This window comes from Chitinophaga sp. SVR4-12A (assembly GCF_056754765.1).
The window spans coordinates 4,302,917-4,359,412 of record NZ_JBPGWP010000001.1; the positions used below are offsets into that span (position 1 = coordinate 4,302,917).

Sequence of the window (56,496 nt, forward strand, 5' to 3'; positions counted from 1 at the left end):
ATATTTAAATAACAAGGCGTTTTACGGTCAGGACTTCTTTACTTTCTGACCTTCCGATTCTGACTTCCCTATTTTCAGCACGGCCTTGTATTCTTTCGGGAACACCTTCACAAAATGGCGTAACTGATTTTCCCAGTCCTTTAATATAAATTTAGCCACCGTACTGTTGGTATATGCATGATGCTTGGTGATCAGATCATGCAGACGGGCTATATCTTCCTGATCCAGCGGATCGAGATCTATCATGTCTTTGTTGCAACGGTTGGCGAACACGCCTTTCACATCGTACACGTAAGCGATACCACCGCTCATGCCTGCGCCGAAGTTGCGGCCGGTTTCGCCCAGGATCACTGCCCTGCCGCCGGTCATGTATTCGCAACCGTGGTCGCCTACGCCTTCCACTACTACGGTAGCGCCTGAGTTACGCACACAGAAGCGCTCACCGGCCTTACCGCGGATATATGCTTCGCCGGAGGTAGCGCCATAGAAGGCCACGTTACCGGCAATGATGTTCTCTTCTGCCTTGAACCCTGCTTCAGCAGAGGGATAGAGGATCAGTTTTGCGCCTGAAAGGCCTTTACCGAAGTAGTCGTTCGCTTCGCCTTCCAGCTCCAGTGTTACACCGCGTGTGTTGAAGGCGCCGAAGCTTTGACCGGCGGAGCCCAGGAATTTAAAGTGGATCGTATCTTCCGGCAGCCCTTCGCCTTTGTAGCGCTTGGATATTTCGTTGCTGAGGATCGTACCGATGGTACGGTCTGTATTCCTCACACTAAACTGCTGGAACACCCGGGTTTTCTTTTCCAGTGCGGGCTGGGCGGCTTTCAGCAGCTGCCAGTCCAGTACTTCACTGATACCGTGGTCCTGTTCTTCCTGTTTGTACAGGCCTACTTCAGGGCCGGCGGGCTCTCTATATAATATCGGAGAAAGATCGAGGTGTTTGTATTTCCAGTGGTCAATTCCTTCGCGCACCTGCAGGTTCTCTACCTGGCCTACCATTTCATTTACGGTACGGAAGCCCAGTTCTGCCATGATCTCGCGCAGCTCTTCCACCAGGAACTTAAAGAGGTTCACTACATTCTCAGGGTCGCCGGCAAAGCGCTTGCGCAGTTCGGGATCCTGTGTGGCTACACCTACAGGGCAGGTATTGAGATGGCATTTACGCATCATGATACAGCCTTCTACCACGAGGGCAGCGGTAGCGACGCCCCATTCTTCGGCACCCAGGAGGGTGGCGATAGCGATATCGCGGCCGGTTTTCAGCTGTCCGTCTGTTTGCACCACTACCCTGCTGCGCAGTTTGTTGCGTACCAGTGTCTGGTGGGTTTCAGCCAGGCCCAGCTCCCAGGGCAACCCAGCATGTTTGATAGAGCTGATGGGAGATGCGCCGGTACCGCCATCATGGCCGGAAATCAGCACTACATCTGCGTGGGCTTTAGCCACACCGGCAGCGATGGTGCCAACGCCTGCCTTGGATACCAGCTTAACGCTGATACGGGCGGCACGGTTAGCGTTCTTCAGGTCAAAGATCAGCTGAGCCAGATCCTCGATAGAATAAATATCGTGGTGCGGCGGCGGAGAGATCAGGCCTACACCCGGGGTGGAGTGGCGCACTTTTGCGATCCAGTCGTCCACTTTATGGCCGGGCAGCTGGCCGCCTTCGCCAGGTTTGGCACCCTGGGCCATTTTGATCTGTAATTCATCTGCATTGGTGAGGTAGTAGCTGGTAACCCCGAAGCGGGCGCTGGCCACCTGTTTGATAGCAGAGCGCATGCTGTCGCCATTAGGCAGCTGCTCGTAACGGATCTCATCTTCACCCCCTTCACCGGTATTGCTCTTGGCGCCGATACGGTTCATGGCAATCGCCAGGGTGGAGTGTGCTTCGTGGGATATGGAGCCGAAGCTCATAGCGCCGGATGCGAAGCGTTTCAGGATCACTTCTGCGGATTCTACCTCATCGATAGATACGGAAGGGCGTGTACGTTTGAACGTGAACATGCTGCGCAGGGTGGCGGCTTTTTCACTTTGGTCGTTCACGGCCTTGGAGTATTTTTTAAAGATGCTGTAATCTCCCATGCGGGTGGAATATTGCAGCAGGTGAATGGTTGTTGGATTAAAGAGGTGGAACTCACCTTTACGTTTCCACTGGTAGATACCACCAACGGTTAGGCGTTGTACAGGTGTTTCCTTGCGGCCGTAACCCATCCAGTGTTTGGCCAGGGTTTCGCGGGCAATCTCGTCGAGGCCCAGACCCTGCAAACGGGAAACGGCGCCAACGAAGTATTTGTCTACCACACTCTGATTAATGCCCAGGATTTCAAAGATTTGAGCGCCCTGGTAAGATTGCAGGGTGGAGATACCCATTTTGGAGAACACTTTCAGCAGGCCTTCGCAAACGGCTTTTACGTAGTTCTTTTTGAGTTTATCTACATCGAGCTCGGTATCCAGTTTGCCGCTCAGCTTCATATCCCGGATGGTGCTCAGCGCCAGGTAGGGATTAATAGCGGTTGCGCCGAAGCCCAGGAGGCAGGCGTAGTGATGTACTTCCCACACGTCGCCGGCTTCTATGATGATGCCAACCTGTCCACGCACCCCTTTACGGATAAGGTGGTGATGTACTGCGGAAGCAGCGAGCAGGGAGGGAATAGGAGCGTGCTCAGAATCAATGGCGCGATCGGAGAGGATGATCACTTCGAAGCCGTCTTCCACTGCATCTACTGCATAGCGGCAAAGGCGGGCCAATCCTTTTTCGAGGGAGCCGGGCTTGCCGTCTGCCTTGAAGTAGGTCTGTAATGTTTTGGCCTGAAAGATACCGGTATCGATACTGCGAATCTTCTCCAGCTCGTGATTGCTCAGGATCGGGTGGCGCAGGGCCAGCCCGTGGCAGTGCAGCGGATCTTCATCCAGCAGGTTGCCGTTGTTGCCCACGAAGGTAGCGAGTGACATTACCAGTCTTTCGCGGATAGGATCGATGGGCGGGTTGGTTACCTGTGCGAACAGCTGTTTGAAATAGCTGCTCAGGTGCTGGGGCTGATCGCTCAGGATGGCCAGCGGTACATCGGTACCCATGGAGCCTACGGGCTCTTTGCCATCTATGGCCATGGGGGCGATGATGTGCTCCAGATCTTCGGTGCTGTAACCGAAAGCGCGCTGGTATTTAAAGATCTGGTCGTGCTCCAGGTGAGTAAATGTCACGCGGGGCTCGGGCAGTTCTTCCAGGCGGATCTTGTATTTGTTCAGCCATTCAGCGTAAGGCTGCTGGGAACAGATGGTCTGTTTCAGCTCCTCATCGCCAATGATACGGCCCTGGTCCATGTCTACTATAAACATTTTACCGGGCTGCAGGCGGCCTTTTTCTTTTACGTTCTTGGGATCGATGGGCAATACGCCGGCTTCTGAAGCCATGATCACCCGGTCGTCTTTGGTTACCACGAAGCGGCTGGGGCGCAGACCGTTACGGTCCAGTGTGGCGCCGATGATCTTACCATCTGTGAAGGAGATGGAAGCAGGACCGTCCCAGGGCTCCATCAGGGAAGCGTGGTATTCGTAGAAAGCTTTCTTCACCGGGTCCATGTCTTCGTTGCCGTCCCATGCTTCGGGGATGAGCATCATCATTACATGGGGCAGTGAGCGGCCGGTGAGGGTGAGCAGTTCTACTACGTTATCGAGGCTGGCGGAGTCTGACTGGCCTTCTTCTACGATAGGCAGCAGCATATCCATTTCCTCTTTGGAGAAATATTTAGTTGCAAAATCCCTTTCGCCGGCGCGGAGCCAGTTCAGGTTCCCTTTCAGGGTATTGATCTCACCGTTGTGCGCGATATAGCGGTATGGGTGAGCCAGTCTCCAGCTAGGGAAAGTGTTGGTAGCGAAACGGGAGTGGATCAGTGCAAAGGCAGACACCATTTTCTCATCGCTCAGGTCAGGATAGTAATGCCTTACCTGGTAAGTGGTGAGCTGTCCTTTATATACGATCGTGTTAGAAGAAAGAGAAGCTATATAGAACAGTGCTTTTTCCTTAGGTACGGTATTGCGCACTGTTTTAGACACATAGTTACGGAGAACGAACAGTTTACGTTCGAAGGATTGCTGGTCGGAGATCTGGTAAGGGCAGGCAATAAACACCTGTTCTATTTCCGGTTCTACGGAAAGAGCGCTTTCACCAATGCCATCAGGGCGTACCGGCACTTTGCGGTATCCCAGTATATCGAGGCCCAGCTTTTCGGCTGCGCGGTTGATTATTTCGCGACATTCTTCGCGCCAGCGGGGTTCTTTGGGGAAGAACACCATGCCTACGCCATATTTACCGAATTCCGGTAATGCGAACCCCATTTTGAGGCACTCGTCATAAAAAAACTCATGCGGCATCTGAATAAGAATGCCGGCCCCGTCTCCGGTAGTACGTTCACAACCGCAGGCCCCACGGTGTTCCATGTTTTCCAGCATCGTCAAGGCATCCTTTATGATCTGGTGGGATTTACGGCCTTTGATATGGGCAGTAAAACCAGTTCCGCAGGCATCATGTTCAAATTCCGGACGATAAAGGCCTTCCTGTTTTCTCACTTTTCGCATTCATTTAGGTTTTTGTGTCGGGTACACTACACCTGAGCGCTTAAGCAGCCGGGTGAGGTACCGTAATTGTTTCGGGAACGGTTTAAAGATACTAAAGGAATGCGGTATTTTTTTTATAAACATTTGTTTATAGGGAAAAATTTAGAAAAGATTAAAAAATTACAGGAATTGATTGGAAATTAACAAATTTTTGACGGCTCTGAGGGACGGGCGGGGATACACGAATGGCGGAATATAGGCAGAGGCAGGACAGGCAACTGACCCGGCCTGCCTCATATAGTAAATTTAATTTGAATATTAATAAAGGTTCTTTTACATGAAAGTGTTATGGCATCTTCTCAGGGGAATTCAAAAACTGCTTTACCGTTTACCACTTTCACCTCCAAAGATTCGCTGCGCAGGCTTTCATTTTGCAGACGGTTCAGCGCGGTTACCACGTAAACATAGTTATGCCCTTTCTGATAAGTATAGTCAGTATACTGAGGATCAGGCATTTGCTCAACGATGGCCAGGATCTTTGTGGGATCACTTACGTTAATCGGTTCGGTGCCTTCAAAGCGGTACAGTACATATTGTTTGGTGCGCTGCAGGGTATCGTCGTCTGACCAATATACCTGCAGGCCGTTGGCCCTTTCAAAGGCATCAATAAAATAGGGCGCTTTGGGGGCTTCCTGGCCCTGGAGCCAGGGCATGAGGGGGCGCAGGGCCGGATAGCGGTAGAGGTGGTTATGCAGGCTGTCTTCTATCCCCAGCGGGTTGCCGGAGAAAGACTTCGCGCTGTAGAAAATACTTCCCTGTATGGTATTGAGCGTGCGGGCATCGGTGATCTGTCTGGGCAGTTCATTGGGATTGCGCCAGATGGCGCTACTGTTAATGCGGTACACCCCGTGCCCGATATAAACATGACGCCCGTAGCCGTGCTGCGCCCACCAGTTAAGCAGCACCTCATAGGCCACCAGGCGGTGTCCATGTTCCCAGTATAGCTGGGGTGCCACATAATCTATCCACCCGTTCTTCAGCCATTTCAGCACGTCTGCATAGAGATCGTCGTAGTTGGTCTGGCCGCCATGGGTGTAGGAGCCTTCCGGGTCCCGGTCACGGTTGCGCCATACGCCGAAGGGGCTTACCCCGAATTTCACCCAGGGCTTGGCTGCTTTGATGGCCAGGTTCAGCATCTGGATAATGGTATCTACGTTATGGCGGCGCCAGTCATCTTTAGACAGCTGGCTACCATAGAGGCGGTAAGAATTGTTGTCAGGAAACTCTTTGCCGGGAATACGGTATGGGTAGAAATAGTCGTCGAAATGTACCGCGTCTATATCATAGCGCTTCACCACATCGGTAATGATCTGCGTAACGTAAAGCCGTACATCCGGTATCCCGGGATCGAAGTATTTGCGGTCGCCATAGGTGAGGAACCACTGTGGCCTGAGCCGGGTAATGTGATTAGGTGCAATGCTGCTGCGGCCGATATTGAAAACCGCCCGGTAAGGGTTGAACCAAGCGTGGAACTCCATGCCGCGTTTATGTGCTTCCGCTACCATGAATTCCAGCGGATCGTAATATGGGTTAGGCGCCTGGCCTTGTGTGCCGGTAAGGTATTCGGACCAGGGCTCGAAGGGCGAGGAGTAAAAGGCATCGGCCACGGGGCGTACCTGCACAACAACTGCGTTTATGCCGTTGCGCTGTTGCCGGTCGAGCAGATCTATAAATTCCTGCTTTTGCTGTTCTGTACTCAAACCCCTGCGGGACGGCCAGTCAATATTTTCTACAGTGGCGATCCATACTGCCCTGAGCTCGCGTTTGGGAGGCAGCTGTGCATAAACGGAAGTCATCATGCAACCCGTTAACAGCATAGCTGCGGCTAAATGCTTCAATATCATCTACAAAGCGGTTACTTTAAGCTGCTAAAACTGCGAAAATAAGTAAATGGATTTTATTATTTTGTTGGAAGAAATTCCACGTCTATGGTACGGAAACCTTCGATATACAAATTGCTGCTGCCTGGGCTACTGTTACTGGCCGGCTTAACAGGCCATGCGCAGGCGCCGCATGATATTACCGCCGCAGCGCAGGCGTTTATGCAAACGCTGGATGCAACAACAAAAGAGCAGGCCGTATTTGCCTATGACGATGCCGAACGCGTCAACTGGCATTTTGTGCCCAAAGCCCGAAAGGGGCTGCCTTTAAAGGCGATGAACAGCCAGCAGAAAGCGGCGGCCCTGCGCCTGCTGCAAACCTGCATGAGTGCGCAGGGTTATCAAAAGGCCACTTCCATCATTGCCCTGGAAAACGTGCTGAAAGTACTGGAGGGGCGGGCTGCTGATGACGATTACCGCGATCCGGGTAAATATTATATCAGCATTTTTGGCACACCTGACCCCAAAAAACTATGGGGCTGGCGAATAGAAGGCCACCACGTGGCCCTGAACTTTTCTTCTGTCAATAACAGCCTGGCAGCGGGTACGCCCGCCTTCCTGGGATCTAACCCGGGCATTGTACCTTCGGGCGCTGAAAAAGGGAAGCAGATATTGAAACAGGAGGCGATGCTCGGATTTGAGCTGCTCAGCTCACTGGACAAATCGCAGCAGGAGCAGGCTATTATACAAACCGAAGCTCCCGGTGATATAATTACCGGCAACCGTCGCAAAGCAATGTTGCTTGATCCGCCGGGGCTGGCGTTTTCAAAAATGAAGCCGCGGCAGCAGCAATTGCTGAAACAGCTGGTAGGCGTGTATATTGACAACTATACCAAGCTGTATGCGGATGTATTGCTAAAAGAGATCACGGCAGCCGGCTGGGACAATATGCATTTTGCCTGGGCGGGTGTACATGCCTGGGGCGGAGGACATTATTACCGGATACAGAACCCGGCCATTCTCATTGAATACGATAATACCCAGAATAACGGCAACCACGTGCATACCGTGCTACGCGACCTGAAGAATGATTTCGGGGACGCCCTGGAAGAGCATTACCAGGCGGCGCACCTTCACTGAACTTTTCTACCCAGGTATTGGGAATAATCCGGCAGAATGGCTTCGTAATCCTGATGCATCAGTGGCGAAGTAAGCAGGAAATCTGCGGTGGTACGGTTACAGGCCATCGGGATGTTCCATACTGCGCAGAGACGCAGCAAAGCCTTGATATCAGGGTCGTGGGGCAAAGCTTCCATAGGGTCCCAGAAGAAGATTACGGCATCCAGCTGGCCTTCGGCCACCATGGCGCCAATCTGCTGGTCGCCTCCCAGGGGGCCGCTGAGCATTTTGCGCACCGGCACATCCAGCTGCTCTTCCAGGAGCCGGCCGGTAGTGCCGGTGGCATACAGTTCATGACGGCTTAGTACCGTTTTATTGTATACGGCCCACTCTATGAGCTCGGGCTTCTTATGGTCGTGGGCAATGAGCGCCACGCGCTTGCGCGCCTTTAATGTCTTAACAGATTGCATACTGGTTTATCTTCTGTCTTCCGTCTGGAGGGTTGCCATATCCCGGTCAAAGATATACATGCCTCCCTTATCCTCCCCTATCAGTTTCAGTTTATCAAGTATCTGGGTGGCCATTTTTTCTTCTTCGATCTGTTCGCTCACATACCATTGCAGGAAGGTGTGCGTGGTATAATCCTTTTCCTGCAGGCAGTGATCTACCAGTTTGTTGATCTCGGTAGAAACCAGGATCTCATGGCTGAGCACCAGCTCAAAAATCTCGAGGATGTTTTTGAACTTTAAAGCCGGTTGTTTGAGCGTGGGCACTATTCCATGACCGCCGCGGTCGTTGATGAAACGGATGAGTTTGAGCATATGTATCCTTTCCTCGTCCGAATGGCGGTACAGGAACTGGGCTATGCCATTATAGCCCTGCACTTCGGCCCAGGAAGCCATGGCGAGATAATACTGGGAAGACTCCGCTTCCAGCTGCACCTGCTCGTTCAGGGCTTTTTCGGTGCTTGCAGCAAGTTTTTTATAGAGCATGGGAAATGGTTTAAAGGCGTTTGCTCAAATGCATTATTCTGTACGAATATAATCATTTGCCTATAAGGTTATTGCAAAAATCGATGGAATTCGGGGTCAATTATGCTCCCAGTTCTGGCTGAAAGTTGCTACCTTTGCGTAGATTAAGAGTTAAATAAGAAAAAAATGATCAAAACAGGTAATCCCATCATCAGCATATATACGGAAATGACGCCGAATCCGGAAACCATGAAGTTTGTGGCCAACAAACTGCTGTATCCGGGCAAAAGCATAGATTTCCCTGATGAGGCCAGCGCGAAACCTTCGCCCCTGGCAACGGAGCTGTTCAGTTTTCCCTTCATTAAGGGCGTTTTCATAATGGCTAATTTTGTTACCCTGACCAAAACCGCTGAAACTGACTGGATGGACATTATCCCCACGGTAAAAGCTTTTCTGAAAGAATACCTGGAAGATAACCGTCCGATCATTAACGAAGACGAGATCGTAGTTAAGGCGGCAGCCAGCAATGAAGTGAGCGCTGATGACAGCGATGTGGTAAAACGTATTAAAGAATTACTGGAGAACTACGTGAAGCCTGCCGTAGAAATGGACGGTGGCGCCATTCAGTTCAAAGACTATAACGAAGGTGTAGTGAAACTGATGTTGCAGGGTTCCTGCTCCGGTTGTCCTTCTTCCATGATCACCCTGAAAGCAGGTATTGAAGGTATGATGAAGCGCATGATACCTGAGGTAAGGGAAGTAGTGGCAGAAGCAGAATAAGCCATAGTTGAGAAGAATGATAGTGTTAAAAGGAGCACAGTCTTAGCGGCTGTGCTTTTTTATTTTTGCATATTTGCACCATGAATTTTCAGGCCATATACCAAAGCCTGCTGGAGGGCATTCATGCCATGAGCTGGCTGGAAATAGTTGCCGCGCTGTTTGGCGCCATCAGCGTTATCTGCAGTAAACAAAACAGCATCTGGCTTTACCCTACCGGACTGGTTAGCACAGGCATATATACATACCTGTTATCCCGCGAACAGTTCCGGCTGTATGCCGAAGCCACCCTTAATGCTTATTATTTTATAATGAGCGTATACGGGTGGTACCACTGGGCCCATAAAGACAAGCAGCAGCATACGCCTGCCGTGGCCTGGGCCAGCCGCAGGGAATGGACGACCGCGACACTCATAGCAGTGGTTGGCTGGGCGGTATTCTACGTATTGCTGCGAAACTTTTCCAATTCTGATGTGCCACTGGCGGACGCCTTTGTATCTGCCACCGCCTGTAGCGGCATGTGGCTGCTGGCCAAAAGAAAGATCGAGAACTGGATCGTGCTCAATATATCGAACCTGGCCGCTATTCCCTTGCTGTTCCATAAAAGGCTGCTGCCTACGGCGCTGCTTACCATTTTCCTGTTCATCGTGGCAGTAATGGGTTATTTCAGCTGGAAAAAAATATTGGAGGAACAACCCGCATGAAGAAAGTAGTTGTAATAGGACCGGAATCTACGGGGAAGAGCACACTGAGCGAAAAGCTGGCCGCACATTTCAACACCGTGTGGACACAGGAGTATGCACGGGTATACCTGGATGAGTTGGGGCGCCCCTATGAACAGCATGACCTGTGGGAGATTGCTAAGGGACAGCTGCGGCTGGAAGATGAGAAAGCCCGGCTGGCCAACAGGCTGCTGATCTGCGATACAGACCTGTATGTGCTGAAAGTATGGAGTGAACATAAATACGGGCAGGTGGATCCACGCATACTCGAGCAGATAGCTGCCCGGCCTTATGATCTTTACCTGCTTACTTATATAGACATTCCCTGGGAGGAAGATCCGCAAAGGGAGTACCCTGATCCGCAGATGCGGGAATATTTTTACCGTATTTACCGGGATATTGTGGTCAATGCAGGCGTGCCCTGGGTAGACATCAGGGGCAGCTATGAGGAAAGAGAAAAGGCTGCCATCGCAGCCCTAAATAAGCTTATTCTTTAATTAGCCCGGCAATGTCCGGATCGGCGGCAATGTTGCGCATCTGCTGCAGGATCCGGCGTTGACGCCAGGCAGTGATGCGGGCGGGCGGTACTACCGTGTATTTAACCGGGTTAGGCAGACAGGCGGCGATCATAGCAGCCTGTTCACGGCTGAGGTTAATGGCGGGCTTGAAATAATATTCCCGGGAGGCGGCTTCCACGCCAAAGATGCCGTCGCCGGTCTGGGCCACATTCAGGTACACTTCGAGGATGCGGCGTTTGCCCCAGATCTTTTCTATCATGAATGTGAAGTATACTTCCAGGCCTTTCCGGAACCAGCCCCTTCCCTGCCAGAGGAACACATTTTTTGCCACCTGCTGGCTAATTGTGCTGGCGCCCCTGATCTTCTTGCTTTTTTGATTGTGCTTCATTGCCTTTTCGATGGATTTGAAGTCGAATCCATCGTGGTCCGGGAAGAGCTGGTCCTCACTGGCGATCACAGCGAGCTTGGCGTACTGGGAAATGTCTTCTGCATTGGCCCACTTCTTCTTGAAGTGCTTGTCAGTACCCCAGAGGCTGAACCAGCTGGAGATCATGGTAAGGGTGATTGGCGGATTGACCCAGCGCAAGAGGATAATGTAAACAAATTGAGCAATGAACATTATCAGCAGTATGCGTTTTACTTTTCTCCATGTTCTGGGAACAATACCTTTTAATTCCATCCAGGTTGTTATAGGTTTAGAAAAAATCGGGACGAAAGTTAGGGAAATTTTAGTTTAGGAAATGGTACTACCTTTGTTATGAAAAGTAATTTTTCATCATTCAATCGGAATTCATGCTTCTGAAGGTTCATCCGCAAAATCCGAATCCCCGCCATTTAAAGACGATCGTTGAGTGTTTACGAGGCGGCGGGATGATTATTTACCCAACGGATACGGTATATGGTATGGGGTGCGACATCTTTCAGCCCAAGGCCATAGAGCGTATTTGCCGTATCAAACAGATAGATCCGAAAAAGGCGCAGTTCTCCTTTATCTGTCATGATCTGAGCCATTTGTCAGACTATGCAAAAAGTGTAGACACGCCGGTGTTCCGCATCCTGAAGCGTGCGCTGCCCGGGCCATATACTTTTATACTGCCGGCCAGCAAACAGGTGCCTAAAATGCTGAAAACCAAGAAGGATACTGTGGGTATACGTGTGCCGGACAACAATATCTGCCGCACTATTGTGCAGGAGCTGGGCAACCCGGTGATGAGCACTTCCCTGCCTATTGAACATTACGTGGAAGAATATACTGATCCGGAGATCATTTATGAGAAGTTCGGGAAGATGGTGGATATCGTAGTAGATGGAGGTACTGGAGGCACCACCTTTAGTACTGTGATAGATTTTACGGGGCCCGAACCGGAGCTGATCAGGGAGGGCGCCGGCAGTACTGAGCTGCTGGGTCTTAAGATCTCATAAACAACGACAGTGCAACATGCAACGTATCTTATTCATAATGATCCTTTTGCTGGCAGCCAAGCTGGCGGGGGCACAATCCCTCAAGCCGCTGCAAAGGTCGGATTCAACGCTTAAGGCGCCCTTGCCGGCTTATTTGCTGACACCCAGGAGTATGGCGCCCAACGGGTATTACCAGCAACATTTCGGGTATTTCTGTAAGAAGGAATGGGCCTGGGAGAAACGGACAGGGGTGCCAGTGAAGGTAAGGCTGGGGAATTACGAGTATACGCAGAAGATAGAAGGAAAGTAAATTTCAAATCCCGATGACCAAATTAGAGTTTGGTCATCGGGATCTGTCAATTTCTATTTTATACCCATTTTCTTCGCTATATCAGCCGGGATGGCTTTTTTATTCACCATGATATTGGTGGTTTTGTAAGCAAAGTAGGGAACGGAAGCGTAAAAGTAGCCGTTGCCCGGGTTATCTGTGCCCCAGGAGTTTTTTACACGGAAGTATTTGTTCCCGTTCTGGTCTTTGGCAAGGCCAACGATGTGCATGCCGTGGTCGTCCTGTGTTTCGAAGTCGTCGAAAGCGTGCTGGCGTACTTCGGGAGTGATCTCCTTTTCCTTGCCGGGTACTTCAAACACTTTTTTCCTTTCATCAGGCGTCATATCTGCCCAGTCTTTATCTGGTACGATGGCCAATCCGTCGCGGAAGCTGAAGTATTTCTCGCTTACATCAGCGGCCCAGGCAACCGTGTAGCCGTTGTTGATCGCATTTTCGGAGATGCTGATCAGATCATTAAGGGGTACGTTGTATACCTTTTCCCAGTTCCAGTTATCCGGCACTTCCAGCACAAACTGCTCATAGTAAGGATGGTGGGTGAAGGAAGTAAGGATCACGTAGTCGTCTGCGTTAAGGCCCAGTTCTTTAGCAAAGCTTTGCGGAGTGTAGGATTTGCCGTTAAAGGTGAACTGTTCCGGCGCATCGCCCATATAGGCGTTGATCACACCATCAAAAGCTTTCTGCCAGTTAGGATTGATCACTCCTTCGTTTGCGGCGGTGGTTTTTACCAGTCCCTCGAGCAGGCTTTCCATTTCAGCATGGTTATACATTTTATCCCGGTTGCCGTCGTATACATTCTGGGGCACCAGTCCGTATTTGCGCAGGCATAAAAGATCGTCGGGGAAGCCGCCGCCTTCGCCGAAGTTGGCCTTGCCGTGCATGCGCACATAGTTAGCGGCTTTGAGCGGGTACATTTTGCGCACTACGAACATTTCGCTGAGGTTAAGGCCTTTGTCCTTACCGTTGTGCAGCAGTTCTGACTCGAAGAAAGAGAGGCCCGAGAAAGACCAGCAGGTGCCTGTACGGCCCTGGTTCTGCACATCGTAGGCGTCGAGATTTTTAATGGTGGTGAACTGATACTGACTGCCCTCCTTATTGGTGTTCTGTGCCATTGCTGCGGTACAGGAGAAAACAGCTGCACACAAGATCCATTTTTTCATTGTTAATTTTTGTTTGTTAAGCGTAGTTGTTTTGGTAGCTGCGAGCCTTAGGGCTCAGCGGTGCCAAAAATAAGGGAATGCAGGAAACAACCCACAAAAAAGTGGGATCAACGGCGGCTGATAGCTGCCGGTGGATGCGGATCAGTTGTTGGCGAGGCTTTATGAGCGGCTTTGAAGGGCGTTCTTTTCGAGCAGGGCTTCGTATTGCTCGCGCGTGATGGCCCATTGCCAGAGCTGGTCGTCCTCTTTATCGGATATTTCGCCTACGAAATGCATACCCGATTTCTGGAGGATCTTGACGGAGGCGTTATATTCTTCTTCCGTGTGGGCCACTACCTTGTTTACATAGGTATGGCCAAAGGCGAAGCGTATGAGCGCTTCTGCCAGTTCTGTACCGTAACCCTGCTCGCGGTAAGCGGCAGCAATTTCGTAGCCTATTTCCACTATTCCTTCTTCATTGGGGCGACCTTTAAAGCCGCCTGCGCCTATCAGGCGCCTGTCCAGGCGGTGCACTACCAGGTAAAAGAACCAGCCCAGCATGGAGGGGTCGTTGCGGAGTTTATCGTAGGCTACGAGCACCATTTCGGGATACTCGGTCCAATATTCGGGGATATCAATGCCAAGGAGTTCTCCCAAAACATCATTGCCCTGCAACAGCGCTTCAAAATACTGCAGGGAACACGGTAATATTTGTAAACGTGATGTTTGGATCATGATTGAAAGCTAGTAAACGTAATTGGGAAATACAAGTATTCTAAGCGATTAAATGCTAATAAATTACCGGGTGATAATGGGAGTTTTTTATGAAATAAAATACAAAGTAAAATTGAGAAATCATAGCACTTTTTTTAACAGCCATTAGCCCTTAGCTATTAGTTCTTAGCAGTAACGGATCTGGAACCCGACAATCTGCTAAGAGCTAATAGGTAAAAGCCAGCAGCTTGCAATTAATGTGCTTCCAGCCAGTTCTGGCCGGCGCCTATTTCCACTTCTACCGGAACGGCTATGGGAAGGGCGTTACGCATAGATTCGAGGATAAGGGGTTTGACGATCTCCACTTCATCGCGGTGGGCGTCAAACACCAATTCGTCATGCACCTGCAGGATCATGCGGGAGCGCAGATTATGTTCCTTAAAGGTTTTATGTACCGCTATCATGGCAAGCTTGATCATATCGGCAGCAGTGCCTTGTATAGGCATGTTGATGGCGTTGCGTTCTGCATAGCCTCTTACTACTGCATTGGAGGAATTGATATCTTTCAGCCAGCGTTTGCGGCCCAGGAGCGTTTGCACGTAGCCGTTCTTCTTTGCAAACTGTACCTGGTTCTCCATGTATGACTTGATGGAAGGGTATTGTGCGAAGTAGTTATCGATGAGTGTTTTGGCTTCAGAACGGGCAATGCCCAGGTTCTCAGAGAGGCCAAAGGCGCTTACTCCATAGATGATACCGAAGTTTACGCTTTTAGCATTGCGGCGCATATCTGAAGTTACCTCACTCATTTCCAGACCGTACACCTTGGCGGCGGTAGCAGCGTGAATGTCGAGCCCTTGCCGGAAGGCCTCTATCATATGTACATCTCCGCTGATGGCAGCAATGATGCGCAGCTCTATCTGTGAATAATCGGCAGAGAGCAACACGAATTCTTCACTGCGCGGCACAAATGCTTTGCGCACTTCACGACCTCTGTCTGTACGAATGGGAATATTCTGCAGGTTAGGGTTATTGGAGCTCAGGCGCCCCGTAACCGCTACTGCCTGGTTATAAGAAGTATGCACACGATTGGTGCGCTGGTTGATCATTAACGGCAGCGCATCTACGTAGGTGGATTTCAGTTTGCTAAGTTCACGAAACACGAGAATGTCTTCAACGATCTTGTGCTTGTGGGAAAGCTTTGCCAGCACATCTTCTCCGGTGGCATACTGGCCGGTGCGTGTTTTCTTGGCCTTCGGATCCAGCTGCAGTTTTTCGAACAGCACTTCTCCCAGTTGCTTGGGGGACGCCAGGTTGAAGCGAACGCCCGCCTGTTGGTATACACTTTCTTCTGCGCGCCTGATCTCCGATTCCAGTTCACGGGAGTAGTCTGCCAGGGCCTGGGTATCGATGCGGATACCTTCGTATTCCATGTCTGTAAGCACTTTTACCAGCGGATTCTCTACATCATAGAATACTTTATCCACACTTCTCTGCGTGAGCAAAGGAATGAATTTTTCTTTCAGCTGCAGGGTAATGTCTGCATCTTCAGCAGCATATTCCTTGATCTTCTCCAGTTCCACATCGCGCATGTTGCCCTGGTTCTTGCCTTTTTTACCGATCAGCGTTTCTATGGATACAGGTGCATATTGCAGGTATTGGGCACTGAGCAGATCCATGCTACGACGGCCTTCCGGCTCGATGAGGTAATGCGCCAGCATAGTGTCGAATATAGGTCCTTTGATATCGAGGCCGTACCATTTGAGCACGATCATATCGTACTTGATGTTCTGGCCAACAAAGGTGATCTGTTCATTTTCGAAGAGCGGACGGAAGGTTTCCAGAATGGCTTTGGTTTCCGTTTGATCGGCAGGAACGGGTACGTACCACCCTTCTGCCTTGCAGCAGGCGAAGCTCATGCCTACCATTTCCACCGCGTTAGCGTCTGTACCGGTGGTTTCTGTATCAAAGCAAATCTCTTTCTCTTTCATGAGGCGGGCGATCAGCGCTGCTCTCTTTTCGGCCGTATCAACCAGGTGATAGGTGTGCGGTGTGTTGTCGATATTCTTGTCTGCCAGCAGTACGTTGATACCGGTATCCGGCGTTTCATCGCGATCGGTCAGCACGGAAGCGTCTTCCACGATATTACCAAAGAGATCCTGCTGCTGGGTTTTGGCTGGCAGGGGCGCTTCGGTATTTACTGCGGAGAAGTTATCGCCCAGGATCCTTTTACCAAGGGTTTTGAATTCCAGTTCGGTAAAGATCTCGGTAAGTTTTTCCTTGTTGGGCTCTTTGATGCAAAAGTCTTCTTCATGGAAAGTAACCGGTACATCGGTGATGATGGTGGCCAGCTGTTTGGAGAGGACGGCATCTGCAGCGCCGGCCTTTATCTTTTCTCCCATTTTACCGCCGATGGTATCTGCGTTGGCCAGTACATTTTCCAGGCTATGGTACTGCGAGAGCAGCTTCATGGCTGTTTTTTCGCCAATGCCGGCAATGCCGGGGATATTGTCCACCGCGTCGCCCATTAAGCCCAGGATGTCTATCACCTGGTTCACGTTAGTGATCTGCCATTTATCGCAGACCTCACGGGGGCCCATGATCTCTTCCTTATTGCCCTGGTAGGGCGGTTTATAAATGAATACGTTCTCTTTTACCAGTTGGCCGTAATCTTTGTCGGGCGTCACCATGTATACGGCGTAGCCTGCATCTGCGGCCTGCCAGGCGAGCGTGCCGATGACATCATCTGCTTCATAGCCGTCTGATTCTATTACCGGGATATTGAAGCCTTCTATGATGCGTTTTATATCGGGCAAGGCATCGATCAGATCCTCCGGTGCTTCCTGGCGGTTGGCCTTATATTCAGCAAAGGAAGTATGGCGGTCTGTGGGCGCCATGGTATCGAAGGCCACTGCCATATGGGTGGGCTTTTCTTTATTGATCAGGTCCAGCAGGGTGGAGGTAAAACCAAACTGCGCGTTGGTATTACGTCCTGTGCTGGTAAGCCGGGGGTTTCTTATCAGTGCATAGTAGGCACGGTAAATAAGTGCCATTGCATCCAGTAAAAACAGTTTCTTTTGCATGCGCTAAACCTACGTGAAAATGTGGAATGTGCAAAGTTAGGAGATTAAAGTTTGAAAGTTTTTGCCCGGGGCTGTAAGTTTGACGGTAATTTATCGAGAAATGAAGAAACTATATCATTTATCTACCTGCAGTACGTGTAAGAAGATCATAGCCGATACAGGGATCAAGGAAAAGGGGTTTGTGCTGCAGGACATCAAGACGGAAAAGATAACGCCGGCGCAGCTGGATGAGATGGCAAAGCTGGCGGGAAGCTATGAGGCGTTGTTCAGCCGCCGCAGCCAGCAATTCAGGCCTATGGGGCTGCATGAACAGACGCTGACGGAGGAGGATTACCGCAGGCTGATATTACAGGAGTATACTTTTTTGAAACGTCCGGTGGCTATTGACGGAAAGAAGATCTTTATCGGGGCGGAGGTGAAGCACCTGTAAATGAGCGGGCCGACCAAAAGAATAAGTAATGATACTATTTTAACAAATATGCTTGAGCCTGGCCAGAGTCTAGGTGAAGCCTGGGAGAAGCCTGTCTGAACCCAAAGAGAAGACTGTTAAAAAAACATGCGTATTTATTTACTTTTGGTCGGCCACAGCATATCAACACATCAAAAACTTGCGGACTACTTCTTTATACTGTTCCATATCCTGCTCATGCTGGAAAGAGCGGAAAGGAAAGGCAGCCGCGCTCTCCAGCGCATTACGCAGATTGAATCCTTCCTGCGGCAGGCTGTAGAAATATCCTTTTTTCATAAGATACTCCCCCAGGTATTCCTGCTCGGATTGTCCCGGTGTAGGTACCAGGATGGCCTTTTTATCCAGCTTGGCCAGGTCCATCAGGGTAGTATAGCCGCTACGGCTCAGCACCATAGAAGAAGCCAGCATGGCTTCGTTCAGCTCCTCCGCATTGAGGTGGTTCACTTGCAGCACGTTTGGCGTGATCTGCTCCCGTTGAGGCGTACCCGGTTTGCCACTTACAATAAGGGCGCGGACCGGGAGCTCTTTGATCTGGTCGAGGATCAGCTTTTCGAGTTGGGAGCGTTGCGGTTCCGGGCCCGAGATCAGTACCAGCAGATCATACAGCTGGGGAACGCCTTCCCGGGGCTTGAAGCGGCTCAGGCAGCCCAGGTAAGTGGTATGCGGGGGTAGCTGGCCAGGATGGGCCAGTATGCCGGAAAGGTTATTATCGCCTGCAAAGTCTGGTATCCAGCAGGCGCTGTACTTCCGTATGTAGCGATAGTTGAGCTGCTGCAGCAGCCGCTCTGTAAAGCCGCCGAAAGGCGTTTTTATCAGCAGCTGGTGCGAGATGAACACGCAGGGGATCCGGGAATGGTATAGCCCGAAGCGGTTATCTGAAATAACTGCCTGGATGCCATGGGTTTCCACGGTTTTTTGCAACCACTGCTGTTCGTAACGGATGGCACGTAATATCTTAGGGATCTGCTGAATGATCTTCCAGCCAAAGAATTTGCCCTTTTGTGCGTATTGTATCCGGTAACCTGGTAGTGGTAGCAAGGTAAGTTGCGGAAACTCCTGCTGCAACAAGGCGGCGTGTTTGCCCTCGGCCGCAATAACCACCTCGCATCCAGCGTTTAATATCTCGTAGATGAGCGGAATATCGCGCGTTGCATGTCCAAGGCCCCAGTCAAGCGGTACTACCAGTATTTTTTTAGATGCAAAGCTTGTGGACAAATATTTTAAAATTTTTTTGCGAATTTAGCGTAAATTGGAGTAGGTGTATTGTTAAGAAAAGGTAAACTCTTCGGAGAGGCAAACAAAGAGACGAATTAGTAAACATACGTATGAAGCAATTTAAATGGCTGTTGATCTTTTTTTTGTGCGGAAGTCTTGTAATGCAGGGTTGCAATGTTTTTAAGAAGAACGATTGTGGTTGCCCAACTATGAACAAAAAACGCATGCATTGACACGTATGCACTGACACCCGTAATTAAAGAGAACACCTTACCGTAATTGGTTAAGCACTATACCTGCCACCCTATCTTCCTATTGAAAACCCGGGTTAAAAAATTATAGGGAACGTCAAACTTTATTTTTCATGAAACCTGTAGAGAGGGATTTATTGATCTTGCTGCATGAGGAGCGTTATAACGAGCAACAGATCCAGTTTGCGGTAAAACAGATAAGCGAGATGCTTACAGTGGTAGAAACAATGGACTACCTCTGCGCAGTGATGGAAGTAGTTGATTGCAACAAGAGCCGGGTTACCAGCAAGCGGTCAGTACTGGAGAAAGTGTTTTCCAGGAAAACGCAGCGCCCATTCGAATTTGTGATCCATAAGAACTGATCTCAAACGTTTGAGGAGATTGAACGTTTGAGCATCTGAAAAGTTTTAGATTAAGTTTGTATCAGCCTCAGTAATGAGCAGGCGGTAAATTGAACGGTAAGCAAACACTGTCGGGACCAAGTTAAGACAGCTACTATCAAAACACGGTATACTCCACTATACAAGTAAAGGCTTACAATTATATTCCCAGCCTATCTGCCCGGACGGGCGATCTATGTACCTAAATTCAAAATACGGTCTCTTCCTTTTTCTCACTTTTAAAATCTTGTTGTAGGTTTGCCTGCAAACAAACAACTTATTGTAATGGCGGACTTTACGCACCTGCAAGATTTTTTACAGCCTGTTTCCCGCGCATATCTGAACGATGACCAGGAGTACGATGAAAGCCAGATAGGCAGCATTACTGACCTTTATGAAGAAGGCCACACCCCCGACCTGGAAACGGCAGATATTATATTGCTGGGCGTAGGAGAAGAACGCGGTTATGGGCCCGGTAAAAAGGGCACCGATGCGCCGGATATTATCCGCAGAGAATTTTACCGTTTATATTACTGGCACAAAGATGTAAAGATTGCCGATCTTGGCAACCTGCAGCAGGGCCAAAGCCTGGGAGATACTTATGCTGCCCTCAGAACGGTATTGGGAGAGCTGCTGCATACACATAAGACCGTTATCATACTGGGTGGTTCGCACGATCTTACCTATGCTCAATACCAGGCCTATGCCACACAGCAGTACGTGATAGAAGTAAGCGTGGCTGATGCCCTGATAGATCTGCAGGAAGAGAGCCCCATTCCTGCCGCCAGCTTCCTGATGAATATGCTCACGGAGCAGCCTAATTACATCCGTCATTACAATCATATCGGCTTCCAAAGCTATTTTGTACATCCCCGTATGCTGGAAACACTGGACAAACTGCGCTTTGATTGTTTCCGCCTGGGCAAAGTAAGGGAGAACCTGGAGGAAGCAGAGCCAGTACTGCGCAACACCGATTTGCTCAGCCTCGACATTAACATTATCAAGCATACAGATGCCCCTGCCAACAGCCTTTCACCAAACGGTTTCAGCGGCGAAGAGGCCTGCGCGCTTTCCCGTTACGCAGGTATGAGCACACAGCTCAGCTCTTACGGCATTTATGGCTATCGCCCTGCTAATGATACCAACCATCTCACTGCAAAACAAATAGCGCAAATGCTGTGGTATTTCATGGATGGGCGTTCTGTTAGAAATAAAGAAGCCTTGCTGGAAGAAAGGGATGCCTTCTGGGAATTTCATATAGCCTTTGCTGATATAGATACCGTATTTCTTAAAAGCAAGAAGACCGGTCGCTGGTGGATGCAGCTGCCGGGCAAGGACTTTGTGCCCTGTGCATACAGCGATTACCTGCTGGCCAGCAACAACGAGATACCGGAAAGATGGTTGAGGCACCAGGAAAGAATGTGATAACAGCCGTATAGCAGATACACTTATACCTTACCAACATTGTTATGACTACTTCGAGAAGAGAGCGCCTGGCGCGGTTAAATTTTATACACAACACGCAGGATGTTGTATTGATCGTTATCGGTGTGTTGCTGGCCGCTGTTGGATTGAAGGGGTTCCTCCTGCCCAATGGCTTCCTTGACGGCGGGGTAACCGGTATCTCCCTGCTTATTAACCGGCTCACCGGTATATCCATCTCTTTGCTGCTGATCCTTATCAATATTCCTTTTATATTGCTGGCCTACAAACAGCTGTCGCTCTCCTTCACCATAAAAGCGCTGGCGGCTATTGCCGGCCTGGCTGCTGCGCTGGTATTCATTAAGGTGCCGGTAATCACGAGCGATAAACTGCTGATCGCCATCTTCGGCGGCTTTTTTCTTGGCGCCGGTATAGGCATGAGCGTTAGAGGCGGTGCAGTACTGGATGGGACGGAAGTGCTGGCCCTTTACATTAACCGCAAGACAGTGCTCACTATGGGCGAGGTGATCATGTATTTCAACATACTGATCTTCGGGGTAGCCGCCATCCTGATCAATATTGAAACAGCCATGTACGCCATGCTTACCTACCTCTCCGCTTCCAAAACCGTAGATTTTATTATTTCGGGTTTTGAAGAGTATATTGCGCTTACCATCATATCGCGGGAGAGTGAATTAATCCGCAAAACCCTTACCCTGAAAATGCGCAAAGGGGTGACCGTGTTCAAAGGCAAGAGCGGGTTTGGCAAACGGGGTCATGTAGAATCGGAAATAGACATTGTGTATACGGTGGTTACCCGCCTGGAAGTGCACAGGATCCTGGACGAGATTGAGAAGATAGACGGGAAAGCGTTTATCGTGCAGCATAATATAAATGATACCAAGGGTGGGATGATCAAGCGGAGGGCAACGCATGGGTAAAATGTAGATTAAAATAAATAATTCCATGGTGAAAAAATTACTGGTTGCCGTTCTGCTGGCAGGCTTCACTTTCTGCACAAAAGCACAGGAAAAGATCTATCTGTACCCGGAACAAAAAGACCTGCATATAGGCGGGCGGGATAAGGTACAGGAAGCGCCTTTCATTGAACATTTCAGCGCGGGCCGTAAGAACGGAGCCGCTGTGCTGGTGATACCCGGTGGCGGCTATACTTTTCTGGCAGACGGGCATGAGGGGAAAGATATAGCACAGTTTTTTACCAGTAAAGGGTATGACGCCATTGTGCTGCACTACCGCGTAAATGATGATGCACAGCAGGGCGCGCGGTATCCCGCTCAGTATAACGATGCCACACTGGCTATGCGCATGGTAAAGTCAAAGGCGGCCGCCTGGGCACTGAACCCTGACAAGATCGGCGTCATCGGCTTTTCTGCCGGCGGGCACCTGGCTTCCTGTGTGGCTACAATGATACAACCGGATACCAGGCCCGCTTTTGCTGTATTGGTATATCCCGTGATCAGTATGGATACGCCCTATAGACATGCGGGCAGCGCTACGATGCTGTTAGGCCCACGGCCTGCTCCAGGCATGGTAGATTCGCTGAGCACACAAAACCGTGTGAGCGGGCAAACCCCTCCTACTATGCTGATACATTCCACAGACGATACGGTAGTGCCCATTGAAAACAGCCTGTTATTTTATAATGCATTGCGTGCGCACCATGTGCCGGCTACCCTGCACGTATATGATCACGGCGGACATGGCTACGGCCTTGGGGTGAAAGACCCGGTGCTCAACAGCTGGCCGGAATTATGTATTACCTGGTTACAGGGCCTGGGAATAAAATAGGTTAACCCGCTGTTGGATAGCTTTTTATCAAAGCAGTTACCCGTTCTTTTATGTAGGCCGCTTTCTGATCGGTGGAGATAGCCTGGTCATCCAGTCCGGCCAGGGTTTTAGTACGGAATTTCTCCACCCTTGTATCCAGCAATTTGAAATAGGATGCTTTCCTTTCCAGCCAGTCGCTTTGGTCTACCTTTAAGTTACGGCGGCGGGTAGTATCCAGGCTGGTGTATAGCTGGCGGTATACAATATCCAGCATGCTGTCCATCTTATGATAATATTCCAGGGCACAACCGTAAGCATAGCGGCTTTGAGCAAGGCAAAGCTGGTAGTTCCTTTCCAGGGAGTCAACAGCAGCCCGCCGGGTCTGGGCAAAGGTGCGGACGCCTACCAACAGTGACAGGAAGAGTAGCAATTTTCTCATAGGCTCGTCTATTAGGGTAATAGCAGCCGCAAAGATATGACAATTACTACTTATATAACTACCAGTTCGTAAAAGTCGGCCGGAGACAGGTACTGTTTGGCCAGGTGCTGTAGCTCTTCTGCTGAAATAGTTTTAATAACGTTGATATTGTTGTAGAAATAGTGCTCATCCAGATCATTGAGGATCAGGCTTTTCCAGCGTTGTATCAGCTGGAAGGCGCCGTCAAGGTCGCCGAGGATGGAGCCTATCATGTAGTTGCGTACCAGGTTCAGCTCTTCTGCCGGTACGGGCTCGTTCTGCAGGCGGATCAGCTCTTTATATACCTCGTCAATGGTTGCTTCGCATACATCCCGGCCGGCTTCGGTTTGGATATTGAGGGCGCTGATCTGACGGAAGTTATAGAGCTGGGAATGAATGCCGTAAGTGTAACCTTTTTCCTCCCGTATGTTGCTCATTAACCTTGAGCCGAAATAACCGCCCAGGATGGTATTGAGCACCATCATTTTAGGGAAGTCGGGATGGTAGCGGTTTGGGAAATGCCTCGCCACCCGTACGGCGCCCTGTACGCCATTTTCATCGTTAAAGATGCGGTGTTTTTTCTCGTCAGCCATCTGCACGGGCAGTTCAGGGCGGATCAGGTGTGTATCGCCATTCCACGGAGTGCTGCCGAAATACTGGTTCAGCAGCGTGATCATGTTGGCGGGCAGATGACCGGCCACAAAGATCTTACAGTTATTGTAGGTGTAATGTTTCTGGTAGAAGGCCCGCAGGCTTTCGCTTTGAAGGGCATCATAGGCCATCATGCTGCTGATGCGGCCGTAGGGATGGAATTCTCCGAAAAGGTACTTATCGATAAAACGGTTGGCCACAAAATCGCACTTCTGCAGGTTGACGGCCAGGCGTTGCTTCATGTTCTGCTGGTAGATGGCCAGTTCCTCCGGTGAGAAGGCCGGGTCAAGCAGCACCTCCTGCAACATAGGCAGCAGGGCTTCCGTATGTTTGGTAAGACAGTGAAGCGTGTAAGTGGCGTTTTCATGATAGCTGTTACGGTTCAGGTAAGCGCCATAATATTCTATGCTCTCATTTATTTCAAGCGCTGAGTGCCTGCTGCTGCCGTTCTTCATCAGGAAGTTGGTGGCAGAGGAAACGAGGCTCTCCTGCTCATACCAGCTGCCTGCTGGAAAGATCATTTCCAGCTGCAGGGTATCCTGTTCATCGCCTTTTATAACGTAAACGGGTATACCATTATCCAGCGTGTATTTTTCGTATGGCTTCAGTGTTATATCAAACTCCACTGCATCCTTGATAGCAGGGGCTATTTTTCTATTGATCATATCTGGTTATCTGCGTAGTAATAGATAGTGTTGGAATTGTTGTCATCAAAGATGATACCGGCTTCGCGATGAATATCAGCTGTGGTAACAGCCTCATAGTTATCGAACTCTGTGTTCATCAGTGCAGCATCGCCCAGTAATTCGTAAAAGGCAAGATTATTGGCGCGGTTCAGCAGGCTCATATCTTCAAAGGCCAGCATGCTTTCCACACGGTTCTTCACTTTCTGCAGTTCTCTTTCAGGGATCACGGTCTGCTGTAGTTTAAAAAGCTCTTCCTGGATAGCTTTTTCTGCATCCTTCATTTTAACGCCTTTTACCAGCTTACCTTCAATGGTGAGCAGGCCGGCGTCTATGCTGCCAAAATGGTAACATTCTATGTTGCTGAACAGCTTCTTTTCTTTTACCAGTACCTGGTGCAGGCGGCTGGAGCTGCCTCCGCCCAGTACGTCGGAAACCAGGTCTGCCGCATAGTAGCGTTTGTCTTGCCGGGGATAGATATGGTAGCATTTATACAGCGCATCCAACGGAACATTGGCTTTTATCTCCAGCTTGTGTGCAGCGGACTGTTTAGGTTCTACAGGCAGGTTGCGATGATATTTTTCCCCGGAAGGAATATCGCCAAACCATTTTTCAGTCAGGGCTTTCACCTGTGCTGTGGTGACCTTTCCTCCCACCACGAGAATGGCGTTGGCCGGGCAGTAGTGTTTGGAGAAAAAGGCTTTTACATCCTTCAGGGTAGCGTTTTCAATGTGCGAAAGCTCTTTGCCGATGGTCATCCAGCGGTAGGGATGCGTGCTGTAAGCCAGCTCCCGCATCTTATGCCATACATCGCCGTAGGGCTTGTTGATATAATGTTCCTTGAATTCTTCACTTACCACTTTGCGCTGCACATCCAGGCTTTTTTCGCCAAAGGCCAGCGACAGCATGCGGTCGCTTTCCAGCCAGAAGGCTGTTTCAATGTTCTCCGCCGGCAGTGTTATATAGTAGTTGGTAAGATCGTTGGTGGTAAAGGCATTGTTTTCCCCGCCGGCCATTTGCAGCGGTTCATCATAATCCGGGATGTTAACAGAACCACCGAACATCAGGTGTTCGAAGAGGTGAGCAAAGCCGGTACGTTGAGGGTCTTCGTCGCGTGCGCCTACGTCGTAAAGTACATTCAGCACAGCCATTGGAGTGGTGTGGTCTTCATGCACAATTACCCGCAAACCATTGTCCAGTGTGAATTTATTATAATGGATCATATTCGTTTATTGGTTAATATAGATGATCCCGCCGTAAGCGGGAACAATGCAAGTTATTAAAATTACACATCCCAAGGGTCAATCGCAGCTTTTTACTGCTGTAAGTATAATTCTTTCTGGGGATAGTTGATGATGACCGCAGAGAACTGTTTCCATACCTGGTAACCAATAGCGCCTGCTATTTCCATTACTGGACTGTCGTCATTCACGTCTTTGCAGTAACTGACAGGAACTTTGTTCTGGCGAAAAGAGGAAATACTGAGGGAGGGAATGGTACTGTTTACATAATCATAAGTTTTGACCAGATCTGGCACCCGGTCTGTACTGAGGGTTACCAGCTGTTGATTGAGCTGATGCTTGTCTGTATAGGGCCAGTTAAAGAGTATGCCGTAATCGCCGCCGGTGGTAAGATGATAGTTGCCATTAAGGGACTGTCCGTTGGGCAGTTCTATGGAGGCCGCGATCACCGGGGTGCGGAAATTGATCTGAAAAGGAATAGGTTGCAGGCCCCCTATGTCTGGAACGGCAGTACCGAAGGTGTACAATACCAGCTGCCGGTGGGCATAATCAATTTTGACGATATATGCCTTCAGCAGGTCAATACCAATGAAGCCGTCTATTTTCAGGGAGCCGGTACGAAACTCGGGAATATTTTCAAGATATACCTTGAGAAAAGGCAGACGGGCTTTATCGAGGTATAGAACGTTAAGGGTGGCGGTGTTCACTTTTATCATGAGGTTATTCGTGGCGGTAACGCCGGCCTTCTGTCTGCCTTGTATACCCAGGGTGTCTGCCAGTCCGTAGTGCAGCACGGCCACCTCTGTTCCTGTGTCGAAAATGAAATGAAGGGTATCGCTATGGCCTGAAACCATGGCGGGAATCACAATATGATGCCCATATAAGCGGAAAGGAATAACTGCTACGGCTCCTTTTTCCAACTGGGCCGGGCGGCGTTTGCCTGACTGCGCGTAACCAAACGAAACGTAGCTGCAACAAAGCAGCAATAAAAAGGCGAATTTTCTCATGAAAAGCTCACACCCTAATAACGGCTACAAGATACTTTTTATTGGCAGCTTCTTCAGTTGCAGTTCATTGTTTCGCATGATCACGAGTGTTGGCCGGGTGCCTACATTCTTTAGCAGATCGCGGTAGATTGTCAGGTTGTTGCTGAAATTATTGTTGATAGCCAGGATGATATCCCCCTTTTTGAAACCGGCTTTTTCTGCGGGCGAGTTTTTAATAATATCAGTGATTTCTACCCGTCCATTAATCAGGTAGATGATCAGGCCTGTGTACGAGTAATCAAAGGGATCGCGGTAGTGGCTATTGGGCTGCAGGTAGATCTCCTTCTTGGGATAATTCAGGAAGAGATTGAAGCGGCGCAGCAGGTCATTTCCGATCATGCCTCCCAGGAAGGGATAGGCGGTGATATTGGTCTTATCGTCGAACAGGTACACCGGCACATTACGGAAATTATAGTTGCCGATCTTGAACTCCTGGATGGTAGTAATATGCATTTCCATTTTTCCACCCAGGCCCTGTGCCTCTGTCTGAATGATCTTGCGTTGTCTTTTACGAGAGGACAACAGGCCGCTGTCTTTCACAAACTGGTTGGAAAGCAGCAGGCACATACCTGCCCCGGTATCGAAATAATAGCGATTATTGGTTTGCGCCTTGCCGTTACGTAAAGGCGCCGATATGATGGGAATAAGGGTAAGCGACGGTTTTAAAAGCAGCCCTCCCTTGGGGTAGCTGAAGCGCCCTTTGGAATAGATGTTTATTCTCTCCTTATCATAATCCACATTTACGATATAGCGGCTTAACAGGCTGTAGCCGATGATGCCGTCTACCTGGAGGCCGTAAACCTGGCTGATCAGCTCATAGTCGTTGACATGAAAATTGAGGCTATCTACTGTTAATCCGGGTAGTATGAGGGAACGATCCATTGCAAAAGAGACCTGTTTGGCGCCGCCCAGGCCCCGAACGATCCTGTCTGAAGGTGTCAGGGGGATACCCAGCCGATCGCAGGTGCCAGTATCCAGCGATATGCCGGCACTGCCGGTGTCAAGGATGAATTGCAGGGTATCGGGTATACCGTTCAGCTGAGCGAGAATAACCACTACGCCCCCGTAATATTGTTTGAAGGGGAAGCTGGTGATCAGCACGGCATCTTTGATGGTGGAGTCAGCATGACCGGTACTAGCAGGAACCAGGGCAGATGCGCTTGTGGAATTGCCGGATGCTGCCAAGGAGCAGAGCCAGCAGAAAAGTAACAGTAAGGTATTTCGCATACGAAGGCGCGAGATGCTCTCGTTCATATAAATTTAACATTAAAATAGTTTCATATAGCAAAAAAATATTTCAAACGGAGGGAAAAACGTATGAATAGCAGGTTCTGTAGTACAAGTTGCCCATTGCAAGGCGGCAATGCCCACTATTAGTGTACAATCATTACCTTTGTCTGCATAAGTTGTAACATGCAATTGAAAGATCTATATCAGAAGGCCCTCCAGTTTGAGTGGCTGACTGCGGAAGAAGGAGTGTACCTGTTTGAAAAAGCGCCGATGGCAGAGTTGACGCACATTGCCAACGAACTGCGTAAGCAACAGGTGCCACATGGCAAGGTAACCTGGCAGATAGACCGGAATGTGAACACTACGAATGTTTGTATCGCCAACTGCAAGTTTTGTAATTTTTACCGCATTCCCGGGCATCCTGAGGCCTACATTACCAGTATTGACGAGTATAAACGTAAAATCGAGGAAACCCTCAAATATGGAGGCGACCAGCTGCTGCTGCAGGGTGGGCACCATCCTGAGCTAGGCCTGAGCTTTTACGTAGACCTGTTCAAACAGCTGAAGCAATTATATCCCACTTTAAGGCTGCATACATTAGGCCCCCCGGAAGTTGCCCATATCACCAAGCTGGAAAAAAGCACGCACATTGAAGTGCTGGCCGCTTTAAAGGAAGCCGGTATGGACAGTTTGCCGGGCGCGGGCGCCGAAATCCTAAACGACCGCGTACGTCGCCTGATCTCTAAAGGCAAATGCGGTGCACAGGAATGGCTGGACGTTATGCGGGCTGCCCACAAGCTGAATATCGCCTCTTCTGCCACGATGATGTTTGGCCACGTGGAAACAGTGCTGGAACGTTTTGAGCACCTGGCAGCCATCCGGCAGGTACAGAGCGAAAAGCCGGAAGGGCACTACGGCTTTACGGCCTTTATTCCCTGGACCTTCCAGGATGTGGACACCCTGCTGGCCCGGATACGCGGCGTGCATAACATGACCACTGCAGAAGAATATATCCGCATGATCGCCATGAGTCGCATCATGCTGCCGAATATCAAGAACATACAGGCCTCCTGGCTGACCGTAGGCAAACAGGTAGCGCAATTATGCCTGCATGCGGGCGCCAATGATTTTGGCTCCATCATGATCGAGGAAAATGTAGTGAGCGCTGCGGGCGCTCCTCACCGGTTCACTTACCGCTCCATGCAGGAGGCGATCAAAGAGGCCGGCTTTGAGCCGCAGCTGCGCACGCAGTTGTACGAATTCCGGGAAATACCGGAGGCGATCGTAGAGCAGGTAATAAATTATTAAGCCATTAACAATTAGCGGTTAGCTTTTAGTTTTGGTCGTGTGCTAACGGCCAGTAGCTGAAAGCTAACCGCTTCTTTTTAGCAATCCCTTAACACCAACCCCTGTTAACCTTCTTCCCTTTTCTACGTCTAACAACTGTAAACCATGGAATTAGAAAGGTTCCATTATAGTTGATAAAAGATTAAAGCACATTGATATGAAAAAGTTTGGATTATTCATCATCAGCGCAGGATTGATGCTGCTGGCAGCCTGTTCCAGTACCAAGCTTACCTCATCCTGGAAGACCAATGACGCGCAGTTGCAACGGGATAGGAAGATCATGGTTATTGCCCTGGTACCCAGACAGGAGAAGCAGCTGCGCATGCTAATGGAAGACAACCTGGTGACTGAGCTAAAGAAGGAAGGGTATAATGCTGCCTCGGCTTACCGGGAGTTGGGCCCGGATGCATTTGACGATAAAACAGATGAAAAAACAGCTCTGCGTAAGCTGAAAGGCAGTGACGCCAGCCAGGTGCTGACCGTGGTGCTGCTGGATAAGTCAAGGCAAAGGAACTATGTGCCTTACGGGCCGGGCTATGGGCCTTACCCGTATTATTACGGTGGTTTCTGGCCCTATTACAGCAGATGGTATGGCAACATGTACCAACCCGGCTACTACCAGTCAGACATCAAATATAACTGGGAAAGTAACCTGTACGACCTGGACCAGCGCAAGCTGATCTACTCTGCGCAAACACAGTCGGTAGACCCTCCCACTGCAACGCGGCAAGCTTACCTGTATGCCAAACAGATCGTTAAAGATCTGGCCAAACAGCAGCTGATAGCGTATAACCAGTCCCCCACGAAGTAAGGTCATAATCAAATAATCATCCGCAAAAGGCCCTAGCGTTAATGCCGGGGCTTTTTGTTATTTTTAAACCTGTTATGCTGGAACTTCGAGTTAATGACAAGATAACCATGCGGCAATTGCAACCAGGTGATGCGGCTTCGTTGTACCGTCAAATTGATCTTTCCCGTAAAAGCCTGCGCAAATTTCTGCCTTGGGTGGATTATAATACCAATGAAGAGCATTCCCTCCGCTTTATACAATTGATGCTCCGCAAGGCTGATGAACAGGAAGCCATGGCCCTTGGCATGTGGTACCAGGAAGAGCTGTGCGGGGTGATGGACCTGCACGGATGGGATCATTTACTGCAAAAGGCCGAAATAGGTTATTGGGTAAGCGAGGCTTTTCAGCGTAAAGGCATTGCAACCGCCTGTTGTAAAGCCCTTATTTCTTTTGCCTTCAAAAAGCTGCGGCTGAACAAGATTGAGATCCGGTTTGTGCTGCAGAATGAACGGAGCGGCCAGATACCGATCAAGCTTGGGTTTACCAAGGAAGGCATACTGCGGCACAGCGCCAAATTACATGGCCAGTATGTGGACATGGTAGTAATGGGCATATTAAGGGAGGACTGGAAGTATTAGCTGTTGCCTGTAAGCTCCCGGCGCACCCGGCTATGTTTTTTGCCGTAGCAGAAATAGATGATCATCCCAATAGCCATCCATACGATCAACCTTATCCAGGTATCTCCGGGCAGGAACAGCATCATTCCCACGCAGGTGATAATACCCATGATCGGAACGAAGGGCACCCAGGGAGTTTTGAAGGCCCTTGGCGCATCCGGCATCGTATAGCGCATGATCCATATACCAGCGCACACGATCACGAAGGCCAGCAGGGTGCCGATGCTCGTCATCTCACCTACCACCCTGATAGGCACAAAGGCGGCAAATAATCCCACAAAAATGCAGAAAAGTATGTTTGACTTCCAGGGTGTCTGGAAACGGGGATGTATATCTGAAAAAACCTTTGGCAGCAAGCCGTCTTTAGACATGGCGAAGAAAACGCGTGTTTGCCCCAGCAGGTCTACCAGGATCACGGAAGTATAACCGATCAATATAGCGATGATAATAGCCTGTCCAAGCCAGACATAGGGCGTATGTTCTATTGCTACTGCTACAGGCGCCGCGTTGCCTTTGAACTCCGTATAAGGCGCCAGCCCTGTCATTACATGTGCAAAAAGGATGAACAGCACAGTGCAGATCACTAATGAACCCAGGATACCAATTGGCATATTGCGCCTGGGGTTCCTGGTTTCCTGGGCCGCGGCCGCAATGATGTCAAAGCCCAGGTACACGAAGAACACTACGCCTGCCCCACGCAGGATGCCAGACCAGCCAAATTCTCCGAATATGCCGGTATTAGCGGGTATGTAGGGTGAGAGGTTGGCCGGTTGTATGAACCGCCAGCCGAGGGCGATAAATAAAACCACCACACCTACTTTCAGCGTTACCACAAAAGTATTCCAGAGCGCAGATCCTTTGGTGCCCCGTATCAATATCAGCGACATAGCCAGTACTACCAGGGCCGCAGGCAGGTTGAGGATGCCGTGCACCTCCGTTCCGTTGGCCAGTTTTGCTGTTTCAAAAGGGGAATGGACCAGTTGCGGCGGCAAATAAATACCGTATGTGCTGAGGAACTTTACAAGATAGTTGGACCAGCTGATAGCTACGGTGGCCGCGCCTACCGAGAACTCCAGCACCAGGTCCCAGCCGATGATCCAGGCAATCATTTCGCCCATGGTAGTGTAGGCATAGGTGTAAGCGCTACCCGCTACCGGGATCATGGAGGAAAATTCTGCATAACAGAGGCCGGAAAAAGCACAACCGATGGCTGCCACCACAAAAGATAGGGTTACAGCGGGGCCGGCGTGGTTGGCGGCGGCCAGTCCGCTGAGAGAAAACAGCCCCGCGCCAATAATACCGCCTATCCCCAGCGTAACCAGCTGGAAAGCGCTAAGCGTGCGTTTTAAGGTATGGGTGCCTTCCTGGGCAGATTCCTTTAATAACCAGCCTAGCGGCTTTCTGAAGTATTGTGGCATATCAGCGTATTTATCCTATTAGTCCAGTAGACTAATGGGCGCAAAGGTAGGGAAAAAGCGATTAAATGTCGCAGATCTCCACACCCTGTTTCAGCGAGGCCAGTTTATCGCTGCGTTTAGGCACAAACTCCTGTGCTACAAAGCCCTTAAAGCCGGTTTCGTGGATCGCTTTCATGATGGCCGGGTAGTAGAGTTCCTGTGTTTCATCTATTTCATTACGGCCGGGCACACCGCCGGTATGGTAGTGGGCAAAGTAAGGGTGGTTTTCCTGGATAGTGCGGATAACGTCGCCCTCCATGATCTGCATATGATAGATATCGTACAACAGCTTAAAGCGCTCAGACCCGATAGCTTTGCAAAGTTCGACACCCCAGGCAGTATGATCACATTGATAATCATGATGATTCACTTTGCTATTGAGCAATTCCATTACGATGGTGACGTTTTTCTTCTCTGCGTAGCTCATAATACGTTGCAACCCCTGGGCGCAGTTTTTCAGGCCTAATTCATCAGCCAGGCCTTCGCGATTGCCTGAAAAACAGATGAGGTGAGGGAAACCTGCTTTTGAGGTCTCATCTATCAGGTGTTGGTAATACTCTACCAGGCGGTCGTGATGCTCAACGCGGTTCCAGCCTTTGGTGATGCCCCAGTCTTTATTGATGGAAGCTACCATGGCGCAGGTGAGGTCATATTTTTTAGCGGTAGCGAAATCTTTCGGATCCAAGAGGTCGATGGACTGAAGACCGATCTTATTGGCTGCCTTGCAAAGATCTTCCAGCGGAATATCATTATAGCACCAGGCGCACACCGAGTGGTTGATATTGCCTTTCAGTTTTTCATCCACGGCTTCCTCGTGAGCCATCACCCGGTTAGTAAGAGAGGATAAGGTGGAGGAGGCAAAGGCCAGGGCGGCGGCTTTTTTGATCATATCGCGGCGCGAATTTTTATTGGACATTTGGTAATGTGGTTTATTATCAAGGAAATATAGAGTAAAAATCACGAAATAGCAATTAGGCCCTGTTCAGCGGCTGCTGCGGGAATTACGCATTTTAGCTTTTCAGTACATTCTGCACAACTATTTTTTCTAATTTTACGTATATACAAATAAAAGGAAAACCCGCTGCAGTGGCGGGTTTTAAATTACGGATAAAGTTTGGCACTTTTTATGCATAAGAGAGGTTGTAACATTTTGATAGGTTATTTGCTTTTATAATTAGTTCTTGATCTATTTAAAAATTAAGAAGCGAGGAGGTTGAAAATGGAAAAAAAGTATACTCCAAGTTTATGGGTCTGCGTGTTAATGGATCTATTGGGTTGTGCAAGCTACGCTGTTCCGATGTTAGGTGAGGTTTCAGATGTGATCTGGGCGCCACTTTCGGCCATTATTTTTTACCGGATGTTCGGCGGTACGCTAGGTACCTTTGGTAGCTTGTTCAATTTCATGGAAGAGCTGTTCCCGGGCCTGGATTTTATCCCCACTTTTACCCTTTCCTGGGTATTGCAGCGTATTACGCAGACCTGGAAAGTACAAGAGAAAGTAAAAGTGCAGGAGCAGAAAATATGAACAGATTGGGGTAAGTGTCAACACTTGCTCCATATCTGAAAAGATACAAGGTTGTAAGGTCTCAAAGCTGGATGTCCCGGAAACTAATGCATAGGCATGCATCCACCTTTGTCATCTTTCAACCTTTCAAGTTTTAAGGGGTTTCCCCTAGCCCCTTATACGGATACTTCTGGCAGGCATAGGCGCAACGTTCTTTGGACGTACATTTTTGGCAGCCCCATTATTATTGCCGCCGAACCTGTTCAGGAAATAAGAAAAGCTTAGCAAACAAAAGCGCTGCAATGCCCGCGTTTGCACATCTTCAATAAAGTTCTCTCCCACATTACGGCTGATGCTTACGTTCTGATTAAGCAGGTCAAAGCCCTGCAGTTTTATAAGGCCCTGGTTGTTCCTGAATACGCTTTTGGATATAAATGCATTCAGCATGGTTACGTCCTGGTTATAGCCGGCAGCAAGGCCGGTGTTGAGCATATAGTCGAGGTCAACCCCAACAATAAATCCCAGGGGCAGGTTAACGTTGAAGTCAAAGGAAAATGAGTAGTTGAAGTAGTTGGTGTTATTGTTCTGCTGCACGGAATAGCGGGCCCCGTTATAACTGGCGCCGGCGGCAGTGGCAAAGTCGAACAGCTCCTTATACACATAGTTGAAACTCAGGCCCTGCGTAACGGTAAAGTTCCTGGTGCTTCCTTTGGTGCCGTTAGTGAAGCTGATATCACGGTTCATGTTAAAGTTGGTAGTGGCATTGATGGAAGTATGTTCTTTTTTGATGGGGAAAGTGTTCACCAGGTTCCCGTTCAGGTTGTAGGAGCCGTTCACATTCACGGGCTGGCTTACCTGCCGGCCCAGCGAGTCAAAGGAGTTGGCATTAATGATCTTATTACTGGTAAATGCTGCGCTTACATTGGCAAACAGGCCTCGCATGGTAGCGGGATCGAAAGTATTATATCCTACACTGAAGTTATTGTTGAAAGACGGTTTAAGATCAGGATTACCCAGCTGTACGTAAAGCGGATTGCTGTTATCCGGCACGGGTTGCAGCTGGGAGACACTGGGCTGCTGGGTGCCTCCGCGGTAAAAGAAGCGCAGCCGGCGGTTGTTGCCGAAGGAATAGTTAAAAGAGGCAGACGGAAAGAAATTGACCGTGCGTTGCTGCAGGTGGTTATGCAGGCTGATGTTGTCATTATCCAGGTTGCTGAACTGTATGTTCAGCCCAGCGCTATAGTCGTACACTTTCTTTTGCGTGCGTATACTGATACCTGCCTGATGGGTGGAAAAAGTGTTTTCAAAAGAATTACTAAGACTGTCGTTCAGGCGGTCATATGCGTTTTTGGAGATGTTATAATCATAAGTAAACTTCTCTGAAGCCGTAAAATTGTGATTCCATGCATAAGTGAACTCGAGAAATCTGTCGTTAAATATCGGCTCGGTATAGATGAGGCGCAGGCCGGCATTAAAGCCACGGTTAGTAATATCATTGCGCTGGTCTATACTGTCAGTATAGCTCTCACCGTTAGGCTGTACGAAATAGTTGTTGGAGCGATTAAAATTCTCCTGGTCGCTGTTGTTATAACCAACATTGAAGTTAGCCGTGAATGTACGACCCGGTTTATGGAATTTTTTACGGAACAGCACATCTGTCATGAAGTTGGGTGCGGTACCGCTGGAAACATTCTGTGTGGTGCCGCGGTTAACCAGCTGGCGTTTGCCGCCCAGCGATTCATAAAGATTTTCCTGGTAGCCGCTGTTAGTGCTGTAGTTAAAGTTGGGTGACACAATCAGGGATTGCATGCTGTCTATCTCATACTCCACGCGCATGTTAAAATTATGGTTGGCGTTGTTACTGAGCGACCGCGCATTGGTGTTGTAGTAGTACGTAGTGTCGGGCAGCAGGTTCTGTCGGGCGCTGATACGCTGGTTCTCTGTGCGGGAATCATTATAGTAGTAGCTGCCGCTGATCTTCAGCTTTTTATTAAGGTCCTGGCTGTAGTTTATACCACCTGTCCAGTTGCGGGAGATACCATTGCCGCCGTTACCACCGGCGTTGTTCATGGCCACCCGCATCCCCCTGGCCGTTCCTCTCCCGCCAAACTGCAATGCATTGAGATCTGTGTAACCGAGATTGTTCACGTTATTGCCGCTGGCCAGTAACGAAAGCTGTTGTCCTTCACGAAAGCGGTTGAGACTGGCGTTTGCGGCGAAGCGTTCATCGGAGCCGTAGCCCGCAGAAGCCTGTCCGAAGAGTCCTTTCTTTCGATCTTTCTTGATAGTGATATTGATGGCTTTTTCTGTCTCGCCGTCGTTGATGCCAGTGAACTGGGCCTGGTCTGATTTTTTATCGATGAGCTGTATTTTGTCTACTATATCTGCGGGCAGGTTCCTGGTAGTAAGCTTGGTATCATTTCCGAAGAAGGGTTTACCGTCTACCAGGATCTTCTTTATGGTTTCACCCTGCGCTTTGATGGTGCCATCTTTGTCCACTTCCACACCGGGAAGCTTTTTCAGGAGCTCTTCCACCATGGCATTTTCGCGCGTTTTGAAGGAGCCCGCATTGAATTCAAGGGTGTCTTTTTTGATCCTGATAGGAGGTTTGATCTCCGTTATTTCCACTTCTCCCAGGGTAACGCCCGTTTTTTGCAAAGGAATGGCGCCGAGGTTCACAACGCTGTGTTCAGTGGAGATGGATACCGATTGTAAGGAGGACTGATAGCCCAGGAAAGAGATATACAACTTATAGTCGCCAGCCGGCAGGCCTGCCAGGTTAAAAGCACCTTTTTTATCAGTGAAAGCAGAAGCCGCTATGGAAGAATCCCTGGCATATAACAAGGCCACACTGGCATCTGCCAGCGCCTGGTTCGTGCTTTTATCGGTAAGAAGGCCTTTTACCTGTCCCTGTTTTGCCTGTGCCCAGGTATAGTGAGCCCACAGGGTAACAAAAGCCAGGATGAGCAAAAGTTGTTTCATCAGAAAATAGTTAGTTGCTCTAATGGTCCTGTATAGTGTCTACACAGCAATGGACACCGGCGCTGTAAGTTAAGAAGTAAAATCGAATCTATCAGCAGGCTGCCACCGGCTTGCAGCAGTTCAATTGCGTGCGGGTTACACATTAAACCGTTAAGCATCCTTATTTACTGTTAATTATTGTTAAGAAAAGAAACCAGGGACGGGGGGAAAACAATAGTTTTGTATGCACCGGTCCAAACCCGCAAGGGTTTTAAACCCCCGGAGCTTAATAAGCCGTATAACCTCATGCGTAAGCGCATACGAATCATACTTATCCTGATGTGCACTTGTATCCTGGGCATTTACTTGTTCCAGGGATATTGGCTGTATAACTCATACGAGGTCCAGTTTGACCAGTTTAACCGGGACATTAATGGCGCCCTGCGCACGGCCCTGTTCAATAACCAGTATTCAGATATACGGCAGTTTCTCCACTACTATACTAAAGACTCCTCTGCACAGCCGGTGAAAGGAATGTTCATGCAGATGGAACAAACGGGTATTCCGGTAGACAAACGGGATACGGCCAGGGCCATTATGGATTCTATTATGAACCGTGAGCGGCATATACGCATACTCGTAAACACCACGCCATCACGTACCTTTGCCGATACCCTGGCCCGGCAGATATCGGACCTTATTATGCTGAATAATCTGTATGGAGATAGCGTTAACCTGAAGGGGCTGGACTCTACCTTTACTGCGGAGCTGCACAGCCGGCAGATAGTGACGCCCTACCGTATGGATACCTTCCATGTAGATTTCAACAATTTTGCGCGGGAAAGCTTCCGCGACAGTATGCGCCGCAAGGAGCCGCAGAAAACCACCAAGATGCCGTTTAACCCTGCCAGCAACCTGTTTGTGCAGGCCTCTTTCGCTTCCCCCATGCAATATATCATCATGAAGATGATGTGGACGCTGGTAAGCTCCCTGGCTTTGCTGATACTCACCACCATTTGCTTCATTTACATGCTGCGTACGATATTGAAGCAGAAGCGGCTGTCGGACGTTAAGAATGATTTCATCAACAATATGACCCATGAGCTTAAAACGCCCATCGCTACAGTATATGCGGCGGTTGAAGCCATGCAGAACTTCAATGCGCTGAGCGATCAGCGGAAGACCAGGAGCTACCTGGATATCTCCAAGCAGGAGCTGCAGCGATTGTCTGAACTGGTGGAGAAAGTGCTGCAGATCTCAGCAGAAGAGAAAGAAGAAATAGAGCTCTTCAGGGAAGAAACCGACCTGAACGAACTGATAGACAACATCATTACCAACCAGCAGCTGAAGGCAGGGAAACCTGTGCAGTTCCGTTATGATAATCACCTGGATCACCCCCTGGCGTTTGTGGATAAAACACATCTGGCCAATGCTGTCAGCAACCTGGTGGATAATGCGATCAAATACTCCGGAGATCAGCCGTTGGTGCATATACAGTGTATCAAAGAAAACGGGCTGCTCACCATCAGGGTGAAAGATAACGGCATCGGTATACCGCGCTTGTACCAGGAAAGTATTTTCGACAAATTTTTCCGGGTGCCTACCGGCAACTTGCATAACGTGAAAGGATTTGGCCTGGGATTAAGCTATGTGAAGAAGATCGTGGATATGCATAACGGGGCTGTTCGCGTACATAGTGAACCTGAAAGAGGCAGCGAATTTGTGATCCAATTACCAGTTTAGTTATTGTTTTTATGGCAAGAATATTACTTATAGAAGATGAACAGCAACTGGGCCAGATCGTAAAAGACAGCCTGGAAATGCGCGGCTTTGACATGCTGTATGCAGCAGACGGCAAGGAAGGCCTGCGCCTCTACCAGCAGGCCCGCCCCGATGTAGTGGTGCTGGACATCATGATGCCTAATATGGACGGTTTTACTGTTACTACCGAGATCCGCAAACAGGACAAGGTAACACCTATTATCTTCCTGACTGCCAAATCGCAGACGGCCGATGTCGTCAAAGGCTTTGAAATGGGCGGTAATGACTACCTGAAGAAGCCGTTCAGCATGGACGAGCTGATCGTGCGGATCAAGGCATTGCTGAAACGCAGCAGCGAACAGCCGGCGCCACCGCCCGGCCCCGATAATGAAGATGTGGTATTGATAGGGCAGTATGCATTTAACTATATCAAGCAAACCCTTACCCGCAATAATAACACGGCTTTCCTCTCCCACCGGGAAGCGGAGATCTTGCGCAGGTTATATGATAACAAGAACCAGGTGATGGAACGTAAGGCTGTACTGCTGGATCTTTGGGGAGATGATAGTTTCTTTAATGCCCGCAGTATGGATGTGTTCATTACCAAAATACGCCGTTACCTGAAAGAAGACCCCCGGGTACAGATCGTGAACATACGGGGAGTGGGCTATAAGCTCATCCTTTAGCATACCTCCGCCATCATGGCATCGGGATCTGTTTCAAATGCGATATTCACTTTGGTGCCTGCCGGCTGATCATCTTCATCCACCAGGTCTACCACCTGCACGCTGAAGCGGGTATTGAACAGCGATTTGTATAGCTCTACCCTTTCCTGGCACAACTGCATGCCTTTTGACTGATAAGGGCCGGTTTTAAGCCCGTCTTTATGGCGGCGGGCCGCTTCACTACGGCCAATGCCATTATCAACGATCTCGCAAAGCAATACATGTTCCTTAAGGTAGCGCCAGCTGATGTGCAGCTGCCGTTCACCGGTCTTGTTCATGAGTCCATGCCAGATGGCATTTTCCAGGAATGGCTGAATGAGCATACCCGGTACATAATATTCGCGGGGATCTATGTGCTCATCGATCTCCATGGCGTAAACAAAGGCGTGATCTGTGCGCAGGGATTCGATCTTGAGATAGTATTGCAGCAGGTCCATCTCGTCGCGGAGGGAGATAAAGTTCTTTTCAGCATGGATCAGCACCATGCGAAGCAGGCGTGCAAAGCTGGTGATGTATTCCTGGGCCTTGTCCATTTCGCCGGTAACAATACAGTTATAAATTCCGTTCAGGCAGTTAAAGAGGAAGTGGGGGTTCATCTGTGATTTGAGCGTTACCAGGCGGAACTCTGCCAGCTGTCGCTGCAGGTATTGCACTTCTGCCTCCTGGCGGCGGGCCCGCTCTTCTGTCAGCGTTTTGCCGATCTTTGCCCCGCAGATAGCTGCTATTTTTTCCAGCATCTGCAGGTGGGCTGCTGTATAGAAACATTTACGATGATGCTCGGAGTCTATTACGCCTATTACTTTGTTCTCATAAATGATAGGAACAGCTATTTCAGAAAGCCTGCGCTGGTCGTCGAGTATATAGCGTTCGTCGCCGCTGGTGTTATTCACTATTTCAGGCTTGCCGCTAATAGCTACGGTACCGCTAATACCCTTGCCAAGGGGAATCTCTATGGGGTGTTTTATTTCAAAGCGCACCGGGTTTTTGGGGCCGAAAGCCGCTTTTTGCACCAACACCTGGCGTTCATTGTCCAGCAGGTAGATCACACAGTCCTCAAAATTCAGGTGGCGGATACAGTTTTTGGCAACATCCCAGAGAATATCGTCTATGGTATTTTGTCCGAAAAGAGAAGTGGCGAAATAGGAAACAGTTGCTTCTGCCTCGTACTTCTTTTTGTACTTGATCAGCAGCGCATACAGGGTAACAATACACACCAGGAGCAGGATAATTGCTCCAATGTAGAACGCAACAGTCATAGGTGGTATTTGTGTATGAAAAGGTAAGATTTTTTTGGCATTTCTTATTTCTCTTATCTTTGTTGCCCTATGGAGCAGATCGTACAGCAAATAGCGGCCTATACACAGGAGATACAGGCCTTTGAACCAAAAACAGCCGAAGAGCTGGAGCAATACCGTATTAAATTCCTCGGAACGAAAGGTATTGTGAAGGCTATGTTTGGTGAAATGAAGCAGGTGCCCAATGAACGCAAGAAAGAGTTCGGGCAGGTACTGAACAGCTTCAAGCAGCTGGCTGAAGAGAAATACGCGCAGTTCGAGGAGCTGAAGAACGGGGCCGGCGATACACAGGCTGCGGTGGATTTCAGCCTGCCTGCAGAGCCACACCGGCTGGGTACCCGTCATCCCATCAGCCTTGTGCGCAACAAGATCATCCATATATTTGAACGGCTGGGCTATACAGTGGCCGAAGGCCCTGAGATAGAGGACGACTGGCATAATTTCACCGCGCTGAACCTGCCGGAGAACCATCCCGCCCGCGACATGCAGGATACTTTCTATATCAGCAAGAATCCTGACTGGCTCCTGCGCACACATACCTCCAGCGTACAGGTACGTACGATGGAAGCCGGTAAGCTCCCCATACGGGTGATATGCCCGGGCCGGGTATACCGCAATGAGACCATCAGCGCCCGTGCGCATTGTTTCTTTCACCAGGTGGAAGGACTGTATATTGACGAGAATGTTTCTTTTGCAGATCTGAAACAAACATTGTATCACTTCGTGAAAGAGCTTTTCGGAGAGGATGTCCGTATCCGGTTCCGCCCTTCCTACTTCCCGTTTACAGAGCCAAGCGCTGAAATGGACATTTCCTGTATTATCTGCGGAGGAGAAGGCTGCTCCGTGTGCAAACATACCGGCTGGGTGGAGATCCTGGGCTGCGGCATGGTGCATCCTAAAGTGCTGGAAAATTGCGGTATTGACCCTGAAAAATATACAGGCTTTGCTTTCGGTATGGGCATAGAGCGTATCACCATGCTCAAATACCAGATCAAAGACCTGCGCCTGTTCTCTGAAAACGATACGCGCTTCCTGGAACAGTTCACCGGAGCTATATGATCACCATCGACCAGGTACATACCATTGCTGTATGCGGCGCCGGAACCATGGGCGCCGGTATAGCACAGGTAGCCGCGGGCAGCGGGTATAACACGATATTATTTGATATTCAGGCCCCTATGCTGGATAAAGCCAGGGAGCATATCACCCGCAACCTGGAAGCGGCTGTTGCCAAAGGGCGTCTGACCGCAGAAGAAATGACCGGTACCCTGGCTCGTATACAATTTACCTCACAGCTGCAGGATTGTGTTGCAGCAGTCATCATAGAGGCCATTGCAGAGAAAATAGCGGCCAAAACAGCCCTGTTCAAGCAACTGGCGGACATTAACCAGGCCGGAACCATATTTGCCTCCAATACGTCTTCTTTATCTGTTTCCGATATAGCAGCAGCACTTCCCAACCCGGCAAGGGTGGCAGGAATGCACTTCTTTAACCCCGCCCCTTTCATGAAGCTGGTAGAAGTGGTAAAGGGCCGAGACACTGATGCGGATACAACAGACCTTATCTGCGAACTGGCGGTACGTATGGGTAAAACGCCCGTGCGTGTAAAAGACTCGCCCGGTTTTATCGTGAACCGTGTGGCCCGGCATTACTATCTTGAAGCAATGAAGGCTGCAGAGACAGGGATAGCTGATTTTGCCGCTATAGACCGTTTACTGGAGAGCAGCGGGTTCCGTATGGGACCCTTTGCCCTGATGGATCTTATCGGTAATGATGTGAACCTCGCTGTTACCCGGTCGCTTTACGAAGCATTTGAACAGGCGCCCCGTTTCACCCCCAATACACTGCAGATAACAAGAGTACAGGAAGGGCGCCTGGGGCGTAAAAGCGGCAGCGGTTTTTATAATTACGAATAGAAAGCCGGCCCGGCTAATTCGTAATTCATCGTTCCTAATTATCTATCTTTGGGCCTTCTATTAACATGTGAACATCATTTCATGATCTTAGTTACCGGCGGAACAGGTTTTTTAGGCAGTCATTTATTAAGGGCGCTGGTCAATGCCGGTAAGCCCGTAAGAGCGTTATACCGTCAGCAGATCCCCGCCCAGGTACAGGATATACAGCACAAGGTGCAGTGGGTGCAGGGTGATATACTGGACGTTATAAGCCTTGAAGAGGCCATGCAGGGAATCACACAGGTATATCACTGTGCCGCCGTGGTGTCTTTCAGTCCCGACAGTCGACAGGAGCTCATGCTGGTCAATGTGGAAGGTACAGCTAATGTGGTGAACCTGGCGCTGGACGCAGGTGTGAAAAAGATGGTGCACGTAAGTTCTGTAGCTGCATTAGGCCGGATAAAAGACGGAGGTGTGATGGATGAGGAATGCGAATGGCAGGAAAGCCGTAATAATTCCCAATACGCCATCAGCAAATACAGGGGTGAAATGGAGGTATGGAGAGGTCAGGCAGAAGGATTGCAAACGGCCATCGTAAACCCTTCTATTATACTGGGCAGCGGTTTCTGGCATGATGGCTCGGGTGCTCTGGTAAAGAATGCCTGGAAAGAGTTTCCGTTCTATACCAAAGGCATAAACGGCTTTGTAGACGTGGAAGACGTGGTAAAGGCCATGTGCCTGCTGATGGATAGCGATATCAAAGGGAACCGCTTCATCCTTTCTGCGGATAACTGGAGCTATTATGATCTTTTCAGTACAATGGCGGCCCGGCTGGGGAAAAAACCACCTCATATCGAAATAAGGTCCTGGCTGGCGGAACTGGTGTGGCGTATGGAAAAAGTGAAGGGCCTTTTTTCAGGCAACAAGCCGCTGGTAACCAAGGAAACTGCCCGTACGGCCCAGCTGAGGGTGTACTACAACAATGAAAAGATACAGCGGATGTTGCCCGGCTTCTCCTTTAAGCCGCTGCAGCAAACCATTGATGAGGTATGCGATGTTTATCGCCAGGAAATGGTGGGACAAGCCGGTCTACTCTCTAAGTAACAAGGCCCCGATTGCGGCGGCCAGTATTTTTTCCTTCTCTTTTGTGATGCGTTTGCTTACCCATACCCTCGGTTGTGCGCCTGGCATTACTGCTGCTACCGGGGTGCCGTGCTCCCTGAATTCAAAGCATATCTTTTCGTAGGAATTCACTATCCCAAACCTGTTGTGGGCGTTGATACCAATATCCTCCTTGGGTGAGCGGAGCACGCCTGCCGGTTTATTCTCATTCAGCTCAAGGTAATGTGGTTTTTTAAGTATCAGTTCCCAGCGTACCAATGGGGCTTGTTGTATGCCGTTAACAAGCGTATAAAAGAGCGGTGTGTTGCCAGGCAGCTTAGCCAGTGTTTCGGGTAGAGAACGCCCTGAAAAAGTTATGGCAGGGGTATTTAAAGCCTGTACAAGTATTTGTTCCGTGCTATCCTTCACGTTGAAGTTAAAAGCATTTTCTGCGGCTTTTACGAAGGTGATATTGGCAGCGGAGCTGATACCGTTCCGGCGGGAGGAGGTGGTGTAGCTACCATAGCTGATGGTTTTGGCGGATAGCCATCCATCGTTGATCTTTACCGGCCATTCCTGTGCTGCCGAATAGAGATCAATAGAAGGGGCGGGCGTTCTTTTCATGGTGCTGCAGCTGAAGCAGAGCAGGATAGAAAGCAGGCAGAGGGGACGCATATTAATAGCTTTAGCAGTGAGTGCGTCACTGCCAGTCCGGTGTTTTAGCAACCGGGCTAACAGTGACGGATGGGTACTTATTGATGATCTTTGTTGGTGATCCTGTCCCATATTTCGGGGATGCGTTTTATCCAGGCCAGTTCCCTTTTTTTGCTCCGGGCATCTTCCGCAGGGTAGCCAAAATAGGTTTTGCCACCTTCCAGCGAACCAGGAACGCCGCTTTGAGCAAGCACAATAGCATCTTTACCGATAGTAAGATCTTTGGATACGCCCACCTGTCCCCAGAGTATGACGTTATCTTCGATCTTTGCTTTACCGCCAATGCCTACCTGTGCGGCAAACAGACAGTTCTTTCCGATAACGGTACCGTGACCGATGTGGATCATGTTGTCAAGCTTGGTGCCCTGGCCTATGATGGTGTCACCGCTCACGCCTTTGTCTATGGTACAGCCGGCCCCTATTTCAACGTCGGCTTCAATGATCACCCTTCCACAGCTTTCGAGTTTATCATACATCACGGCACGCTCTTTCCTTCTTTTAAAGTAGAAGGCATCGGCGCCTATAACGGTGCCGGCATGGATGATAACATTATCGCCGATGATGCTGTGATCATATATCGTGACGTTGGGGTGGATGATGCAGTTACTACCTATGCGCACATGATTACCAATGAATACGTTAGGTTGTATGATGGTATCTTTTCCTATAACGGCGGTATCGCTGATGGGTTTGGATGCCGGTTCAAAAGGCCGGTAGCGTTTAACAAGAGATACGTAGGCTGTAAAGGGATCGTCTGTGATGAGCAGCGCTTTACCTGCGGGGCAGGCTACTTTCTTGTTGATGATGATGATGGTCGCAGCTGAATTCAGGGCTGCATCATAATACTTCTCGAAGTCTACGAATGATATGTCTCCTTCCTGGACCTTATGGATCTCATTGATGCCAGCGGCCATCAGCTTGCTGTTGCCTTCCAGCTCAGCGCCTATGATGGTGGCTATTTCGGTGACTGCAACAGGTGCTTCAAACTTCATATAGCATTGAATTAGTGTGTAATTGATAAAGTGGAGCAAAGTTAGGTGAAAGTTTGAATGTTCAAGGGGGTTGAAGGAGTAAGGGATGGATGAAGAAGGTTTGGAGGCAGTTAAATTTTGCTTTATTAAGCCCTCAAAAATGTGTTTTCTTAACTGTTGTTATCCACACTTTTTTTAGTGGTGTGAATAAAATTTTTTGTAAATTTTTTCTTTTGTCATGAAATTCTTTTTAATATTGTGTAGGGAATTTTGTTTCCCTGTACTTACTAACCCATTCACATAACAAGAAAGTCTGATTGTTCTCACGGTCAGACTTTTTTTATTGCCTTTAAAACCCGCTACAGTCAAGTATTTCAGCCATCGCTATCTTTTTTGATCATCACATACGCACGAGTTACATATCCTTTTTCGACAGGTTTAAGTGAGCCTGATGAAAAGGTCGGTCCATTCGTTTTTTTGCCTTTTTAAACCCTTTAAGCCCCTGAAGGAGGGAAATTTTTTTGATGAAGCGGGTTTAATCCTGGAGTGAAATGAAAAACGGAGTAAAAGAGGGTATAAATGGAGCTGGTACACGTGTAAAAGACGCCGGAAAATAACGTGGAATACTAACGTTAGTGTACATACGCAAAGATTGCTCTATCCCTTGCTAATCCTGCAAGTTAGCGGTTTTTATCATGCTCTTCATATTGAGCAGGCGTATCTTTTTACCTTCCAGCTCAATCATGCCTTCTTTTTTGAATTCGGAGAGTAAACGGATAGCGGATTCGGTAGCGGTGCCCACCAGGTTAGCAATTTCTTCACGGGAAAGGCGGACGTTGAGTGTTTGACCGTCGCTTTCCACGCCATAGGTTTCATGGATGAACAGCAGGGTTTCTGCCAGGCGTTCGCGTACGGGTTTCTGCGCCAGGTGTGTGATCTTCAGCTCAGCTTTGCGCAGTTCGCTGGAGAGGATACGCATCATTTCCAGAGAGAGTGATGGGTCACTCTGAAGTACGGAAAGAAACAGGTCTTTAGGAATGAAACATACCTGTGCATCTTCCAGCGCAATGGCCGTAGCCGTATATCGCTCGCCGCTCAGCAATGCCTTGTATCCCATAATGTCGCCGGCCTTTACGAGGCGGATGATCTGTTCACGGCCGTCATCTCCACTGTGAGAAAGCTTTATTTTTCCTGAATTGATGCAATAGATACCGAAAGAATAAGCGCCTTCCTGGAAGATGACCTGCCCTTTCTTATAGAGCGAACATACCCTGGATGCGTTCAGCGTAGCTAGCTGCTCTCCCTCCGCTTTGCAAAAAATAGATCCAAAGCGGGCTTGACAATGTTGACAACTGAGTTGTTGAATAGATGATGTGCCCATATGCAATAGCACAAAATTACTAATTTGCAGGGCGTTCACCAAAGCTGCTTCCCTTGTCTTTACGTTATTATCTCATCTACAAGCCTTACCAGGTGCTCACACAGTTTGGAAGGGAAGGCGGTAAGGCCAGCCTGGCCGACCATTTTGACGTGCCCCGGGATGTATATCCGGTAGGTCGCCTGGATTACGATAGCGAAGGACTGCTTATACTGACCAATGATAAATCGCTGAACCACCGCTTATTAAATCCCCGTTTTGCTCATGAACGGGAGTATTGGGTGCAGGTAGACGGCGCCATTACTCCAGCTGCCCTGGGCCAATTGCAGCAGGGTGTCCGGATCGCTGTAGACGGTAAGCCTTACCATACCCAACGCTGTCAGGCATTCCTTTTTGAGAACGAACCGGCCGTGCCGCCAAGAAATCCACCTATACGCTTCCGCAAAGAGATACCGGCGCCCTGGATCCGGCTGATATTGAAGGAGGGAAAGAACCGGCAGGTAAGGAAAATGACGGCTGCCGTGGGTTTCCCCACGTTGAGGCTTATCCGTTACCGGATTGCGGGTACTACGCTGGAGGGCCTGGAGCCGGGAGAAATGCGGGAATTAACGGGGGAGGAAATATATAAACTCTTAGCTTTTAAGCCCTAGCCGGCAGCCATCCTTTGCGCTTTGCACTAATTTAGCTAGGTTTGTTACCTACAAACACATAATATGCTGAAATCAATGACCGGCTTTGGAAGGGCTGAGATTACGCGTGGCGAAACGACTATCACTGTGGAGATAAAGTCCTTAAACGGGAAACAATTTGAGGTTAACCTGAAATTATCTCCCTTGTTAAGACCCTACGAATTTGACATCCGTAACCAGATGCAACAGGCTTTGCAAAGGGGCACCCTGGATACGACGATCAACATCCGGCAGAATGGGGCTACCCGTCCGGTGATGGTAAATACCGAGCTGGCCAAGTTTTACTATCAATCCATTACAACGCTGGCGAACGAACTGAAGCTCCCGCAGGACGACATGCTGAATGTGCTGATGAAGCTTCCGGAAGTAGTGACCCCCGCCACAGAACAGATAGCGGAACAGGAATGGAAAACTGTGCAGGACGTGCTGAAACAGGCGCTGGAAGAACTGGACACGCACCGTGCAAATGAAGGGGCCATGCTGGAGTCAGACCTGCTGCTGCGGATAGAAAATATTGAATCTTACTGTAGTAAGGTGCGGGAACTGGATCCCCTGCGTAAAGACAAGATCCGGCAAAGACTAGAACAGCTGCTGGCAGAATACGTGGGAAAGGAGAATGTCGATGGCAACCGCATGGAACAGGAACTGATCTTTTACCTGGAAAAGCTGGATATTTCAGAAGAGCTGATACGCCTGGAGAATCATTGCCGTTACTTCAAGGATATACTGAGGGAGCCGGAAATGGCCAAGGGCAAAAAACTGGGTTTTGTGCTGCAGGAAGTAGGACGTGAAATAAATACTACCGGATCAAAAGCCAATGACGCCGCCATACAGCAGTGGGTGGTATTAATGAAAGACGAACTGGAAAAGGCCAAAGAACAAGTATTAAATGTACTATAGAAGTAAGTTTATGAACCGTTTGGGCGCAGTTATTATCGCCGCTTGCCTGCTAATGGCATCCTGCCTGCCCACTAAAATGGATGCCTATGAAAAGAACCAGGAAATACCCGGGCATCAGTGGACATATCAATACAAGCCCGTTTTTGAAGTAACGGTAAAGCCGGAAGACACGGCCTACCTGTATAACATATATGTGAACGTACGGCATACAGATGCCTATCCCTACAGCAACATATGGGTGTTGGTGAATACACAGACACCGGGCGATACCGCTCAAAAGGCACGCCGGGTAGAACTGCCCCTGGCAGATGCCAGTGGTAAATGGCTGGGCAGCGGACTGGATGACATCTATGAGCACCGCATTCCCATACAGGAGAAGGCCATTCTGAATAAGCCAGGTACCTACCGCTTTATTTTTGAACAGAATATGCGGCAAAATCCATTGCCTTATGTGATGAACGTAGGGCTGCGGATAGAGAAAGCCGGACAAAGACCATGAGGCGCATTTTCATTAAGATGCAGGATAAGAAAGTAGTGCCAGCTATCTACCTTTTTGTGCTGGCATATACCATACTGGCGCTGGTGTGGTGGGGCGTGCTGCTGTTCCTGCAAAGCGATCAGATCACCCGCTTTGAAAAGCAGAACCTGGACCTGCGCATCGATAAGGTTACGCATCCCACAGAATACCAGCAGGAACTGAGGCGTATAGACCGCGATGAACGGATGCGTACTTTCAAATTCTTCGGTGAAGGCGGTACCTTCCTCTGCATCATACTACTGGGCGCTTTCTTTGTATACCGTGCCATAAGAAAGCATATAAAACTCACCCAGCAGCAGCAGAACTTTATGATGGCGGTTACCCATGAGCTGAAATCACCTATAGCAGCCGTTAAGCTGAACCTGGAAACCATCCGCAAGCATAAGCTGGATGAAGAAAAGCAACACAAGCTGGTAGAGAATACCATCAAGGAGACCAACCGGCTGGATCAGCTTTGTAACAATATACTCCTTGCTTCACAGCTGGAAACACAACGGTACCGGCTGTTCAAAGAGCCGCTTAATTTTTCCGCCCTGTTGGAAAGCGGCATTAGGGAAGTACAGGGGCGCATACCAACTCACACCATCACAGCGGAAATATCGCCGGATATATGGGTGGAAGGAGACAAATTCATGCTCCAGATGGCCTTAAGCAACCTGGTAGAGAATGCCGCCAAATACGCCCCGAAACAAACGCTGATCAAAGTACGCTTATACGAGTCCGGTCATACCCTGAAATGGCAGGTGGCCGATGAAGGTCCGGGCATACCGCCCGAAGAAAGGGAACGGATATTCCTGAAGTTTTACCGCATTGGCAATGAAAATACCCGTAAGGCAAAGGGGTCAGGTCTGGGCCTGTTTCTTACCAGGAAAATAGTGGAGCAGCATGGCGCCTCTATCCTGGTGAAGGACAATACTCCTACAGGCGCCTGCTTCGAGGTTACCTGGCCGGTTTATTCCGTACAAACGGCGTAAATTTGCAGAATGGATGGTAAACTATAGACAAAATTTTTCACATGAAAGAAGCGACAAAAGCGTCCATTTTGCTGGTAGAAGATGAAGAGAACCTTCAGGAAGCGCTGAAGCTGAACTTGGAGCTGGAAGGTTATGAAGTAACTGCAGCGGATAACGGGACAACAGCCTTAAAGGCAGTAAAGAATGAATATTTTGACCTGATCATATTAGACATCATGCTGCCCGAAATGGACGGCATCGCTGTATGCGAGAACATACGCATACAGAACAATGATGTGCCTATCCTGTTCTTAAGCGCAAGGAACAGCAGTGCAGACCGTGTACTGGGATTGAAAAAGGGAGGGGATGATTATATGACCAAACCCTTTAATCTCGAAGAGCTGTTGTTAAGAGTGGAAAAGCTGATCGTAAAGAACAAACGGATACAGGACAAAGACAGTGTGCCGAATATATACCGCTTTGGTAACAACACGATAGATTTTGCGGCCCAGGAATGTATAGGTAAAGACGGCAAACACTATGAGCTGAGCAAGAAAGAAACAATGTTGCTGAAGCTGCTCATCGAGAACAAAGGAGAAGTAGTGACCCGGGAAAAGATCCTCCAGGTGGTTTGGGGATACAATGTATATCCGACTACGCGCACTATCGACAACTTTATACTGAACTTCCGCAAGTATTTTGAAGAAGACAGCCGTAACTCCAAATATTTCCACTCCGTAAGAGGTGTAGGATATAAGTTCACAGAATAGCTATTAGCTGCAGCACTTGCAGCTAACAGCTATAAGCTGACCACTTATAATTGTTTTTCTTCCGATTGCCACACAAATACTGCCTTGCAGTAATTACCCCTTTCCTTTCCTGATGATTTAATAGAAATTTAAATAGCGTATATAATATGCGTGGTGGTCCCTTTGTAAACCTTATCAGTGTTACGATATTACGAGCATATATTTTCAGCGAGTGATTGGCCTTACTGGCTGTTCTTTTTATTAAGTGTGGCGCTAATCAGTTACTTTTTTTTCCGGCGGGAACAAAGGATCAAACTGGCTACCACCGAAGAAATAAACAGGCGGCAATCAATGGTGAACCTCGAATTGCATGCCTTTCAGGCGCAAATGGATCCCCATTTCATTTTCAATAGCTTAAACGCCATCCACCATTATATCCTTACCACCAGCACAGATATGGCGTCCCTCTACCTTACCCGCTTTTCCAAACTCATGCGCTTAATGATCGCCAATTTTAATAAAGAATGGGTAAACCTGGAGGACGACCTCGAAGCGCTTGAACTGTATATACAACTGGAACAGCTGCGCTTCGAGTCTCAATTTGCCTATCAGCTGCGCCTTTCTCCGGAGATCAGCGACCGTTTTACCCTCGTACCCCCGCTCATCATCCAGCCCTATGTACAACAGGCTATCTGGCATCGCATACTGCAGCGGCCGCAGAAAAGCGGTGGCCGCCTCGATATATTCATAGGCCGCGACCACGACCGCTTGTATATACAGGTGGATGACAACGGCGTACGCAGTGAACTCCATCCGGCCTCCTATACAGCCGCCCAGCTAACCCGTAATGTCAACATTGCTGCAGAGCGGCTGCATATTATGAGTGAAAAGTATCATATGGAGGCCAGTGTTACTGAGCAAGACTTCTTCGAAGAGGGATCCTCTACCCCCGGTAGCCGCGTTACCATCAATATGCGGCACATCAGCAGCCGGCAATTATTGGCCGGATAATCAATTTCCATGGAAATTTCGTAATTTTTAGGTGGGACAATAAACACTATTCCGGCAATCTGCCGGACTGCGAATGCAAATCCATTATTTCTAACCTGAGTAATATGCGTGCTATTATAGTGGACGATGAGAAGCACTGTCGTGACCTGTTGCTGCTGCTATTGGAAAAGTATTGCCCGGATGTGGCGGTTGAGGCCGTTTGCTCAGATGGCATTACTGCCTTGGAGGCCATTGAAAGATACCACCCTGAACTGCTGTTCCTGGATGTGGAGATGCCAGGTATGAACGGGTTTCAACTCCTGGAAACCTGTGAGCAGCGTGGTTTTTCTATCATATTCACCACGGCGTATAACCAGTACGCAATACAAGCCATCCGGCACAGCGCATTGGATTATCTGTTAAAACCGCTTGACAAAGATGAGCTGATAAGAGCAGTGGAAAAAGCTGCATCACTGCAAATGCAGATCAATGGTAACAAGGTAAATAACCTGCTGCAGTTCCTGCATGAGCACCTGCAGGCCGGTGAACGGCTGGCGCTGCCTACCATGGAAGGATTGCGGATGGTGCTGCCTAAAGACATCCTGTATTGCGTAGCAGAAGGGGCCTATACGCGCTTACACCTGCACAGTGATAAAATGGCTCCGTTGGTGTGCCGCACTTTAAAAGAAGTGGAAATGGTGCTAAAGGATAAAGGTTTTTTCAGGGTACATCACAGTTACCTGATCAACCTCTCGTTTATGGATAAATACATTAAGGGAGATGGCGGGGAGATCATCATGACGAATGGAAGCTGTATCCCCGTTTCCCGTCACCGCAAGCAGGACTTTATGGCGAGGATAGAAAAGTTATAGGCGCTTTACTTCATTACAGCTTATCCAGCCCATTTTGCCATCTGCCAGTGCTACTTTGCAGTAATCTTCGGTTGCATCCAGCACTTCTACTTTCATCCCTTCATTTAATTCAAAAAGATCTTTACCGCCCGGGTCTGGGCCTGGTTTGGCTTTGATGCCACTGTTCATTACAATGCCGGTATGATGGCTGTTGGCTGTCTGCCAGGTGTAGATAGACATAAAGCAGTAAATAACCGCCAGCGCTCCTATAACGCCAATTCCCACACGAAGCAGGCGAGTGGCAAAACGTTCTGCCAGCAGGTATACCAGGATACCGGCTACCAGTAGCCAGAACAGCACGATACTGCCAATAGCCCAACCGTTAGGGCTATGAAGATGCTCCCATTGCTGCCACCATTTCTGGAAGAATAACAGGGGCAATTCATCTGTGAAACCCTGTACCCGCTGATTAGCTAACGCAAGATTATGTGCGGCAGCTTCATGATCAGGATCGAGGCGTAATGCCTTTTCATAGTTGTATACCGCCAGGCCCGTGCGATTACTTTTATAGTAAGCATTGCCCGCGTTGAAATACAGATCAGGCAGAGAATAACCCTGATCTATCAGCTGCTGATAGGCCGCTGCAGCTTCGCTGTATTTGTTCTGCTGGTATAGCTGGAAGGCTTTTTCGTACTGTTGCTGCTGCGTAGTGTTCTGCGCCTGCAATGAACCAAAGCCCAGCAGCAATAACAGTGGTAGTATATAACGTATGGCGCTCATATTAATTCCTTCTTCGTTTTCAATTCCTCTTCCAGCTGGCTGATAACTTTCACTGCCTGCTGGTAAGTGCCCTGCATTCTGTCGTTACTGTGCAGCGGAGCATACAGGGCCATTTCACAGTTATCCAGCAGTTCAAAGAGCTGATGTGTATTCTGCCCGTTGATATGCCGGGATGCAAGTTTATCCTGCACCAGCTGCTTATTGAGATCTGCAAAAGGTATCTGCAGTTTATGACTCAGATAGCCCCATACCGCGCGGGAGGTTTCTTCATAAAATGCGCGGTCCTTTCCTTCTTTTAGGTAGCGGGCAGCCAGTTCCAGGCGTTTTAATGCAGCCTTGTTGGCGTAACGGAGTCTGAGCATGTCGGCATTTACCTGCTGGTACCGAATTTTACGGCGATATAGTATACCGCCCGCCAGGGCCAGTGCGGGTAGCAGTAATAAGAGCCAGTACCAGATGCTGCCAATTACAAAACCCGTGTCTTTTATCCAATGCAAGGGAGCTTTGCGCACCGGTATCAGCACGTTCTTATCTACACTGAAATCTTCCTTATCCTGCTTGTTTTGTTTGCCCGGGCTTACTTTGATGGAGAATGCCTTTGATTTGATCGTTTTATAGGCATGGGCAGCAGGATCGAAGTAAGAAAATTCCACTGGCGGAATGGTATGCTCACCAGCTTCCAACGGCATGAGCGCAAACTCGAACTGGCGGCTACCAGACAGTGGGTTGCTGTTCTTGTCAATATTATCGGTGATCTTCGGATCATATTTTTCGAAGCTGCCCGGTATATCAATTTTAGGACTGTTGAGCAGGTTTACATTTCCCTGGCCGGCGACCACCACTTTCAGCGTGAGCGCATCATCAGTGGTAAGAGATGTTTTGTCAACAGTGGCATTCATTGTAAAGTGTCCCACTGCGCCATTGAAGCTTAGGGGCCGGGTATCTACCGGCAGCGGCTTAACGGTGATCTTTACAGGTGTGCTCTGTATTTTGTAGGGAACATCTTCGTAGGTAACCTCCGGACGGTTAAAGAAGTCATCAAAGAAAGGATCATTAAAGGGATCCTTGAAGCCCGGGTCGTTAAAGAAATCTTCGAAAATATCCCTTGGCCGTTTACGGTTGTTATTGTCATTTACCAGCTTTACCAGTCTTACCTGGTTATCCACTTCAACAGGGTCCAGTTCCAGCGTGCCGGACTGCAGCGGGAACAGCAAAGTTTTGCGTATAGTGAAAACTTTAAACAGCTGTCCGTTCACCCGTTCTGTAGTAGCCTGCGGCGGATTAGGCAGTTCAACATCTTTGGCAGAAAACCCTTTGAATGCCGGTACGCGGGTAACGCTTGAATTGGTGGGCAGGCGGGTGTACAGTTTATACGTGGCAGTTAGCTGCTCGCCTTCATAGAGGCTGGTTTTATCCACGTCTACTTTCAGGAAAATGTTCTTGCGCAGTTTCGTGTTTACATCCTCTCCCTTACGTAGTATACCATCAGATACCTCTTCGTCTACCTGTCCGGGCGGTCTGCGCGGGGCAAATCCCGGTGGCGGATTACTGGGCGCTGCCTGCACTGCGCCATGTTGGCTTTTTACCACCTCTATAGTAACCGGGTTAGAGCGAACCATATTACCATTCACCCTGGCCGTTGCGCCGGCAATGGTAAAGTTGCCTGCCCTTTTAGGTTGGATTACATAAATAAGTGCGATATACTCCGAACGTTTGCCATTGAAAATAGATTGCCCCTGCACCTGGGAGGGACCTTGCATCACTTCAAAATCATTCAACGCAGGAGGCTGAAAGCTGGAAACATTCGGGGCGTTCTCCAGCATGAACTGTATCTGAAATGGTTCGTCCTGCGCAACCCGGGTACTGCTTACATTCGTAGTAAAGCGAAACTCCTGGGCCCTTGCGCAGGCCATTATACCCAAACAAAAGAGCAGGGCCAGACCCCACTTCCTTATTTTAACCTGACTGACCATCATATCTCTTGACAAATTTAACCAAAGCCTTAGCTGTGAGACGTAATTTCCCGTTAAAAGTTAGTTAAAAAAATAATAAAATATGATGACTAAATCTTTAACTGGCAAGGATTTGCGCGTGATGTGCCACTTATCCGATATCACCCAGTATAGGCCTTAACAGGATCTCTTCCACAACAGTTTGCGCCGAGAGTGTATAGGAAGCCCATACGATGTTTGCAATGTCCTCCGGGGTCATCATACGGTCTGCGGGCGCTTCAAACCCTTCCCAGGAAGCAGTTAACGTTGGGCCGGGGCTGATAGCCGTAACTTTCACATTGTGTTGCTTCAGCTCTTCACGCAGGTTTCTTGAAAAGCCCAGTAATGCGAATTTAGTAATGCTATAAGCCCCTCCGTTAGGATAAGCCTTGTAGCTGGCGGTAGAACAAAGGTTGAAGATGTGGCCCTGGCGCCGGGAGATCATACCAGGCAACAGCTGCCGGCTAAGGTGGTAGGCACTGTATACATTTACCGCCATCAGGTTTTCCAGCAGGCCCTCCGGCTCTTCATGCAATGCGCCGGGCACAAAAATACCGGCATTGTTCACCAGTATATCCACGGCCGGGAATGCGGTACTGACCTTCTCCGCAAAACCAAGCACCTGCTGTTTGTCGCCCATATCCACGGGAACAGCCAGTATTTGTGTCTGTGGGCGCCGCTGCCGTATAAAAGCAGCCGTTTCCTCCAGTGCAGCGCTGTTCCGGGCGCAGATCGCCACATTAAAACCTTCCATGGCAAGCTTTATTGCTACCGCTTTTCCTATGCCTTTACTGGCGCCTGTGATCACCGCGTTCATAATGAATTGTTAAAAACCGGAAAATAAGAAAAATGAGTGAATGGTGTAACTTTGCATGCGTGATGAAGTACAAACATATTTTCTTTGACCTGGACCATACACTGTGGGATTTTGAGACCAACTCTTACCAGACCCTTCAGGAACTTTATTATCACCATAACCTGAGCAGCAGAGGCGTCCCCACTTTTGAGGCCTTCTATAACAGTTACGTGGTACACAACGATATACTGTGGGACCGTTTCCGTAAGGGATTTATTAGCCGGAACGACCTGCGGTATAAACGTTTCCGCGCTACGCTGCTTGACTTCAAGATCGGGGATGAGAAGTTGTCAGACGCGTTGAGCGACCAGTTTATCCAGATACTGCCCGGCAAAACCGCGCTGTTCCCTTATACCGTGGAAGTGCTGGAATATCTGAGAGATAAGCAATATCCCCTCCATATGATCACGAACGGTTTTGAGGAAACACAGATGCTGAAGATGCGCAATGCAGGTATTGACCATTTCTTTACACATATCATTACCTCGGAGGTTGCAGGAAGCCTGAAGCCCTACCGGGAGATCTTTGATTATGCTATCGGTAAGGCTGCCACCACTGCCGCTGACAGCATTATGATC

General features: G+C 49.1%; 52 protein-coding genes (1 of these 52 running past the window's edge). 28 read left to right on the forward strand and 24 right to left on the reverse strand.

The genetic code is table 11. The features are described 5' to 3' along the window. Window positions 1–27: 27 nt before the first annotated feature. Window positions 28–4,566, reverse strand: a complete 4,539-nt coding sequence (gene gltB / locus ACR9Y8_RS17685; RefSeq protein ID WP_481214571.1) for a glutamate synthase large subunit — start codon at window positions 4,564–4,566, stop codon at window positions 28–30. A gap of 338 nt (window positions 4,567–4,904) precedes the next feature. Beyond that, window positions 4,905–6,404, reverse strand: a complete 1,500-nt coding sequence (locus ACR9Y8_RS17690; protein WP_481214572.1) for a glycoside hydrolase family 10-like protein — start codon at window positions 6,402–6,404, stop codon at window positions 4,905–4,907. 129 nt (window positions 6,405–6,533) lie between these two features. On the opposite strand from ACR9Y8_RS17690, the gene ACR9Y8_RS17695 reads away from it, so the two are divergent. Next, entirely contained in the window at window positions 6,534–7,565 is a 1,032-nt protein-coding gene (locus ACR9Y8_RS17695; RefSeq protein ID WP_481214573.1) for a DUF3500 domain-containing protein, read from the forward strand. On the opposite strand, the gene ACR9Y8_RS17700 is transcribed toward ACR9Y8_RS17695, so the two are convergent. Then, a complete protein-coding gene (locus ACR9Y8_RS17700; protein ID WP_481214574.1) occupies window positions 7,559–8,014 on the reverse strand; it encodes a methylglyoxal synthase in 456 nt (151 codons plus the stop codon). The two genes, ACR9Y8_RS17695 and ACR9Y8_RS17700, sit on opposite strands and share 7 nt — an antisense overlap. Window positions 8,015–8,020: 6 nt before the next feature. After that, entirely contained in the window at window positions 8,021–8,536 is a 516-nt protein-coding gene (locus ACR9Y8_RS17705) for a ferritin (protein WP_481214575.1), read from the reverse strand. A 165-nt stretch (window positions 8,537–8,701) separates the two neighbouring features. Here ACR9Y8_RS17705 and ACR9Y8_RS17710 point away from each other — a divergent pair, with 165 nt between their 5' ends. From ACR9Y8_RS17710 to ACR9Y8_RS17720, 3 genes are all read left to right on the forward strand, one after another. Further along, the gene (locus ACR9Y8_RS17710; protein WP_481214576.1) at window positions 8,702–9,295 is read left to right on the forward strand and encodes a NifU family protein; all 594 of its coding nucleotides are present in this window, start codon (window positions 8,702–8,704) and stop codon (window positions 9,293–9,295) included. 80 nt (window positions 9,296–9,375) lie between these two features. Continuing rightward, window positions 9,376–9,996 (forward strand): nicotinamide riboside transporter PnuC, encoded by a 621-nt coding sequence (gene pnuC, locus ACR9Y8_RS17715; protein WP_481214577.1) that lies wholly within the window; start codon window positions 9,376–9,378, stop codon window positions 9,994–9,996. Next, on the forward strand, window positions 9,993–10,511 hold the full coding sequence (locus tag ACR9Y8_RS17720) for an AAA family ATPase (RefSeq protein WP_481214578.1): 519 nt from the start codon (window positions 9,993–9,995) through the stop codon (window positions 10,509–10,511). The genes pnuC and ACR9Y8_RS17720 overlap by 4 nt, the downstream gene beginning before the upstream one ends. Here ACR9Y8_RS17720 and mtgA read toward each other — a convergent pair. After that, the gene (gene mtgA, locus ACR9Y8_RS17725) at window positions 10,501–11,211 is read right to left on the reverse strand and encodes a monofunctional biosynthetic peptidoglycan transglycosylase (RefSeq protein WP_481214579.1); all 711 of its coding nucleotides are present in this window, start codon (window positions 11,209–11,211) and stop codon (window positions 10,501–10,503) included. The genes ACR9Y8_RS17720 and mtgA overlap by 11 nt on opposite strands. A 113-nt stretch (window positions 11,212–11,324) precedes the next feature. On the opposite strand from mtgA, the gene ACR9Y8_RS17730 reads away from it, so the two are divergent. Further along, complete coding sequence (locus ACR9Y8_RS17730) at window positions 11,325–11,954, forward strand: L-threonylcarbamoyladenylate synthase (protein WP_481214580.1); 630 nt, start codon at window positions 11,325–11,327, stop codon at window positions 11,952–11,954. Between the two features lie 16 nt (window positions 11,955–11,970). Continuing rightward, window positions 11,971–12,243 carry a hypothetical protein gene (locus ACR9Y8_RS17735; protein WP_481214581.1) on the forward strand — a complete coding sequence of 91 codons (273 nt, stop codon included), beginning with the start codon at window positions 11,971–11,973 and terminating at the stop codon, window positions 12,241–12,243. A gap of 53 nt (window positions 12,244–12,296) precedes the next feature. Here the strand turns inward: ACR9Y8_RS17735 and ACR9Y8_RS17740 are convergent, their stop codons facing one another. The 3 genes from ACR9Y8_RS17740 to polA all read right to left on the reverse strand — a co-directional run bounded on the left by ACR9Y8_RS17740 (window position 12,297) and on the right by polA (window position 17,212). Continuing rightward, entirely contained in the window at window positions 12,297–13,439 is a 1,143-nt protein-coding gene (locus ACR9Y8_RS17740) for a C1 family peptidase (protein WP_481214582.1), read from the reverse strand. Between the two features lie 159 nt (window positions 13,440–13,598). Next, the gene (locus ACR9Y8_RS17745) at window positions 13,599–14,153 is read right to left on the reverse strand and encodes a GNAT family N-acetyltransferase (RefSeq protein WP_481214583.1); all 555 of its coding nucleotides are present in this window, start codon (window positions 14,151–14,153) and stop codon (window positions 13,599–13,601) included. A gap of 233 nt (window positions 14,154–14,386) precedes the next feature. Continuing rightward, entirely contained in the window at window positions 14,387–17,212 is a 2,826-nt protein-coding gene (gene polA, locus ACR9Y8_RS17750; protein WP_481214584.1) for a DNA polymerase I, read from the reverse strand. A gap of 100 nt (window positions 17,213–17,312) precedes the next feature. Between polA and ACR9Y8_RS17755 the strand changes: the two genes are divergently transcribed. Next, window positions 17,313–17,642, forward strand: coding sequence for an arsenate reductase family protein (locus ACR9Y8_RS17755; RefSeq protein WP_481214585.1), 330 nt, complete (start codon window positions 17,313–17,315; stop codon window positions 17,640–17,642). Window positions 17,643–17,804: 162 nt separating this feature from the next. Here the strand turns inward: ACR9Y8_RS17755 and ACR9Y8_RS17760 are convergent, their stop codons facing one another. Then, window positions 17,805–18,896: a glycosyltransferase gene (locus tag ACR9Y8_RS17760; RefSeq protein ID WP_481214586.1), complete on the reverse strand. Its 1,092-nt coding sequence runs from the start codon at window positions 18,894–18,896 to the stop codon at window positions 17,805–17,807. A gap of 364 nt (window positions 18,897–19,260) precedes the next feature. On the opposite strand from ACR9Y8_RS17760, the gene ACR9Y8_RS17765 reads away from it, so the two are divergent. The 4 genes from ACR9Y8_RS17765 (at window position 19,261) to ACR9Y8_RS17780 (ending at window position 22,758) form a co-directional block, all read left to right on the forward strand. Next, the gene (locus ACR9Y8_RS17765; protein WP_481214587.1) at window positions 19,261–19,509 is read left to right on the forward strand and encodes a hypothetical protein; all 249 of its coding nucleotides are present in this window, start codon (window positions 19,261–19,263) and stop codon (window positions 19,507–19,509) included. 303 nt (window positions 19,510–19,812) lie between these two features. Beyond that, window positions 19,813–20,952, forward strand: coding sequence for a formimidoylglutamase (locus tag ACR9Y8_RS17770; protein ID WP_481214588.1), 1,140 nt, complete (start codon window positions 19,813–19,815; stop codon window positions 20,950–20,952). Between the two features lie 44 nt (window positions 20,953–20,996). Continuing rightward, window positions 20,997–21,890: a YitT family protein gene (locus tag ACR9Y8_RS17775; RefSeq protein WP_481214589.1), complete on the forward strand. Its 894-nt coding sequence runs from the start codon at window positions 20,997–20,999 to the stop codon at window positions 21,888–21,890. 25 nt (window positions 21,891–21,915) lie between these two features. After that, window positions 21,916–22,758 (forward strand): alpha/beta hydrolase, encoded by an 843-nt coding sequence (locus ACR9Y8_RS17780; RefSeq protein WP_481214590.1) that lies wholly within the window; start codon window positions 21,916–21,918, stop codon window positions 22,756–22,758. A gap of 1 nt (window position 22,759) precedes the next feature. Here the strand turns inward: ACR9Y8_RS17780 and ACR9Y8_RS17785 are convergent, their stop codons facing one another. From ACR9Y8_RS17785 to ACR9Y8_RS17805, 5 genes are all read right to left on the reverse strand, one after another. Further along, window positions 22,760–23,176, reverse strand: a complete 417-nt coding sequence (locus ACR9Y8_RS17785) for a hypothetical protein (RefSeq protein WP_481214591.1) — start codon at window positions 23,174–23,176, stop codon at window positions 22,760–22,762. A gap of 50 nt (window positions 23,177–23,226) precedes the next feature. Next, the gene (locus ACR9Y8_RS17790) at window positions 23,227–24,510 is read right to left on the reverse strand and encodes a M16 family metallopeptidase (protein WP_481214592.1); all 1,284 of its coding nucleotides are present in this window, start codon (window positions 24,508–24,510) and stop codon (window positions 23,227–23,229) included. Next, on the reverse strand, window positions 24,507–25,751 hold the full coding sequence (locus tag ACR9Y8_RS17795) for a M16 family metallopeptidase (RefSeq protein ID WP_481214593.1): 1,245 nt from the start codon (window positions 25,749–25,751) through the stop codon (window positions 24,507–24,509). Before ACR9Y8_RS17795 ends, ACR9Y8_RS17790 begins: the two co-directional genes overlap by 4 nt. 92 nt (window positions 25,752–25,843) lie before the next feature. Beyond that, complete coding sequence (locus tag ACR9Y8_RS17800; protein ID WP_481214594.1) at window positions 25,844–26,776, reverse strand: aspartyl protease family protein; 933 nt, start codon at window positions 26,774–26,776, stop codon at window positions 25,844–25,846. A 24-nt stretch (window positions 26,777–26,800) separates the two neighbouring features. After that, window positions 26,801–28,069, reverse strand: coding sequence for a retropepsin-like aspartic protease (locus ACR9Y8_RS17805; RefSeq protein ID WP_481214595.1), 1,269 nt, complete (start codon window positions 28,067–28,069; stop codon window positions 26,801–26,803). A gap of 159 nt (window positions 28,070–28,228) precedes the next feature. Here ACR9Y8_RS17805 and mqnC point away from each other — a divergent pair, with 159 nt between their 5' ends. The 3 genes from mqnC (at window position 28,229) to ACR9Y8_RS17820 (ending at window position 30,820) form a co-directional block, all read left to right on the forward strand. Further along, on the forward strand, window positions 28,229–29,353 hold the full coding sequence (gene mqnC / locus ACR9Y8_RS17810) for a cyclic dehypoxanthinyl futalosine synthase (RefSeq protein WP_481214596.1): 1,125 nt from the start codon (window positions 28,229–28,231) through the stop codon (window positions 29,351–29,353). A gap of 196 nt (window positions 29,354–29,549) precedes the next feature. Then, window positions 29,550–30,203 carry a hypothetical protein gene (locus tag ACR9Y8_RS17815; protein WP_481214597.1) on the forward strand — a complete coding sequence of 218 codons (654 nt, stop codon included), beginning with the start codon at window positions 29,550–29,552 and terminating at the stop codon, window positions 30,201–30,203. A 74-nt stretch (window positions 30,204–30,277) separates the two neighbouring features. Next, a complete protein-coding gene (locus tag ACR9Y8_RS17820) occupies window positions 30,278–30,820 on the forward strand; it encodes a GNAT family N-acetyltransferase (RefSeq protein ID WP_481214598.1) in 543 nt (180 codons plus the stop codon). On the opposite strand, the gene ACR9Y8_RS17825 is transcribed toward ACR9Y8_RS17820, so the two are convergent. Continuing rightward, the gene (locus ACR9Y8_RS17825; protein ID WP_481214599.1) at window positions 30,817–32,277 is read right to left on the reverse strand and encodes an amino acid permease; all 1,461 of its coding nucleotides are present in this window, start codon (window positions 32,275–32,277) and stop codon (window positions 30,817–30,819) included. The genes ACR9Y8_RS17820 and ACR9Y8_RS17825 overlap by 4 nt on opposite strands. A gap of 61 nt (window positions 32,278–32,338) precedes the next feature. After that, window positions 32,339–33,232, reverse strand: coding sequence for a hydroxypyruvate isomerase family protein (locus ACR9Y8_RS17830; RefSeq protein ID WP_481214600.1), 894 nt, complete (start codon window positions 33,230–33,232; stop codon window positions 32,339–32,341). Between the two features lie 381 nt (window positions 33,233–33,613). Here ACR9Y8_RS17830 and ACR9Y8_RS17835 point away from each other — a divergent pair, with 381 nt between their 5' ends. Further along, a complete protein-coding gene (locus ACR9Y8_RS17835) occupies window positions 33,614–33,841 on the forward strand; it encodes a hypothetical protein (protein WP_481214601.1) in 228 nt (75 codons plus the stop codon). Between the two features lie 147 nt (window positions 33,842–33,988). Here ACR9Y8_RS17835 and ACR9Y8_RS17840 read toward each other — a convergent pair whose 3' ends face one another. Further along, window positions 33,989–36,802 (reverse strand): TonB-dependent receptor domain-containing protein, encoded by a 2,814-nt coding sequence (locus tag ACR9Y8_RS17840; RefSeq protein ID WP_481214602.1) that lies wholly within the window; start codon window positions 36,800–36,802, stop codon window positions 33,989–33,991. Between the two features lie 318 nt (window positions 36,803–37,120). Between ACR9Y8_RS17840 and ACR9Y8_RS17845 the strand changes: the two genes are divergently transcribed. Continuing rightward, a complete protein-coding gene (locus ACR9Y8_RS17845; protein WP_481214603.1) occupies window positions 37,121–38,524 on the forward strand; it encodes a sensor histidine kinase in 1,404 nt (467 codons plus the stop codon). Between the two features lie 11 nt (window positions 38,525–38,535). After that, window positions 38,536–39,228, forward strand: a complete 693-nt coding sequence (locus ACR9Y8_RS17850) for a response regulator transcription factor (RefSeq protein WP_481214604.1) — start codon at window positions 38,536–38,538, stop codon at window positions 39,226–39,228. On the opposite strand, the gene ACR9Y8_RS17855 is transcribed toward ACR9Y8_RS17850, so the two are convergent. Continuing rightward, window positions 39,225–40,523, reverse strand: coding sequence for a histidine kinase (locus ACR9Y8_RS17855; protein ID WP_481214605.1), 1,299 nt, complete (start codon window positions 40,521–40,523; stop codon window positions 39,225–39,227). The two genes, ACR9Y8_RS17850 and ACR9Y8_RS17855, sit on opposite strands and share 4 nt — an antisense overlap. Window positions 40,524–40,592: 69 nt before the next feature. On the opposite strand from ACR9Y8_RS17855, the gene pheS reads away from it, so the two are divergent. The 3 genes from pheS (at window position 40,593) to ACR9Y8_RS17870 (ending at window position 43,561) form a co-directional block, all read left to right on the forward strand. Then, window positions 40,593–41,621, forward strand: a complete 1,029-nt coding sequence (pheS, locus tag ACR9Y8_RS17860) for a phenylalanine--tRNA ligase subunit alpha (protein ID WP_481214606.1) — start codon at window positions 40,593–40,595, stop codon at window positions 41,619–41,621. Continuing rightward, the gene (locus ACR9Y8_RS17865; RefSeq protein ID WP_481214607.1) at window positions 41,618–42,478 is read left to right on the forward strand and encodes a 3-hydroxyacyl-CoA dehydrogenase NAD-binding domain-containing protein; all 861 of its coding nucleotides are present in this window, start codon (window positions 41,618–41,620) and stop codon (window positions 42,476–42,478) included. The genes pheS and ACR9Y8_RS17865 overlap by 4 nt, the downstream gene beginning before the upstream one ends. Before the next feature lie 81 nt (window positions 42,479–42,559). After that, window positions 42,560–43,561 carry an NAD-dependent epimerase/dehydratase family protein gene (locus tag ACR9Y8_RS17870; RefSeq protein WP_481214608.1) on the forward strand — a complete coding sequence of 334 codons (1,002 nt, stop codon included), beginning with the start codon at window positions 42,560–42,562 and terminating at the stop codon, window positions 43,559–43,561. On the opposite strand, the gene ACR9Y8_RS17875 is transcribed toward ACR9Y8_RS17870, so the two are convergent. The 3 genes from ACR9Y8_RS17875 to ACR9Y8_RS17885 form a co-directional block, all read right to left on the reverse strand. After that, window positions 43,547–44,233 carry a hypothetical protein gene (locus tag ACR9Y8_RS17875; RefSeq protein WP_481214609.1) on the reverse strand — a complete coding sequence of 229 codons (687 nt, stop codon included), beginning with the start codon at window positions 44,231–44,233 and terminating at the stop codon, window positions 43,547–43,549. The genes ACR9Y8_RS17870 and ACR9Y8_RS17875 overlap by 15 nt on opposite strands. A 77-nt stretch (window positions 44,234–44,310) precedes the next feature. Beyond that, on the reverse strand, window positions 44,311–45,264 hold the full coding sequence (locus ACR9Y8_RS17880) for a UDP-3-O-(3-hydroxymyristoyl)glucosamine N-acyltransferase (protein WP_481214610.1): 954 nt from the start codon (window positions 45,262–45,264) through the stop codon (window positions 44,311–44,313). Window positions 45,265–45,910: 646 nt separating this feature from the next. Next, window positions 45,911–46,624 (reverse strand): Crp/Fnr family transcriptional regulator, encoded by a 714-nt coding sequence (locus tag ACR9Y8_RS17885; protein ID WP_481214611.1) that lies wholly within the window; start codon window positions 46,622–46,624, stop codon window positions 45,911–45,913. A gap of 53 nt (window positions 46,625–46,677) precedes the next feature. Between ACR9Y8_RS17885 and ACR9Y8_RS17890 the strand changes: the two genes are divergently transcribed. The 7 genes from ACR9Y8_RS17890 (at window position 46,678) to ACR9Y8_RS17920 (ending at window position 52,312) form a co-directional block, all read left to right on the forward strand. Next, the gene (locus ACR9Y8_RS17890) at window positions 46,678–47,271 is read left to right on the forward strand and encodes a pseudouridine synthase (protein WP_481214612.1); all 594 of its coding nucleotides are present in this window, start codon (window positions 46,678–46,680) and stop codon (window positions 47,269–47,271) included. Between the two features lie 63 nt (window positions 47,272–47,334). Beyond that, window positions 47,335–48,210: a YicC/YloC family endoribonuclease gene (locus tag ACR9Y8_RS17895; RefSeq protein ID WP_481214613.1), complete on the forward strand. Its 876-nt coding sequence runs from the start codon at window positions 47,335–47,337 to the stop codon at window positions 48,208–48,210. A 10-nt stretch (window positions 48,211–48,220) separates the two neighbouring features. Further along, the gene (locus ACR9Y8_RS17900) at window positions 48,221–48,709 is read left to right on the forward strand and encodes a gliding motility lipoprotein GldH (protein WP_481214614.1); all 489 of its coding nucleotides are present in this window, start codon (window positions 48,221–48,223) and stop codon (window positions 48,707–48,709) included. Continuing rightward, on the forward strand, window positions 48,706–49,722 hold the full coding sequence (locus tag ACR9Y8_RS17905) for a sensor histidine kinase (RefSeq protein ID WP_481214615.1): 1,017 nt from the start codon (window positions 48,706–48,708) through the stop codon (window positions 49,720–49,722). The genes ACR9Y8_RS17900 and ACR9Y8_RS17905 overlap by 4 nt, the downstream gene beginning before the upstream one ends. A gap of 41 nt (window positions 49,723–49,763) precedes the next feature. Then, window positions 49,764–50,471 carry a response regulator transcription factor gene (locus ACR9Y8_RS17910; RefSeq protein WP_481214616.1) on the forward strand — a complete coding sequence of 236 codons (708 nt, stop codon included), beginning with the start codon at window positions 49,764–49,766 and terminating at the stop codon, window positions 50,469–50,471. 177 nt (window positions 50,472–50,648) lie between these two features. Continuing rightward, a complete protein-coding gene (locus tag ACR9Y8_RS17915) occupies window positions 50,649–51,461 on the forward strand; it encodes a sensor histidine kinase (RefSeq protein ID WP_481214617.1) in 813 nt (270 codons plus the stop codon). A gap of 104 nt (window positions 51,462–51,565) precedes the next feature. After that, window positions 51,566–52,312, forward strand: a complete 747-nt coding sequence (locus tag ACR9Y8_RS17920) for a LytR/AlgR family response regulator transcription factor (protein WP_481214618.1) — start codon at window positions 51,566–51,568, stop codon at window positions 52,310–52,312. Here ACR9Y8_RS17920 and ACR9Y8_RS17925 read toward each other — a convergent pair. The 3 genes from ACR9Y8_RS17925 to ACR9Y8_RS17935 all read right to left on the reverse strand — a co-directional run bounded on the left by ACR9Y8_RS17925 (window position 52,307) and on the right by ACR9Y8_RS17935 (window position 55,879). Next, window positions 52,307–53,071, reverse strand: coding sequence for a tetratricopeptide repeat protein (locus tag ACR9Y8_RS17925; protein WP_481214619.1), 765 nt, complete (start codon window positions 53,069–53,071; stop codon window positions 52,307–52,309). The genes ACR9Y8_RS17920 and ACR9Y8_RS17925 overlap by 6 nt on opposite strands. Then, window positions 53,068–55,047, reverse strand: coding sequence for a BatD family protein (locus tag ACR9Y8_RS17930; protein ID WP_481214620.1), 1,980 nt, complete (start codon window positions 55,045–55,047; stop codon window positions 53,068–53,070). The genes ACR9Y8_RS17925 and ACR9Y8_RS17930 overlap by 4 nt, the downstream gene beginning before the upstream one ends. A gap of 127 nt (window positions 55,048–55,174) precedes the next feature. Next, complete coding sequence (locus ACR9Y8_RS17935; protein ID WP_481214621.1) at window positions 55,175–55,879, reverse strand: SDR family oxidoreductase; 705 nt, start codon at window positions 55,877–55,879, stop codon at window positions 55,175–55,177. 62 nt (window positions 55,880–55,941) lie between these two features. On the opposite strand from ACR9Y8_RS17935, the gene ACR9Y8_RS17940 reads away from it, so the two are divergent. Next, a protein-coding gene (locus tag ACR9Y8_RS17940; RefSeq protein ID WP_481214622.1) for a YjjG family noncanonical pyrimidine nucleotidase crosses the window boundary here: on the forward strand, window positions 55,942–56,496 show its 5' portion. 141 nt of this gene lie beyond the right edge of the window; only the first 555 of its 696 coding nucleotides appear in the window; its start codon is at window positions 55,942–55,944; its stop codon lies beyond the right edge, outside the window.

Excerpts from the sequence above, each read along its gene's own strand:
- ACR9Y8_RS17820 (WP_481214598.1), top strand. The coding sequence starts at position 30,278 with ATGCTGGAACTTCGAGTTAATGACAAGATAACCATGCGGCAATTGCAA.
- ACR9Y8_RS17775 (WP_481214589.1), top strand. The coding sequence starts at position 20,997 with ATGACTACTTCGAGAAGAGAGCGCCTGGCGCGGTTAAATTTTATACAC.
- ACR9Y8_RS17785 (WP_481214591.1), bottom strand. The coding sequence starts at position 23,176 with ATGAGAAAATTGCTACTCTTCCTGTCACTGTTGGTAGGCGTCCGCACC.
- ACR9Y8_RS17790 (WP_481214592.1), bottom strand. The coding sequence starts at position 24,510 with ATGATCAATAGAAAAATAGCCCCTGCTATCAAGGATGCAGTGGAGTTT.
- ACR9Y8_RS17930 (WP_481214620.1), bottom strand. The coding sequence starts at position 55,047 with ATGATGGTCAGTCAGGTTAAAATAAGGAAGTGGGGTCTGGCCCTGCTC.
- ACR9Y8_RS17690 (WP_481214572.1), bottom strand. The coding sequence starts at position 6,404 with ATGATGACTTCCGTTTATGCACAGCTGCCTCCCAAACGCGAGCTCAGG.
- ACR9Y8_RS17825 (WP_481214599.1), bottom strand. The coding sequence starts at position 32,277 with ATGCCACAATACTTCAGAAAGCCGCTAGGCTGGTTATTAAAGGAATCT.
- ACR9Y8_RS17840 (WP_481214602.1), bottom strand. The coding sequence starts at position 36,802 with ATGAAACAACTTTTGCTCATCCTGGCTTTTGTTACCCTGTGGGCTCAC.
- ACR9Y8_RS17730 (WP_481214580.1), top strand. The coding sequence starts at position 11,325 with ATGCTTCTGAAGGTTCATCCGCAAAATCCGAATCCCCGCCATTTAAAG.
- gltB (WP_481214571.1), bottom strand. The coding sequence starts at position 4,566 with ATGCGAAAAGTGAGAAAACAGGAAGGCCTTTATCGTCCGGAATTTGAA.
- ACR9Y8_RS17835 (WP_481214601.1), top strand. The coding sequence starts at position 33,614 with ATGTTAGGTGAGGTTTCAGATGTGATCTGGGCGCCACTTTCGGCCATT.
- ACR9Y8_RS17770 (WP_481214588.1), top strand. The coding sequence starts at position 19,813 with ATGGCGGACTTTACGCACCTGCAAGATTTTTTACAGCCTGTTTCCCGC.
- ACR9Y8_RS17720 (WP_481214578.1), top strand. The coding sequence starts at position 9,993 with ATGAAGAAAGTAGTTGTAATAGGACCGGAATCTACGGGGAAGAGCACA.
- ACR9Y8_RS17870 (WP_481214608.1), top strand. The coding sequence starts at position 42,560 with ATGATCTTAGTTACCGGCGGAACAGGTTTTTTAGGCAGTCATTTATTA.
- ACR9Y8_RS17880 (WP_481214610.1), bottom strand. The coding sequence starts at position 45,264 with ATGAAGTTTGAAGCACCTGTTGCAGTCACCGAAATAGCCACCATCATA.
- ACR9Y8_RS17800 (WP_481214594.1), bottom strand. The coding sequence starts at position 26,776 with ATGAGAAAATTCGCCTTTTTATTGCTGCTTTGTTGCAGCTACGTTTCG.
- ACR9Y8_RS17900 (WP_481214614.1), top strand. The coding sequence starts at position 48,221 with ATGAACCGTTTGGGCGCAGTTATTATCGCCGCTTGCCTGCTAATGGCA.
- ACR9Y8_RS17805 (WP_481214595.1), bottom strand. The coding sequence starts at position 28,069 with ATGAACGAGAGCATCTCGCGCCTTCGTATGCGAAATACCTTACTGTTA.
- ACR9Y8_RS17780 (WP_481214590.1), top strand. The coding sequence starts at position 21,916 with ATGGTGAAAAAATTACTGGTTGCCGTTCTGCTGGCAGGCTTCACTTTC.
- ACR9Y8_RS17895 (WP_481214613.1), top strand. The coding sequence starts at position 47,335 with ATGCTGAAATCAATGACCGGCTTTGGAAGGGCTGAGATTACGCGTGGC.
- ACR9Y8_RS17925 (WP_481214619.1), bottom strand. The coding sequence starts at position 53,071 with ATGAGCGCCATACGTTATATACTACCACTGTTATTGCTGCTGGGCTTT.
- ACR9Y8_RS17875 (WP_481214609.1), bottom strand. The coding sequence starts at position 44,233 with ATGCGTCCCCTCTGCCTGCTTTCTATCCTGCTCTGCTTCAGCTGCAGC.
- ACR9Y8_RS17850 (WP_481214604.1), top strand. The coding sequence starts at position 38,536 with ATGGCAAGAATATTACTTATAGAAGATGAACAGCAACTGGGCCAGATC.
- ACR9Y8_RS17710 (WP_481214576.1), top strand. The coding sequence starts at position 8,702 with ATGATCAAAACAGGTAATCCCATCATCAGCATATATACGGAAATGACG.
- ACR9Y8_RS17740 (WP_481214582.1), bottom strand. The coding sequence starts at position 13,439 with ATGAAAAAATGGATCTTGTGTGCAGCTGTTTTCTCCTGTACCGCAGCA.
- mtgA (WP_481214579.1), bottom strand. The coding sequence starts at position 11,211 with ATGGAATTAAAAGGTATTGTTCCCAGAACATGGAGAAAAGTAAAACGC.
- ACR9Y8_RS17935 (WP_481214621.1), bottom strand. The coding sequence starts at position 55,879 with ATGAACGCGGTGATCACAGGCGCCAGTAAAGGCATAGGAAAAGCGGTA.
- ACR9Y8_RS17795 (WP_481214593.1), bottom strand. The coding sequence starts at position 25,751 with ATGATCCATTATAATAAATTCACACTGGACAATGGTTTGCGGGTAATT.
- mqnC (WP_481214596.1), top strand. The coding sequence starts at position 28,229 with ATGCAATTGAAAGATCTATATCAGAAGGCCCTCCAGTTTGAGTGGCTG.
- ACR9Y8_RS17855 (WP_481214605.1), bottom strand. The coding sequence starts at position 40,523 with ATGACTGTTGCGTTCTACATTGGAGCAATTATCCTGCTCCTGGTGTGT.
- ACR9Y8_RS17765 (WP_481214587.1), top strand. The coding sequence starts at position 19,261 with ATGAAACCTGTAGAGAGGGATTTATTGATCTTGCTGCATGAGGAGCGT.
- ACR9Y8_RS17735 (WP_481214581.1), top strand. The coding sequence starts at position 11,971 with ATGCAACGTATCTTATTCATAATGATCCTTTTGCTGGCAGCCAAGCTG.
- ACR9Y8_RS17700 (WP_481214574.1), bottom strand. The coding sequence starts at position 8,014 with ATGCAATCTGTTAAGACATTAAAGGCGCGCAAGCGCGTGGCGCTCATT.
- polA (WP_481214584.1), bottom strand. The coding sequence starts at position 17,212 with ATGCAAAAGAAACTGTTTTTACTGGATGCAATGGCACTTATTTACCGT.
- ACR9Y8_RS17830 (WP_481214600.1), bottom strand. The coding sequence starts at position 33,232 with ATGTCCAATAAAAATTCGCGCCGCGATATGATCAAAAAAGCCGCCGCC.
- ACR9Y8_RS17885 (WP_481214611.1), bottom strand. The coding sequence starts at position 46,624 with ATGGGCACATCATCTATTCAACAACTCAGTTGTCAACATTGTCAAGCC.
- ACR9Y8_RS17745 (WP_481214583.1), bottom strand. The coding sequence starts at position 14,153 with ATGATCCAAACATCACGTTTACAAATATTACCGTGTTCCCTGCAGTAT.
- ACR9Y8_RS17755 (WP_481214585.1), top strand. The coding sequence starts at position 17,313 with ATGAAGAAACTATATCATTTATCTACCTGCAGTACGTGTAAGAAGATC.
- ACR9Y8_RS17815 (WP_481214597.1), top strand. The coding sequence starts at position 29,550 with ATGAAAAAGTTTGGATTATTCATCATCAGCGCAGGATTGATGCTGCTG.
- ACR9Y8_RS17905 (WP_481214615.1), top strand. The coding sequence starts at position 48,706 with ATGAGGCGCATTTTCATTAAGATGCAGGATAAGAAAGTAGTGCCAGCT.
- ACR9Y8_RS17705 (WP_481214575.1), bottom strand. The coding sequence starts at position 8,536 with ATGCTCTATAAAAAACTTGCTGCAAGCACCGAAAAAGCCCTGAACGAG.
- pheS (WP_481214606.1), top strand. The coding sequence starts at position 40,593 with ATGGAGCAGATCGTACAGCAAATAGCGGCCTATACACAGGAGATACAG.
- ACR9Y8_RS17920 (WP_481214618.1), top strand. The coding sequence starts at position 51,566 with ATGCGTGCTATTATAGTGGACGATGAGAAGCACTGTCGTGACCTGTTG.
- ACR9Y8_RS17845 (WP_481214603.1), top strand. The coding sequence starts at position 37,121 with ATGTGCACTTGTATCCTGGGCATTTACTTGTTCCAGGGATATTGGCTG.
- pnuC (WP_481214577.1), top strand. The coding sequence starts at position 9,376 with ATGAATTTTCAGGCCATATACCAAAGCCTGCTGGAGGGCATTCATGCC.
- ACR9Y8_RS17695 (WP_481214573.1), top strand. The coding sequence starts at position 6,534 with ATGGTACGGAAACCTTCGATATACAAATTGCTGCTGCCTGGGCTACTG.
- ACR9Y8_RS17910 (WP_481214616.1), top strand. The coding sequence starts at position 49,764 with ATGAAAGAAGCGACAAAAGCGTCCATTTTGCTGGTAGAAGATGAAGAG.
- ACR9Y8_RS17865 (WP_481214607.1), top strand. The coding sequence starts at position 41,618 with ATGATCACCATCGACCAGGTACATACCATTGCTGTATGCGGCGCCGGA.